The organism is Paraburkholderia xenovorans (assembly GCF_046030735.1).
GTDB classification, from domain to species: Bacteria; Pseudomonadota; Gammaproteobacteria; order Burkholderiales; family Burkholderiaceae; genus Paraburkholderia; species Paraburkholderia xenovorans_A.
In genome coordinates this window covers 1-57,671 of the sequence record NZ_JAQQBV010000035.1, presented here as the reverse complement: position 1 = coordinate 57,671, position 57,671 = coordinate 1, and the positions used below count along the sequence as shown (strand labels likewise).

The 57,671-nt window shown below is 64.0% G+C and carries 47 protein-coding genes and 4 tRNA genes (1 of these 51 running past the window's edge); 20 read left to right on the top strand and 31 right to left on the bottom strand.

Going from position 1 to position 57,671, the window contains the following annotated elements:
- The 8 genes from rseP to rpsB all read right to left on the bottom strand — a co-directional run.
- On the bottom strand, window positions 1–504 hold the 5' portion of the coding sequence (gene rseP / locus PQQ51_RS27515; RefSeq protein ID WP_408500248.1) for an RIP metalloprotease RseP. It extends 909 nt beyond the left edge of the window; 504 of the gene's 1,413 nt are visible here — the first part of the coding sequence; it begins with the start codon at window positions 502–504; the stop codon falls past the left edge of the window.
- A gap of 7 nt (window positions 505–511) precedes the next feature.
- A complete protein-coding gene (locus tag PQQ51_RS27510) occupies window positions 512–1,717 on the bottom strand; it encodes a 1-deoxy-D-xylulose-5-phosphate reductoisomerase (RefSeq protein WP_408500246.1) in 1,206 nt (401 codons plus the stop codon).
- A 10-nt stretch (window positions 1,718–1,727) separates the two neighbouring features.
- Window positions 1,728–2,549: a phosphatidate cytidylyltransferase gene (locus PQQ51_RS27505; protein WP_408500244.1), complete on the bottom strand. Its 822-nt coding sequence runs from the start codon at window positions 2,547–2,549 to the stop codon at window positions 1,728–1,730.
- Window positions 2,543–3,325, bottom strand: a complete 783-nt coding sequence (uppS, locus tag PQQ51_RS27500; RefSeq protein WP_408500242.1) for a polyprenyl diphosphate synthase — start codon at window positions 3,323–3,325, stop codon at window positions 2,543–2,545. The genes PQQ51_RS27505 and uppS overlap by 7 nt, the downstream gene beginning before the upstream one ends.
- Window positions 3,326–3,389: 64 nt before the next feature.
- A complete protein-coding gene (gene frr, locus PQQ51_RS27495) occupies window positions 3,390–3,950 on the bottom strand; it encodes a ribosome recycling factor (protein WP_408500240.1) in 561 nt (186 codons plus the stop codon).
- A gap of 100 nt (window positions 3,951–4,050) precedes the next feature.
- On the bottom strand, window positions 4,051–4,764 hold the full coding sequence (gene pyrH, locus PQQ51_RS27490; protein ID WP_011488865.1) for a UMP kinase: 714 nt from the start codon (window positions 4,762–4,764) through the stop codon (window positions 4,051–4,053).
- Window positions 4,765–4,982: 218 nt separating this feature from the next.
- A complete protein-coding gene (gene tsf / locus PQQ51_RS27485) occupies window positions 4,983–5,864 on the bottom strand; it encodes a translation elongation factor Ts (RefSeq protein ID WP_408500238.1) in 882 nt (293 codons plus the stop codon).
- 207 nt (window positions 5,865–6,071) lie between these two features.
- Window positions 6,072–6,824 (bottom strand): 30S ribosomal protein S2, encoded by a 753-nt coding sequence (gene rpsB, locus PQQ51_RS27480; RefSeq protein ID WP_408500236.1) that lies wholly within the window; start codon window positions 6,822–6,824, stop codon window positions 6,072–6,074.
- 488 nt (window positions 6,825–7,312) lie between these two features.
- Here rpsB and map point away from each other — a divergent pair, with 488 nt between their 5' ends.
- From map to PQQ51_RS27465, 3 genes are read left to right on the top strand one after another with little or no spacing between them, the layout of a single operon-like run.
- Window positions 7,313–8,122, top strand: a complete 810-nt coding sequence (map, locus tag PQQ51_RS27475) for a type I methionyl aminopeptidase (RefSeq protein WP_408500235.1) — start codon at window positions 7,313–7,315, stop codon at window positions 8,120–8,122.
- Window positions 8,123–8,152: 30 nt separating this feature from the next.
- Entirely contained in the window at window positions 8,153–10,732 is a 2,580-nt protein-coding gene (locus PQQ51_RS27470; protein WP_408500234.1) for a [protein-PII] uridylyltransferase, read from the top strand.
- A 6-nt stretch (window positions 10,733–10,738) separates the two neighbouring features.
- Entirely contained in the window at window positions 10,739–12,817 is a 2,079-nt protein-coding gene (locus PQQ51_RS27465) for a pseudouridine synthase (protein ID WP_408500233.1), read from the top strand.
- 138 nt (window positions 12,818–12,955) lie between these two features.
- Here PQQ51_RS27465 and def read toward each other — a convergent pair whose 3' ends face one another.
- The 6 genes from def to PQQ51_RS27435 all read right to left on the bottom strand — a co-directional run bounded on the left by def (window position 12,956) and on the right by PQQ51_RS27435 (window position 21,913).
- Complete coding sequence (gene def / locus PQQ51_RS27460) at window positions 12,956–13,489, bottom strand: peptide deformylase (protein ID WP_408500232.1); 534 nt, start codon at window positions 13,487–13,489, stop codon at window positions 12,956–12,958.
- Complete coding sequence (gene ligA / locus PQQ51_RS27455) at window positions 13,486–15,567, bottom strand: NAD-dependent DNA ligase LigA (RefSeq protein WP_408500230.1); 2,082 nt, start codon at window positions 15,565–15,567, stop codon at window positions 13,486–13,488. The genes def and ligA overlap by 4 nt, the downstream gene beginning before the upstream one ends.
- 164 nt (window positions 15,568–15,731) lie before the next feature.
- Complete coding sequence (locus PQQ51_RS27450; RefSeq protein WP_408500228.1) at window positions 15,732–17,003, bottom strand: cell division protein ZipA C-terminal FtsZ-binding domain-containing protein; 1,272 nt, start codon at window positions 17,001–17,003, stop codon at window positions 15,732–15,734.
- A 106-nt stretch (window positions 17,004–17,109) separates the two neighbouring features.
- Window positions 17,110–20,628, bottom strand: a complete 3,519-nt coding sequence (gene smc, locus PQQ51_RS27445) for a chromosome segregation protein SMC (protein WP_408500226.1) — start codon at window positions 20,626–20,628, stop codon at window positions 17,110–17,112.
- 170 nt (window positions 20,629–20,798) lie between these two features.
- Window positions 20,799–21,785, bottom strand: a complete 987-nt coding sequence (locus PQQ51_RS27440) for a DMT family transporter (protein WP_408500224.1) — start codon at window positions 21,783–21,785, stop codon at window positions 20,799–20,801.
- Window positions 21,782–21,913 carry a hypothetical protein gene (locus PQQ51_RS27435; protein ID WP_408500222.1) on the bottom strand — a complete coding sequence of 44 codons (132 nt, stop codon included), beginning with the start codon at window positions 21,911–21,913 and terminating at the stop codon, window positions 21,782–21,784. Before PQQ51_RS27435 ends, PQQ51_RS27440 begins: the two co-directional genes overlap by 4 nt.
- Window positions 21,914–22,281: 368 nt before the next feature.
- On the opposite strand from PQQ51_RS27435, the gene dapC reads away from it, so the two are divergent.
- From dapC to cls, 6 genes are all read left to right on the top strand, one after another.
- Window positions 22,282–23,499 carry a succinyldiaminopimelate transaminase gene (dapC, locus tag PQQ51_RS27430; protein ID WP_408500220.1) on the top strand — a complete coding sequence of 406 codons (1,218 nt, stop codon included), beginning with the start codon at window positions 22,282–22,284 and terminating at the stop codon, window positions 23,497–23,499.
- A gap of 92 nt (window positions 23,500–23,591) precedes the next feature.
- Window positions 23,592–24,419: a 2,3,4,5-tetrahydropyridine-2,6-dicarboxylate N-succinyltransferase gene (dapD, locus tag PQQ51_RS27425; RefSeq protein WP_408500218.1), complete on the top strand. Its 828-nt coding sequence runs from the start codon at window positions 23,592–23,594 to the stop codon at window positions 24,417–24,419.
- Entirely contained in the window at window positions 24,419–24,784 is a 366-nt protein-coding gene (locus tag PQQ51_RS27420; protein ID WP_408500216.1) for an ArsC family reductase, read from the top strand. The genes dapD and PQQ51_RS27420 overlap by 1 nt, the downstream gene beginning before the upstream one ends.
- A 90-nt stretch (window positions 24,785–24,874) precedes the next feature.
- The gene (gene dapE / locus PQQ51_RS27415) at window positions 24,875–26,014 is read left to right on the top strand and encodes a succinyl-diaminopimelate desuccinylase (protein WP_408500214.1); all 1,140 of its coding nucleotides are present in this window, start codon (window positions 24,875–24,877) and stop codon (window positions 26,012–26,014) included.
- A gap of 16 nt (window positions 26,015–26,030) precedes the next feature.
- The gene (prmB, locus tag PQQ51_RS27410) at window positions 26,031–26,915 is read left to right on the top strand and encodes a 50S ribosomal protein L3 N(5)-glutamine methyltransferase (protein WP_408500212.1); all 885 of its coding nucleotides are present in this window, start codon (window positions 26,031–26,033) and stop codon (window positions 26,913–26,915) included.
- A gap of 37 nt (window positions 26,916–26,952) precedes the next feature.
- Window positions 26,953–28,392: a cardiolipin synthase gene (gene cls / locus PQQ51_RS27405; protein WP_408500210.1), complete on the top strand. Its 1,440-nt coding sequence runs from the start codon at window positions 26,953–26,955 to the stop codon at window positions 28,390–28,392.
- 73 nt (window positions 28,393–28,465) lie between these two features.
- Here cls and PQQ51_RS27400 read toward each other — a convergent pair whose 3' ends face one another.
- Window positions 28,466–28,945 (bottom strand): glutathione peroxidase, encoded by a 480-nt coding sequence (locus PQQ51_RS27400; protein WP_408500208.1) that lies wholly within the window; start codon window positions 28,943–28,945, stop codon window positions 28,466–28,468.
- Between the two features lie 136 nt (window positions 28,946–29,081).
- Here PQQ51_RS27400 and PQQ51_RS27395 point away from each other — a divergent pair, with 136 nt between their 5' ends.
- Together PQQ51_RS27395 and PQQ51_RS27390 are read left to right on the top strand one after the other, a co-directional pair.
- The gene (locus PQQ51_RS27395; RefSeq protein WP_408500207.1) at window positions 29,082–31,028 is read left to right on the top strand and encodes an ATP-binding cassette domain-containing protein; all 1,947 of its coding nucleotides are present in this window, start codon (window positions 29,082–29,084) and stop codon (window positions 31,026–31,028) included.
- A 109-nt stretch (window positions 31,029–31,137) separates the two neighbouring features.
- Window positions 31,138–32,244: a CaiB/BaiF CoA transferase family protein gene (locus tag PQQ51_RS27390; protein WP_408500279.1), complete on the top strand. Its 1,107-nt coding sequence runs from the start codon at window positions 31,138–31,140 to the stop codon at window positions 32,242–32,244.
- A gap of 105 nt (window positions 32,245–32,349) precedes the next feature.
- Here PQQ51_RS27390 and PQQ51_RS27385 read toward each other — a convergent pair whose 3' ends face one another.
- The 3 genes from PQQ51_RS27385 to alr all read right to left on the bottom strand — a co-directional run bounded on the left by PQQ51_RS27385 (window position 32,350) and on the right by alr (window position 35,228).
- Window positions 32,350–32,628: a DUF2866 domain-containing protein gene (locus PQQ51_RS27385; RefSeq protein WP_408500205.1), complete on the bottom strand. Its 279-nt coding sequence runs from the start codon at window positions 32,626–32,628 to the stop codon at window positions 32,350–32,352.
- A 142-nt stretch (window positions 32,629–32,770) separates the two neighbouring features.
- Window positions 32,771–34,147, bottom strand: coding sequence for a DNA repair protein RadA (radA, locus tag PQQ51_RS27380; RefSeq protein ID WP_408500204.1), 1,377 nt, complete (start codon window positions 34,145–34,147; stop codon window positions 32,771–32,773).
- A gap of 10 nt (window positions 34,148–34,157) precedes the next feature.
- Window positions 34,158–35,228: an alanine racemase gene (gene alr, locus PQQ51_RS27375; RefSeq protein WP_408500203.1), complete on the bottom strand. Its 1,071-nt coding sequence runs from the start codon at window positions 35,226–35,228 to the stop codon at window positions 34,158–34,160.
- A gap of 218 nt (window positions 35,229–35,446) precedes the next feature.
- Here alr and lplT point away from each other — a divergent pair, with 218 nt between their 5' ends.
- Both lplT and thiD read left to right on the top strand, forming a co-directional pair.
- Window positions 35,447–36,754, top strand: coding sequence for a lysophospholipid transporter LplT (lplT, locus tag PQQ51_RS27370; protein WP_408500202.1), 1,308 nt, complete (start codon window positions 35,447–35,449; stop codon window positions 36,752–36,754).
- Between the two features lie 49 nt (window positions 36,755–36,803).
- Window positions 36,804–37,613, top strand: coding sequence for a bifunctional hydroxymethylpyrimidine kinase/phosphomethylpyrimidine kinase (gene thiD, locus PQQ51_RS27365; RefSeq protein ID WP_408500201.1), 810 nt, complete (start codon window positions 36,804–36,806; stop codon window positions 37,611–37,613).
- Between the two features lie 51 nt (window positions 37,614–37,664).
- On the opposite strand, the gene PQQ51_RS27360 is transcribed toward thiD, so the two are convergent.
- From PQQ51_RS27360 to tsaB, 4 genes are read right to left on the bottom strand one after another with little or no spacing between them, the layout of a single operon-like run.
- Window positions 37,665–38,738, bottom strand: a complete 1,074-nt coding sequence (locus PQQ51_RS27360; protein WP_408500278.1) for a DUF1853 family protein — start codon at window positions 38,736–38,738, stop codon at window positions 37,665–37,667.
- A gap of 53 nt (window positions 38,739–38,791) precedes the next feature.
- On the bottom strand, window positions 38,792–40,009 hold the full coding sequence (locus PQQ51_RS27355; protein ID WP_408500200.1) for a uracil-DNA glycosylase family protein: 1,218 nt from the start codon (window positions 40,007–40,009) through the stop codon (window positions 38,792–38,794).
- Window positions 39,996–40,490, bottom strand: a complete 495-nt coding sequence (rimI, locus tag PQQ51_RS27350) for a ribosomal protein S18-alanine N-acetyltransferase (protein WP_408500198.1) — start codon at window positions 40,488–40,490, stop codon at window positions 39,996–39,998. The genes PQQ51_RS27355 and rimI overlap by 14 nt, the downstream gene beginning before the upstream one ends.
- Window positions 40,487–41,320 (bottom strand): tRNA (adenosine(37)-N6)-threonylcarbamoyltransferase complex dimerization subunit type 1 TsaB, encoded by an 834-nt coding sequence (gene tsaB / locus PQQ51_RS27345; RefSeq protein WP_408500196.1) that lies wholly within the window; start codon window positions 41,318–41,320, stop codon window positions 40,487–40,489. Before tsaB ends, rimI begins: the two co-directional genes overlap by 4 nt.
- Before the next feature lie 262 nt (window positions 41,321–41,582).
- Here tsaB and PQQ51_RS27340 point away from each other — a divergent pair, with 262 nt between their 5' ends.
- From PQQ51_RS27340 to aceA, 3 genes are all read left to right on the top strand, one after another.
- Window positions 41,583–41,852, top strand: a complete 270-nt coding sequence (locus PQQ51_RS27340) for an acyl-CoA-binding protein (RefSeq protein ID WP_408500277.1) — start codon at window positions 41,583–41,585, stop codon at window positions 41,850–41,852.
- 503 nt (window positions 41,853–42,355) lie between these two features.
- The gene (locus PQQ51_RS27335) at window positions 42,356–44,005 is read left to right on the top strand and encodes a DEAD/DEAH box helicase (protein ID WP_408500195.1); all 1,650 of its coding nucleotides are present in this window, start codon (window positions 42,356–42,358) and stop codon (window positions 44,003–44,005) included.
- Between the two features lie 438 nt (window positions 44,006–44,443).
- Window positions 44,444–45,748, top strand: a complete 1,305-nt coding sequence (gene aceA, locus PQQ51_RS27330; RefSeq protein WP_408500194.1) for an isocitrate lyase — start codon at window positions 44,444–44,446, stop codon at window positions 45,746–45,748.
- Window positions 45,749–45,982: 234 nt separating this feature from the next.
- On the opposite strand, the gene PQQ51_RS27325 is transcribed toward aceA, so the two are convergent.
- Together PQQ51_RS27325 and PQQ51_RS27320 are read right to left on the bottom strand one after the other, a co-directional pair.
- Complete coding sequence (locus PQQ51_RS27325) at window positions 45,983–46,417, bottom strand: universal stress protein (RefSeq protein WP_408500193.1); 435 nt, start codon at window positions 46,415–46,417, stop codon at window positions 45,983–45,985.
- 175 nt (window positions 46,418–46,592) lie between these two features.
- Window positions 46,593–47,495, bottom strand: coding sequence for a LysR family transcriptional regulator (locus PQQ51_RS27320; protein ID WP_408500191.1), 903 nt, complete (start codon window positions 47,493–47,495; stop codon window positions 46,593–46,595).
- A 151-nt stretch (window positions 47,496–47,646) separates the two neighbouring features.
- Here PQQ51_RS27320 and PQQ51_RS27315 point away from each other — a divergent pair, with 151 nt between their 5' ends.
- Complete coding sequence (locus PQQ51_RS27315; RefSeq protein WP_408500190.1) at window positions 47,647–48,462, top strand: (S)-2-haloacid dehalogenase; 816 nt, start codon at window positions 47,647–47,649, stop codon at window positions 48,460–48,462.
- Between the two features lie 99 nt (window positions 48,463–48,561).
- Window positions 48,562–50,163 (top strand): malate synthase A, encoded by a 1,602-nt coding sequence (gene aceB, locus PQQ51_RS27310; RefSeq protein WP_408500189.1) that lies wholly within the window; start codon window positions 48,562–48,564, stop codon window positions 50,161–50,163.
- Between the two features lie 175 nt (window positions 50,164–50,338).
- Here aceB and PQQ51_RS27305 read toward each other — a convergent pair whose 3' ends face one another.
- Window positions 50,339–50,740, bottom strand: a complete 402-nt coding sequence (locus PQQ51_RS27305; protein WP_408500187.1) for a gamma-glutamylcyclotransferase family protein — start codon at window positions 50,738–50,740, stop codon at window positions 50,339–50,341.
- 89 nt (window positions 50,741–50,829) lie between these two features.
- Entirely contained in the window at window positions 50,830–51,324 is a 495-nt protein-coding gene (gene rraA, locus PQQ51_RS27300; RefSeq protein WP_408500186.1) for a ribonuclease E activity regulator RraA, read from the bottom strand.
- A 117-nt stretch (window positions 51,325–51,441) separates the two neighbouring features.
- Between rraA and PQQ51_RS27295 the strand changes: the two genes are divergently transcribed.
- A complete protein-coding gene (locus PQQ51_RS27295) occupies window positions 51,442–52,341 on the top strand; it encodes an AraC family transcriptional regulator (RefSeq protein WP_408500185.1) in 900 nt (299 codons plus the stop codon).
- Window positions 52,342–52,461: 120 nt separating this feature from the next.
- On the opposite strand, the gene PQQ51_RS27290 is transcribed toward PQQ51_RS27295, so the two are convergent.
- The 5 genes from PQQ51_RS27290 to PQQ51_RS27270 form a co-directional block, all read right to left on the bottom strand.
- Entirely contained in the window at window positions 52,462–52,926 is a 465-nt protein-coding gene (locus PQQ51_RS27290) for a GNAT family N-acetyltransferase (protein ID WP_408500184.1), read from the bottom strand.
- Window positions 52,927–53,072: 146 nt separating this feature from the next.
- Window positions 53,073–53,149 (bottom strand) — tRNA-Asp (locus PQQ51_RS27285).
- Window positions 53,150–53,227: 78 nt separating this feature from the next.
- Window positions 53,228–53,303, bottom strand: a tRNA-Glu gene (locus PQQ51_RS27280).
- A gap of 61 nt (window positions 53,304–53,364) precedes the next feature.
- Window positions 53,365–53,441 (bottom strand) — tRNA-Asp (locus tag PQQ51_RS27275).
- A gap of 104 nt (window positions 53,442–53,545) precedes the next feature.
- A tRNA-Glu gene (locus tag PQQ51_RS27270) sits at window positions 53,546–53,621 on the bottom strand.
- 530 nt (window positions 53,622–54,151) lie between these two features.
- Between PQQ51_RS27270 and PQQ51_RS27265 the strand changes: the two genes are divergently transcribed.
- Window positions 54,152–57,671, top strand: a 3,520-nt coding sequence (locus tag PQQ51_RS27265; protein ID WP_408500182.1) for a DEAD/DEAH box helicase, incomplete at its 3' end; no start/stop codon positions are given.

The window sequence follows — 57,671 nt, the reverse complement described above, 5'->3', positions numbered from 1 at the left end:
CACCGGCTCCGACTCGGCCGCATTCTCCGAGCGCACCGCGACGATCGTCTCGCCGCCTTCGAAGCCCGCCGCGGCGGCCAGCGTAGTCGGCGCCGGCGCTGCAACCACGGCCGCGGGTTCGGTCACGCCGGTAGCGAACACGAGCGCGAACAATACGATGGCAAGGAGGAAGTTCGCGACCGGGCCGGCCGCGACGATCGCGAAACGCCGCCATACCGGCTGACGGTTGAACGCGTGCGGCAGCGCTTCAGCGGAAATCGGCGCGCCGCCGGTTTCGCGCTCGTCGAGCATCTTCACGTAGCCGCCGAGGGGCAACGCGGCGATCGTCCACTCGGTGCCGGTTTTCGGACTCACCCACTGGAACAGCGGCTTGCCGAAGCCGATCGAAAAGCGCAGCACCTTGACGCCGCACCAGCGCGCCACGCTGTAATGGCCATACTCATGAACGACCACGAGTACGCCAATAGCGACCGCGAAGGCGAGCAGTTCGATCAGCAGATTCATAAGCGCCTCACTGGACGGCGCGTTCCGTGCGACGGGCGCTATCCGGCAGACGCGCGATGAATTCGGCCGCGGCACGACGCGCGGCGGCATCGGCCTCGATCACGTCTTCCAGTGCGTGCGCGCTCTGGTTCGGCAGCGCGTTGAGCACCGAGTCGACCACCTGCGCGATGGTCATGAAACCGATCTGGCGCGCGAGGAACGCCTCGACGGCGATTTCGTTCGCGGCGTTCAGCGCCGCGCTCGCCATGCCGCCCTCGGCCAGCGCCTTGACCGCCAGCGCCAGACACGGGAAGCGCGTGTAGTCGGGCTTTTCGAACGACAGCGACGCGACCTGCAGCAGATCGAGTTGCTGAACGCCCGAATCGACGCGATCCGGAAACGCCAGCGCATAGGCAATCGGCGTGCGCATGTCGGGATTGCCCAGTTGCGCGAGCACCGAACCGTCTGCGTACGACACCATCGAATGAATCACGCTTTGCGGATGAATCAGCACCTCGATCCGCTCGCCCGGCAGGTTGAACAGCCAGTGCGCCTCGATCACTTCGAGGCCTTTGTTCATCATCGTGGCGGAGTCGACCGAAATCTTGCGGCCCATCACCCAGTTCGGATGCTTGCAGGCTTCGTCCGGCGTGACGTCGACCAGCGTGGCCGGCTCGCGAGTGCGGAACGGTCCGCCCGAAGCCGTCAGGATGATCTTCGACACACCGCCGTGCTGCGCGGCTTCGCGCGGCAGGCACTGGAAAATCGCGTTGTGTTCGCTGTCGACCGGCAGCAGTACCGCGCCGTTGTCGCGCACCGCGTCCATGAAGATCGCGCCGGACATCACCAGCGCTTCCTTGTTGGCGAGCAGAATGCGCTTGCCGGCGCGCGCCGCGGCCAGGCTGGGCGCGAGACCCGCCGCGCCGACGATCGCCGCCACCACCGTATCGCAGCCGGCGCTTTCCGACACGTCGACGAGCGCCTGCGGCCCGTACGTGACTTCAGTCTTGCAGCCGGCGTCGCGCAGTTTTGCCGCGACGTGAAGCGCGGTATCGGCGTCGCCGACCACCGCGACGTCGGGCTTAAAGCGCAGGCACTGTTCGACGAGCTTGTCGCCGTTGCGATGCGCGGTGAGCGCATAAACCGAGAAGCGCTCGGGATGACGCGCGACGACGTCGAGCGTACTGTCTCCAATCGAGCCCGTGGAACCGAGCAATGTCAGACGTTTTTGCATATCTCTTTCTCTAGCCGAGCAGCAGCATGGCAAGCGGCAGCACCGGCAGTAACGCGTCGATGCGATCGAGCACGCCGCCGTGCCCAGGCAACAGGCCGCTTGAATCTTTCACACCGGCCTGGCGTTTCATCATCGATTCGAACAGGTCGCCCACTACGCTGAAGATCACCAGCAAGGTCAGCGCGAGCAGCGTACGCACGGCGCCCAATTGCACCAGCAGCGCAGAATACAGGGTTGGCTCGAACGCATGCAAAAAGACCGCAAGCGCCGCCACGATCATGACCGCGAGCCAGCCGCCGATCGCGCCCTCCCAGGTCTTACCGGGGCTGATGGCAGGCGCCAGCTTGTGTTTTCCGAACGCTTTTCCGGAGAAGTATGCGCCGATATCGGCCAGCCATACCAGGAGCAGCAGCGACAGCACGAACGGCACGCCCTTCATGCGCGCGGCGACGAGAGCATGCCAGCACGCGACGAATACCACAATCCCGGCAAGGAACAGAAAGATGCGCGCGGCGCCTTGGGCCAGCGTGGGCTTGCGCAGCAGCACGTACGGCCCGGCGATCACCCAGAACACCGCGGCCGCCTGAAACAGCGGCCGTGGCTCGTCGACGCCGGTGCCGAGCCGCGTACTCGCGACCAGCGCCATAGCGGCGACGATCGCGTAGATCGCCGGGCCGGCGCCGCCGAGTTTCAGAAGGCGCGCCCATTCCCACGCGGCGAACACGACGACGAAGGCGATCAGCGCGCCGAACGCGCCGACCGGCGCGAACAACGTGACCGGCAGGAACACGGCCAGCATGACGATCGCCGTGATGACACGGGTTTTTAGCATGGAAGCGAATCGACGTTCTGCGATTGCGGCTCGAGTTGAGCACTGGTGCGGCCGAAGCGGCGCTCACGCTCCGCATAGGAAGCGATAGCGTGGCCGAGAGCGTCGGCGTCGAAATCCGGCCAGTAGGTATCGGTGAAATAGAACTCGGTGTACGCGAGTTGCCACAGCAGGAAATTGCTGACACGGCGCTCGCCGCCGGTGCGGATGAACAGGTCCGGCTCCGGCGCATAAGCCATCGACAGGTGCTCGGCGAACGAGTCTTCGTTCACCTCGACCGCCTTGCCTGCCAGCGCCGATTGTTCGGCGAGCTTGCGGGTGGCCTGCATGATGTCCCAGCGGCCGCCGTAATTCGCGGCGATGGTCAGCGTGAGACGGGTATTGCGCGCGGTTTTGGTTTCCGCACGCTTGATCAGATCGCGGATGCGCGCATCGAACTTCGACAGATCGCCGACCACGCGCAGACGGATGCCGTTCGCGTGCAGCTTGCCGATTTCGCGCTCCAGCGCGGTGACGAACAGGCGCATCAGGAACGACACTTCGTCGTTCGGGCGGCGCCAGTTTTCCGAGCTGAACGCAAACAGCGTCAGATATTCGACGCCCTGCCGTGCGCACGCCTCGACGGCCGCACGCACGGCGTCGACGCCGCGCGTATGGCCGGCGACGCGCGGCAGGCGGCGCTGGGTCGCCCAACGGCCGTTGCCGTCCATGATGATCGCGATATGTCGCGGCACCGCGGCGACATCAGGCACGCGCACGGTTGAGCTGGTATAGGTCATGGCCGTCGGGACAGTGACTGCAAATAAAGAAGTGGAAATCGCGAAAGTGCTGAGCCTCGCGGGCTCAGACCGTCATGATCTCGGCTTCTTTCGTCACGACGAGTTTGTCGATTTCAGCGACGAACTTGTCCGTCAGCTTCTGAACGTCGTCGCCGGCGCGGCGCTCGTCGTCTTCCGAAATCTCTTTGTCTTTCACGAGCTTCTTGAGTTGCTCGTTCGCGTCGCGGCGCAGATTGCGCACGGCAACCTTGGCCGTTTCCGCTTCGCTCTTGACCACTTTGGTCAGTTCGCGGCGGCGTTCTTCGGTCAGCGCGGGCATCGGCACGCGGATCACGTCGCCTTGCGTGGCCGGGTTCAGACCGAGGTCCGACTCGCGGATCGCCTTTTCGACGACCTGGACCATCTTCTTTTCCCAAGGCTGCACGCCGATCGTGCGCGCGTCGATCAGCGTCAGGTTCGCGACCTGCGAAATCGGCACCGGCGAGCCGTAGTAGTCGCACTGGATGTGATCCAGCAAGCCCGTGTGCGCACGGCCCGTGCGGATTTTCGACAGGTCGTTCTTGAACGCGTCGATGGAGCGCTGCATTTTTTGTTCAGCGCCCTTCCTGATACCAGCCACAGACATTTTTAAACCTCCGAACCTTCAAAACGGTGCGAACCGGCCAGCGCGCGCGAAAAGCGGCGGCCGAAAATCGCGTCAGAGCCCACGTTATGTGAACGAGAGTTTACACGTGGACGAGGGTGCCCTCGTCCTCGCCTTGAACGATGCGCTTGAGCGCGCCCGGCTTGACGATCGAAAACACGCGGATCGGCAGCTTCTGGTCGCGGCACAGCGCGAACGCGGTGGCGTCCATCACCTGCAGATTGCGGCCGATGGCTTCGTCGAAACTGATCGTGGTGTAGCGCGTCGCGCTCGGGTCTTTCTTCGGGTCGGCCGAATAGACGCCGTCCACCTTGGTCGCCTTCAGCACGACTTCCGCGCCGATTTCCGAACCGCGCAACGCAGCGGCCGTGTCGGTCGTGAAGAACGGGTTGCCGGTGCCGGCCGCGAAAATCACGACCTTGCCTTCTTCGAGCTGGCGAATTGCGCGCGGGCGGATGTACGGCTCGACCACCTGGTCCATGCGCAGCGCGGATTGCACGCGCGCTTCGATACCGGCGTGGCGCATCGCGTCCTGCAACGCCAGCGCGTTCATCATGGTGGCCAGCATGCCCATGTAGTCGGCCGTGGCGCGGTCCATACCCGCCGCGCCGCCCGCGACGCCGCGAAAAATATTGCCGCCGCCGATGACCACCGCCAGTTGCGTGCCGAGCCGAACCACCTCGGCCACGTCCGCCACCATTCGTTCGATGGTTGCGCGATTAATGCCAAAGGCATCGTCGCCCATCAGAGCTTCACCGGAGAGTTTGAGCAGGACGCGTTTATAGGCAGTGGGCATAGGGGTATCCAGATCGCGCAGAACAGGGCAACAACAAGGGACTAATGTAGGGGTGAAATGCTGATTCGGGCAAGCGCCGCCAAATTGGCGAACCCTGGGGTCCGCCAGCGGCATAGGCCACGAGGGTCGACCCACGCGCGGCCTTGCGGCGCTGCCGACCGCGGCGAAGTCTTGCTCCGCCGCGGGTCCAACGGTACTAGATCAAGCTTGAGCGACGCTTATTGTTGCTTCGCAGCAGCGACTTGAGCCGCCACTTCAGCTGCAAAATCGTCCTGCTTTTTCTCGATGCCTTCGCCGACCACGAACAGCGCGAACTTCTGCACGCTCGAGTTGCCAGCCTTCAGCATCTGTTCGATCGTCTGCTTGTCGTTCTTAACGAACGTCTGGTTCAGCAGCGACACTTCCTTCAGGTACTTCTGCACGCTGCCGTCGACCATCTTGGCGACGATTTCAGCCGGCTTGCCCGATTCGGCAGCCTTCTGTTCAGCAATGCTGCGTTCCTTCGCGATCAGGTCTGCCGGCACGTCGTCCGACGACAGCGACACCGGCTTCATTGCGGCGATGTGCATGGCCACGTCCTTGCCGATCTGCTCGTCCGCGCCCGTGTACTCGACCAGCACGCCGATACGCGTGCCGTGCAGGTACGCTGCCAGCTTGTTCGAGGTGTCGAAACGCACGAAACGGCGGATCGACAGGTTCTCACCGATCTTGCCGACCAGCGCGAGACGCACTGCGTCGACCGTCGAGCCTTCCAGCGGCAGTGCCGCCAGCGCCGCGACGTCAGCCGGGTTTTGCGTGGCGACCAGCTCGGCGATCTTCTTCGAGAAAGCGAGGAAGTCGTCGTTCTTCGAAACGAAGTCGGTTTCGCAGTTCAGCTCGACCAGCGAACCCGCATTGCCGCCGATGAACGAAGCGACCACGCCTTCAGCCGTGACGCGCGATGCTGCCTTGCTCGCCTTGTTGCCCAGCTTCACGCGCAGCAACTCTTCAGCGCGCGCCATGTCGCCGTCGGCTTCCGTCAGCGCCTTCTTGCATTCCATCATCGGCGCGTCGGTCTTTGCGCGCAGTTCTGCAACCATGCTTGCGGTAATTGCCGCCATCATTTGCTCCTTGAGTTCCGTCTGTCACACGCCGCCCGGACTTCGATGCCGGCGGCAAGAATTCGTTTCAGCGTTGTGCGCATTTTTTTACGGACAACGCGTTGGGCACCGCATTTTCACACCGCTTGCAGCACCCCACTACAATGTCGCGACTTAAAAAAAGGGGGCCTGTAGAAAGCCCCCTTTTTTGCCGGACACGGGGCAGCTTTACGCTTCCGCGTTGACCTCGACGAACTCGTCGCCGTCACCGCCACGGGCAGCCGTCACCACTTCGTTGACCGCGTTAGCACGGCCTTCCAGGATCGCGTCAGCCACGCCAGCCGTGTACAGAGCGACAGCCTTCGACGCGTCGTCGTTACCCGGGATCACGTAATCGATGCCTTCCGGCGAGTGGTTCGTGTCGACCACGGCGATGACCGGGATGCCGAGCTTGTTGGCTTCGGTCACGGCAATCTTGTGGTAACCGACGTCGACCACGAAGATCGCGTCCGGAATGCCGCCCATGTCTTTCACGCCGCCGATCGACTTTTGCAGCTTGGCCATTTCGCGTTCGAACAGCAGCGCTTCCTTCTTGCTCATGCGTTCGGTTTCGCCTGCTTCCAGCGACGCTTCCATGTCCTTCAGGCGCTTGATCGAAACCTTCAGCGTCTTGAAGTTGGTCAGCATGCCGCCGAGCCAACGCGCGTTGACGAACGGCATACCGGCGCGTTGCGCTTCTTCAGCGATCGTGTCGCGCGATTGACGCTTCGTGCCGACGAACAGGATGGTGCCGCGATTTGCTGCCAGTTGACGCGCGTACTTCAGCGCGTCGTTGTACATCGGCAGCGTCTTTTCGAGGTTGATAATGTGAATCTTGTTGCGATGACCGAAAATGAAGGGAGCCATCTTCGGGTTCCAGAAGCGCGTTTGGTGACCGAAGTGGACACCGGCTTCCAGCATTTGACGCATGGTAACTGCCATGAAAATCTCCGCGAGGGTTGGGTCTTAAGCCGGCTGCCGTATCTGCCGCGCCGCCATAACCGCTGGTTCCTGGCTGACGCGACCGACACCCTGGGTGCGCCGGCTTGCGAGTCTGCTGCCTTGGTGCTGCTTTGCCCGTAGCGCAGGCAGCTATCGCTACGGGTAATCTTGCATCTACTGCTTATCTACCGCTTTTGCCCAGTCGCTTTTGCCCAGTTTTCACCTGGAAACCGGCAATTGAGCAGCAAAAATAAGACAGAGGCCGACTTAGCCAAAGATTATAGCACGCGACTATCGGTCGACTCAACCTGCCTGGTAGCTCCTGTTTGTCGCAGGCGGTTGCACCTCAAGCGTCCGGCGCCTTTATCGACACACCGGCCGTTCGGCCGCAAACATGCCGCCATGGCATCGAGCGGCCGTCGCAAAAGCCTGCGGCAGCCGGAATATGGTGCGATAATCCCGCAATAATCGCATTTCAGACCCGACTCATGGCTATTACCCTCAAAAACGAACACGATATCGCGCAAATGCGAGTTGCCTGCCGACTCGCCAGCGAAGTGCTCGATTACATCACGCCGTTCGTGACAGCCGGCATCACCACCGGCGAACTCGATCGCCTGTGTCACGAATATATGCTGAAGGAACAGGGCACCGTCCCAGCACCGCTCAATTACCAGCCGCCCGGCTATCCGCCCTACCCGAAAGCCACCTGTATTTCCGTCAACGACGTGATCTGCCACGGCATTCCGGGCGACAAGACGCTGAAGAACGGCGACGCGCTGAACATCGACATCACGGTAATCAAGGAAGGCTATTTCGGCGACACGAGCCGGATGTTCATCGTCGGCGAAGGGTCGATCATGGCCAAACGGCTGGTTCAGACCACCTTCGAGTGCATGTGGCTCGGCATCGATCAGGTCCGGCCGGGCGCGCATCTCGGCGACATCGGCCACGCGATCCAGAAACACGCGGAAGGGCAAGGCTACAGCGTGGTGCGCGAATACTGCGGCCACGGCATCAGCACGGTCTTCCACGAAGATCCGCAGATCCTGCACTACGGCCGTCCGGGCACCGGGTTCGAGTTGCAAGCCGGCATGATCTTCACGATCGAGCCGATGATCAACGCCGGCCGCCGCGACATCCGCACCATGCCGGATCAATGGACCGTCAAGACCAAAGATCGCAGCCTGTCGGCGCAGTGGGAGCACACCGTGCTCGTCACCGAAACCGGCTATGACGTGCTGACCGTGTCCGCCGGCACGCCCGCACGCCCGCCGCTCGTGGCCGCCACGGCCTGATCGACCTCCGCCCTCACCGCCCGCCTGCCAATGAGTAGTGTTCCAGCCGTCGCCCAATCGCATGCCACGTCGCTCAAGGCGGACTACAAAGTGGCCAAAGCCCAGTTGCTGGAACGCTTCAAGACCGCGACCAACGTCGATACGCTGATGGCCGCCCTCGCGCGCGCCACAGATGACTCGCTGCGCGCCGCGTGGAACACCTGCGAACTGCCGCCGGAGCTGGCGCTGCTGGCCGTCGGCGGTTATGGGCGCGGCGAACTCGCGCCGCATTCGGACATCGACATTCTCGTCCTGCTGCCGGACGCGCCGTTCGAGCATCTCGAAGCGCGCATCGAGCGCTTTATCAGCCTTGCATGGGATCTGGGGCTCGAACTCGGCAGCAGCGTGCGCAGCGTGTCGCAATGTCTCGAAGAAGCCGCGAACGACGTCACCGTGCGCACCTCCCTGCTGGAAGCGCGCCGCATCACCGGCAGCGCCACGCTGTTCGACGACTTCGCGAAGCGTTACCGCGACGCGCTCGATCCGCGCGCATTTTTCCAGGCCAAGGTGCTGGAAATGCGTCAGCGGCACGCCAAATTCCAGGACACGCCGTATTCGCTCGAACCGAACATCAAGGAAAGCCCGGGCGGTTTGCGCGATCTGCAATTGATCCTGTGGATCACTCAGGCGGCTAGGTTCGGCAGCAGTTGGCGGGAACTCGAAGCACGCGGTCTGATCACCGAGCGCGAAGCACGCGAATTGCGTCGCAACGAGAGTTTCCTGAAGGCGCTGCGCGCGCGGCTGCATGTCACCGCGGGGCGTCGTCAGGACATCCTGGTGTTCGATCTGCAAACGCCGGTGGCCGAGAGTTTCGGCTATAAGCCAACCGCCACCAAACGCGCCAGCGAACAGCTGATGCGCCGCTATTACTGGTCGGCGAAGGCCGTCACGCAACTCGCGACGATCCTGATCCAGAACATCGAAGCGCAGCTCTTCCCGAACACGAGCGGGATCACACGCGTGCTGTCGGACCGCTTCGTCGAGAAACAGGGCATGCTGGAAATCGCCGACGACGACGTGTTCGAACGCGAGCCGAACGCGATTCTCGAAGCCTTCCTGCTGTACGAACAGACGCCGGGCGTAAAGGGTCTGTCGGCGCGCACGCTGCGCGCGATCTACAACGCCCGCGACGTGATGGACCAGCACTGGCGGCGCGATCCGGAAAACGGCCGTCTGTTCATGGAAATCCTGAAGCAGCCGGCCGGCATCACGCACGCGCTGCGGCTGATGAACCAGACGAGCGTGCTTGGGCGTTATCTGCTGAACTTCCGGCGCATCGTCGGGCAGATGCAGCACGACCTGTATCACGTGTACACGGTCGATCAGCACATTCTGATGGTGCTGCGCAATCTGCGCCGTTTCGCGGTCGCCGAGCATGCGCACGAATATCCGTTCTGCAGCCAGTTGATCGTCAACTTCGACCGGCCGTGGGTGTTGTACGTGGCGGCGCTGTTTCACGACATCGCCAAAGGCCGCGGCGGCGACCACTCGCAGCTCGGCATGGCCGACGCACGGCGCTTCTGCCGCAATCACGGAATCGAAGGCGACGACGGCGATCTGGTGGTGTGGCTGGTGCAGCAGCATCTGACGATGAGCCAGGTCGCGCAGAAACAGGACACCAGCGACCCGGAAGTCATCAAGCGTTTCGCGGAGCTGGTCGGCACCGAACGGCGCCTGACCGCGCTGTATCTGCTGACGGTAGCCGACATCCGCGGCACCAGCCCGAAAGTCTGGAATACGTGGAAGGGCAAGCTGCTCGAAGACCTGTACCGCGCCACCCTCGCGGTGCTCGGCGGCGCACGGCCCGACGCGCATTCGGAACTGAAGTCGCGTCAGGAAGAGGCGCTCGCGCTCTTGCGCCTCGAAACCGTGCCGGAAGGCGCGCAAACGGCGCTGTGGGACAAGCTCGACATCGGCTATTTCCTGCGCCACGACGCGGCGGATATCGCATGGCAGACACGCGTGCTGTCGCGCCATGTCGAAACGGCGACGCCGATCGTGCGGGCGCGTCCGTCGCCGATCGGCGAGGCGCTGCAGGTGCTGGTCTACGTGAAGGACCAGCCCGATCTGTTCGCCGGCATTTGTGCGTATTTCGACCGCAACGGCCTGTCGGTGCTCGATGCGCGGGTCAGCACGACTCGTCACGGGTACGCGCTCGATAATTTCCTCGTCGCGCATACCGAAGAAGACGTGCATTATCGCGATATCGCCAATCTTGTCGAACAGGAACTGACCGCCCGCCTCACGGGTGACGGCACCCTGCTTCCGGGACCGTCGAAAGGCCGTTTGTCGCGGCTCTCGCGGACCTTCCCTGTTACGCCGCGCGTCGATCTTCGGGCCGACGAACGCGGCCAATACTACATCCTGTCCGTGTCTGCGAATGACCGGCCAGGCCTTCTTTATTCGATCGCGCGCGTGCTGGCCGAGCACCGGGTCAGCGTCGCGTCGGCGCGGATCAATACGCTCGGCGAACGCGTCGAAGACGTGTTCCTGCTGGACGGACACGGTCTGTCTGACAACCGCCTGCAAATTCAGGTCGAGACGGAACTGCTGCGCGCGATCGCAGTGTGAGATTTCATGCGAGTCAAATTAACAGCCAAGCACCCGCGGCCGGCTTCGTCCGAACGCGCCCCTGTCCGTACCGGAAGCACGTCGGCGCGTAAGCCGACGCGTCCGGCGGGACCGAAGCCGTCCGAGTCTGCATCGAAGGCGGGTTTCAGCGGGGCGCGGGGTGAAGGCGCTGGCGGTACGGGTGGCGGCAAACGGCCTGCTGGCGCGGGTAAGCCGGCAGGCGCCGGTGCGCGCGCGCCGCGGGCCGAGGGATCGTTTTCGCGTGAGCGGGATGCGGGTGCTGGCGCGGGTGGTGCGCGCCGGGCGCCGTCGGATCGGCCGCCGCGGCGTGAAGGCGCTGGCGGTGCAGGCGCCCCGCGGAGGTTTGAAGGCGGCGAGCGTGGGCCGCGTCGGGATGATGGGGAGCGTAGTCAAGGTGCGCCGCGTCGATTTGAAGGTAGTAGCGATCGTGGTCCGCGCCGGGATGATGGTGAGCGCGCGCCGAGAAGGTTTGAAGGTGGCGCTGAGCGTAGCGAACGTGCGCCGCGCCGAGCCGATGGTGAGCGCAGCCAAGGCGCGCCGCGTCGATTCGAAGGCAGCGGCGATCGTGCACCGCGTCGGGATGCACAAGAGCGTGCTCCGCGTCGGTTTGAAGGCAGCGCCGACCGTAGCGAACGCGCGCCCCGCCGCGCCGATGGTGAGCGTAGCCAAGGTGCACCGCGCCGCTTCGAAGGCAGCGCTGATCGCGCACCCCGCAGTTTCGGCGACCGCCCTGCGCGTCGCGACGACGGCGAGCGCCGTCCGTTTAGCGGAGCGCGTCCGGGCACCGGTCGCCCGTCCGAAGGCGGACCGCGCGGCGAACGCGACGCCGCCTCCCGACCGCGCTTCAACAGCGACCGTGGCGGCCCGCAAGATCGCCGCAGCGGTGACCGTGGCCCGCGCAGCGATAGCGCGCCGCGTCGCTTCGAAGGCGAACGCGGTTCGTCCGAGCGCGGCGAGCGCAGCTTCGCAAAGCCGGTCAAAAGCGCTTACGGCGACCGTTCCGAACGCCCGGCGCGCGCACCGCGCGACGACCGGGGCGAGCGCGCTCCCGCCAAACGCGATTTCAGCGACCGACCGGCGCGTGCCGGCGAACGCACAGAACGCACAGAACGTCCGGAGCGTGGCGACCGCACCGAACGCCCGGCCCGCAGCTTCGACAAAACCTTACCGGGCGCGCCGCGCCGCTTCGCCGACAACGACCGCCCCGCTCGCGCGGACAAACCGCGCGGCCCGGCATCCGCCGCACGCGCAGCGCACGACACCGACACGGCCCCGCGCACCCCGCGCCGCGACTACGAAGACGCCCCCGGCACGCTGCGCCTGTCCAAGCTGATGTCGGAACTCGGCCTGTGTTCGCGCCGCGAAGCCGACGAATGGATCGAGAAAGGCTGGGTGCTGGTGGACGGCGAACGCATCGACACGCTCGGCACCAAGGTTCGTCCGGACCAGCGCATCGAAATCGACCCCGCCGCCGAAGCCGCGCAAGCGAGCCAGGTGACGGTGCTGATCCACAAGACGGTCGGCTTCGTGTCGGGCCAGGCGGAAGACGGCTATCAGCCGGCCATCACGCTGGTCACGCCGGAGAACCGCTGGGAAGGCGACCGCTCGGACATCCGTTTCTCGGTCGCGCATCTGCGGCAACTCGCGCCGGCCGGCCGGCTCGACATCGATTCGACCGGCCTGCTGGTGCTCACGCAGGACGGCCGCATCGCCAAGCAACTGATCGGCGGCCACTCGGAGATCGACAAGGAATATCTGGTGCGCGTCGCGTTCGGCGAACACACTACCGACGTCGAAAGCCACTTCCCGCCCGAAAGCCTCGCGCTGCTGCGCCACGGCCTCGAACTCGACGACGTGCCGCTGAAGGCGGCGCAAGTCAGCTGGCAAAACGGCGAGCAACTGCGGTTCGTGCTGCGCGAAGGCAAGAAGCGCCAGATTCGCCGGATGTGCGAGCTGGTCGGGCTGGAAGTGATCGGCCTGAAGCGCGTGCGAATGGGTCGCGTGATGCTCGGCGCGTTGCCGCCGGGGCAATGGCGTTATCTGTCGGCAGACGAGTCGTTTTGATAGCCTGATGCGCCGATGCAATGAGAGCGTGCAGATGCTCTCCTTGCAGAACCGCCGGCCGCAGGCGCAAAAAAACCACGCGTTTTGCGTGGTTTTTTTGCGCCTGAGCAACGCCGAAACCGAAAGCCCGACACCACCTCAATCGTCGCTATTCGGATCCATGTCCGGAAACAGGATTTCCGTAAAACCGAACTTCGCGAAATCGTTGATTCGCATCGGATACAGCTTGCCGATCAGGTGATCGCATTCGTGTTGCACGACGCGCGCATGAAAGCCCTCGGCGACGCGATCGATCGGTTTGCCGTACTGATCGAAGCCGTGATATTTGATCATCGAAAACCGGCTCACCGCGCCGCGCAGTCCCGGCACCGAAAGACAACCCTCCCAGCCCTCTTCCATGTCCTGCGACACCGGCGTGATGGTCGGATTGATCAGCACCGTTTCGGGCACCGGAGGCGCATCCGGATAGCGTTCGTTATGGCCGAAGCCGAAGATCACCACCTGCAGATTCACGCCGATCTGCGGCGCGGCGAGCCCTGCGCCGTTCGCATCGTGCATCGTCTCGAACATGTCTTTGACGAGTTCATGCAATTCGGGCGTGTCGAAGTGATCGACCGGATCGGCAATACGCAACAAACGCGGATCGCCCATCTTGAGAATTTCGCGGATCATAACTGCCCCTCCAGGAGCTTACGCATACCATCTTCGTCGAGTATCGGGATGCCGAGTTCCTCGGCTTTCACCAACTTGCTGCCCGCTTCCGCCCCCGCCACCACATAGTCCGTTTTTTTCGACACCGAACCGGCCACTTTCGCGCCGGCCGCTTCGAGCATTTCCTTCGCTTCTTCACGCGCCAGCGACGGCAACGTGCCCGTCAGCACGACGATCTTGCCGGCCAGAATACCTTGCGGCGCCTTCGGTGCGGGCGGCCCTTCCTGCCACGTGACCTTGCCCGGCGCGCGCAACTGCTCGATCACCGTGCGGTTGTGTTCTTCCGCGAAAAACTGATGGAGCGACTCGGCCACCACCGGCCCGACGTCGTTCACTTCGAGCAACGCTTCGACCGACGCGTCCATGATTGGATCCAGCGAGCCGAAATGCCTGGCCAGATCTTTTGCCGTCGATTCGCCCACATGACGGATGCCGAGCGCGTAAATGAAGCGTGCGAGCGTGGTGTGCTTGGCCTTTTCGAGCGAGTCGAGCAGGTTCTGCGCGGACTTTTCGGCAAAGCGATCGAGTTCGGCCAGCGTCGCGAAACCGACGTTGAACAGATCGGCGGGCGTGCGCACGAGGTTCTGCTCGACCAGTTGGTCGATGATCTTTTCACCGAGCCCGTCGATATCCAGCGCGCGGCGTTGCGCGAAGTGCCACAACGCCTGCTTGCGTTGCGCCGGACAGAACAGGCCACCGGTGCAACGGGCGATCGCCTCGTCCGGCAAACGCTCGATGCTCGAGCCGCAAATCGGGCACTGCGTGGGCATCACGAACTCGCGCGCGTCGTCGGGGCGGCGTTCGAGCAGCGCGCTCACCACCTCCGGGATCACGTCGCCGGCACGCCGCACGATCACCGTGTCGCCGATCCGGATGTCTTTGCGGCGCACTTCGTCTTCGTTATGCAGCGTGGCATTGGTCACCGTCGCGCCGCCGACGAACACCGGCTCAAGCCGCGCGACCGGCGTGATCGCGCCGGTGCGGCCGACCTGCACGTCGATCGCGACGAGTTTGGTGAGCGCTTCCTGCGCGGGAAATTTGTGCGCCAGCGCGAAACGCGGCGCGCGCGACACGAAGCCGAGCGCGTCCTGCTCGTCGCGGCGATTGACCTTGTACACGACGCCGTCGATGTCGTACGGCAGCTTGTCGCGCTTTTCGCCCACCGTGTGGAAGAACCCGAGCAAGCCGTCGGCGCCCTGCACCACCGCCCGCTCACCGTTCACCGGCAAACCGAGTTCCTTGTACCAATCGAGCAATTCGCTATGCGTGGCGGGCATCTCGATGCCGTCGAGCACGCCGATTCCATATGCAAAAAAGGATAGCGGCCGCTGCGCGGTGATCTTCGAATCGAGCTGCCGCAAACTGCCCGCCGCCGCGTTGCGCGGATTGGCGAACTCCTTGTGTTCGGCGGCCCGCTGCCGCTCGTTCAGTTTCTCGAAATCGCGCTTGAACATCAGCACTTCGCCGCGTACGTCGAGAATGTGCGGCACGCGTTTGCCTTTGAGCTTCAGCGGAATCGAGCGGATCGTGCGGACGTTTTCAGTGACGTTCTCGCCGGTCGCGCCGTCGCCGCGCGTGGCGGCCTGAACGAATTGCCCGTCGACGTAGCGCAGCGAAATGGCGAGGCCGTCGAACTTCAACTCGGCCGCGTAATCGACTGGTACAGGCGCGACCGGCACCCCCGGCTCGCTCGCGTTCTTGCCGAGCGCGTCGCCTACGCGCTTGTCGAACGCGACGATGTCTTCGTCGGCGAAACCGTTGTTCAGCGACAGCATCGGCTGATCGTGCACGACCGGCTCGAAACCGCTCGCTGCCTCGCCGCCCACGCGCTGGGTAGGCGAATCCGGCACGATCAGGTCCGGATGTTCGGTTTCGATCCGCTCCAGCTCCTTGAACAGCTTGTCGTACTCCGCGTCCGGCAGGTCCGGCTGGTCGAGCACGTAGTACGCGTAGTTGGCGCGCTCGAGTTCCGCGCGCAGCCACGCGGCCCGCTCGGCCGGCGCGCTAGTTGAAGGATGGGGGACGGAGGTTCGGGCCATGCTGTTGGAAGCGTTTTCAGTGGAATTCGGACATTGGATTATCGCAGGAAAGCGCGCCCCTTTACATTGGCCGAACGGCTAGTTTCGCGCGGTGTTTGCGTGGCCCGCAAACGCCGACGGCCGCACATCGTGCGGCCGTCGCGTGCTACAGAAAACCGTAGGGCTTACTGACTGAACAAACGCCGCGTGGCCGGCGAACCGGCCGGAATACCCGCCTGTTCGAGCTTCGCATACAGCGTCATCAGTTGCTTTTCGATCGCGAGCAACGCGGTTTCAGGCAACGGCCGGCGGCCGTCGTCGACCACCCGTCCACCGATCCGCTCGGCCAGCGACTTCGCGTAATCGCACATCAGCCGGAACGGCAGGATGTCTTCGTCGGCGACCGGCACGTCCAGCACCAGCGTGATCATCTGACCACCCTTGTACGTCAGATCGTCGCGCAGGAAATTGGTGTCGCCGAATTGCAGCATGAACACCGGGCTCTGCCGTGCATCGAGCTTGACGAAGCGCGTGCCGTCGCGCGACAGCAGCAGGCCGTCCTGCGAAGCCACCGCCTGCACGTAATTCGCCGACCACGGCGCGCCGTCCGACAGCACGTTGATCGACAACTGCGCGTCGCACTGCGCGGCGAAACCGTCGAGTTCGCGCGCCATCGCAACCGTTTCGAGCATGTCGGGGAATTCCGGCGACGCATCGAGCGCGTCGGCGAATTGCTGCACACCGGTCACGAACTCGGAAAACTCCAGTTCGTTCAGCGCGCCGCTGCGATTCGCGAGTTGCGCGGCCGCGCGCAGTTCTTCGTAGCGCGCGCCGTTTTGCAACAGCTCCCACGTGCCGTCCTCGAGCTTGCCTTCGATATGCACCGGCTTGCTGCCGGCGCGGCGCAGACGCTGCGCAAGCGGAATCACCTTGTCGCCGGGCACCGGCCCGTTCAGGCGGATCGGCACGATGCAATCGATACGCCGATCGACGATCGCCGGCGGCGCCGACGAAATCGTCGTGGCGGCGGGCAGGATCGGTTCGATCGGTTCGTCGGTTGGTTGCGCGGCGGCGGCAGCCGCCGCGTGCTCACCTTCGGCTTGCGCGACGCCTTCCGCTTCCGGATAACCGTTCGGCGTGGTGGTTTCGGCCTGAATATCGGCCGGCGTATCGAGCGGCGCGGCGCTCGCGCCGAACGTCGGCTCGACCCGCGTCGAAGACGGCTCGCTCGTCACGTCCGCACCCACGACAGGTTCGCGGCGCGTGGTCGGCCTGGCCGGCTCGATGAACGGGCTCTGTTCTTCGTGATCGTCGCGCGTGAAACTTTCGGCGGTGTCGGTGGGCATCGGCCGCGGCATCTTGCGGCGCACCTTGGCGCCCTGCCACGCGTTGTACACCACCACGCCCCCGACCACTACGGCACCCGCGCCGATCAAACCGAGTGTCAACTCGTCCATGCATGCTCCATCAGCAATTCTTCTGTCTGCGCGGCTATACGCCCGCTCACGTGTCGCGCGGCCGATGGCCGCTGCGGTGAACGCGGACGCCCGCGCGGCTTTTTACTTAAACGATATTCTGGGCGAAACCCGCAGCCGTTTCCATGTCGACAGCGACGATCCGCGACACGCCCTGCTCCTGCATCGTCACGCCGATCAACTGTTGCGCCATTTCCATCGCGATCTTGTTGTGCGAGATGAACAGGAACTGGGTTTTGTCCGACATCGCCCGCACGAGGTTCGCGAAACGTTCGGTGTTCGCGTCGTCGAGCGGCGCGTCCACTTCGTCGAGCAGACAGAACGGCGCCGGATTCAGCTGGAACATCGCGAACACCAGCGCGGTGGCGGTGAGCGCCTTTTCGCCGCCCGACAGCAGGTGGATCGTCGAATTCTTCTTGCCCGGCGGCTGCGCCATCACCTGCACGCCGGCGTCGAGAATTTCGTCGCCGGTCATGATCAGCTTCGCCTGACCGCCGCCGAACAGCCGCGGGAACAACTCGCCGAAATGACGGTTCACTTCGTCGAACGTGCCTTGCAGCAGCGTGCGCGTTTCGCCGTCGATCTTGCGGATCGCGTCTTCGAGCGTTTCGATCGCGTTGTTGAGGTCGGCCGATTGCGAATCGAGGAACATCTTGCGTTCGGTCGCGGCCTTCAGTTCGTCGAGCGCGGCCATGTTGACCGGACCGAGCGCGATGATCGCGTTGTTGATGCGCGTGACTTCGCCTTGCAGGTACGACGGCTTCATGTCCGGCGTGAGCTTGGCCTGCAACTCGGCTTCATCCACGCCGGCCGCGGCCAGTTGCTCGATGAACTGCTCGCCGTTCAGGCGCGCGGCCTGTTCCTTCAGCTGCAATTCGTTGATGCGGTCGCGCAGCGGCTGCAACGCGCGCTCGGCGCTCAGGCGGGTTTCGTCGGCGGCGCGCAGTTTGGCGGTCAGGTCGTCGAGTTCGAGACGCGTGGCGTGCAGCGCCTCTTCCTTGACCGCGCGGATGTCGAGCGCGTCCTGCAAGCCGGTGTGCGCGGTTTGCTCGTTGATCGTTTCCAGTTCGGCGCGCGCGTCTTCCAGCGAAGCAGCCACGCGCTCGCTCTGTTCGTGCGCGACCTGGATGCTGCGCTTCAATTCGTCGATGCGGTTCGCCATGTTGCGTGCGGCGAACCGCGCATCGGTCGCGGCGCGGTCGAGATCGCGCGACTGGCCGCGCGCGGCGGTGAGTTGTTCGTCGAGTGCTTCGAAGGCCAACTGGTTGTCTTCGAAACGCGCCTGCAATTCGGCGAGCTCGCCGTCGTGACGCTCGAAATTCGCTTCCGATTCGGTGCGCAGCGCGCGCTGCTCTTCGATCTGCGCGGTGATTTCCTCGAGCTCTTCGCGAATCTGCGTGCTGCGCTGCATGTAGCGCTCATGCGCCTGCGTGAGCTTCAGCACGTCCATCTGCAACGCGTGCACGCGCTGGGTCGCGCGTTCCGACTGCTGACGCACGTCGGTCAGCGCCTGCGCGGCTTGCGTGTGAGCGGCTTCGGCGCGGATCGCGGCGGCTTTGGCTTCATCGGCGAGCAGCGCCTGCGCGCGCACCTGACGACCGAGGTTTTCGATTTCCTGCTGACGGGCCAGCATGCCGGCCTGTTCGGAGTCGGCTGCGTACAGTTGCACGCCGACGCGCGTGACCACGTGACCCGCCTTCACGACGAACGAACCGCCTTCCGGCAACTGCGCGCGCATCGCGAGCGCCTGCTGCAGATCGTCGGCGACGAACGCGAGGCCGAGCCAGTCGTTGAGCACCGCGCGGATGCCGGCGTCGTCGATACGCACCAGCGACAGCAACGGCCGCAGCGACGGCGGCGTGGCCGCCGGCTGACCCGCGACCGGCGGCGCGTAGAACGCGAGCTTCGCGGGCGGCGCGTCGGTAGCGAACGCCTTGACCCAGTCGAGGTTCGACACTTCCAGCGCGGCGAGCCGCTCGCGCAGCACCGCTTCGAGCGCGGCTTCCCAGCCGGCTTCGACATGCAGCTTCTTCCACAGACGCGGCAGCCCATTCAACTCATGCTTTTCGAGCCACGGCTGGATCTTGCCTTCGGTCTGCACGTTTTCCTGCAACTGCTTGAGCGCGGCGAGGCGCGCGTCGAGCTGGTGAATCTGCGCGCTTTCCGACTGCACACGATCTTGCGCGCTGCGCCGTTCGCCGTCCAGACGCGGCAGCGTCTCCTGCGCGTCGGCAAGCCGCGCCTGCGCGTCGTGCAGGATTTCTTCGTGCTCGGCGAGCTGCATGCGCAGGTCTTCGAGCTGCGCTTCGTCAGGCGCGTCCAGCCCGCCTGCTTCCTGCTTCAAACGCTCGTGACGCTGCTGCAATTGCTGCAACTGCTGATCGGCATTGCGTTGATGCGCGGCTTCGAGCTTCAACGCCTGTTCGGTCTGCGCGATCCCGCCGCGTTCGGCGTTCAGTTCGGTTTGCGCGTCGCGCCAGCGGGCTTCGAGTGCGGGCATCGCGTCGTGCTTCGCGGCGGCTTCGTCTTCGGCCAGCGCGGCTTTTTCTTCGGCGACCGCGAGCTGCTCTTCGGCGTCCGCGAGATCGTCTTGCGCCTTGTGCGCCTGCGACTGCCACTGCTCGCGCTGCGCGGTCAGCGCGGCGATCTGCGCCTGCACGCGATTGCGCGATTCGACGATGAACCTGATCTCGGCTTCGAGCCGGCTGACTTCGGCATTCGCCTCGTACAGCGCGCCCTGCGCGCCCTGCATCGCGTCGCTCGCGGAATAATGCGCGACGCGCAGCGTTTCGAGTTGCGCTTCGACTTCGCGCAGTTTCGCGGTTTGCGCTTCGAGGTCGATCTGCGCCTGCTCGATCGCGCGCTTCTGGCGCTCCTGCTCGCCACCGGCTTCGTTCTTGCGCAGCAGCCACAACAGACGCTGCTTCTCTTCACCGTCGGTTTGCAGTTCCTTGTAACGCGTGGCGACCACAGCCTGCCCCTCGAGTTTTTCGAGGTTGGAACTCAACTCACGGACGATGTCCTCGACCCGCGTCAGATTCTCGCGCGTGTCGTGCAGACGGTTCTCGGTCTCGCGGCGGCGCTCCTTGTACTTCGACACGCCCGCGGCCTCTTCGAGGAACACGCGCAGCTCTTCCGGCTTCGCCTCGATCAGGCGCGCGATCATGCCCTGCCCGATGATCGCGTACGCGCGCGGCCCGAGACCGGTGCCGAGGAAGATGTCCTGAATGTCGCGGCGCCGCGCCGGCAGATTGTTGATGTAGTAGCTCGAGGTGCCGTCGCGCGTGAGCACGCGCTTCACGGCGATTTCGGCATACTGGCCCCACTGGCCGGCGGCACGGCCGTCGGCGTTGTCGAACACGAGTTCGACGCTGGCGCGGCTACCCGGCTTGCGCGCGGTCGAGCCGTTGAAGATCACGTCCTGCATCGATTCGCCGCGCAGCTCGGACGCGCGCGATTCGCCGAGCACCCAGCGCACGGCGTCGATGATGTTGGACTTGCCGCACCCGTTCGGTCCGACCACGCCAACCAGTTGGCCCGGAACCTGGAAATGCGTGGGATCGACGAATGACTTGAAGCCAGCGAGTTTGATCGAGGTCAGACGCACGGCGATTTCGCTGTTTGAAAAGGGAAAAAAAGGTGGCTCGTGGAGGCCGCGCCGGCCGTTCGCGACAAAGCAGCGAAACAGCTAAAGACAGCTAAAAACAGCGCGCGACACTCCGCGACTCGGGCGCCGTCCGCATGCCGTCAAGGCGCGCGTCGGCTGATGAGGGGCAATCATACCATCGCGCGTGAGCGGTTCTTACCGTCCTTACAGTCGGGGTTTGCGCCTGGTTCGCCGTCCTCGGCCAGATTGGCTGCGTCGGGCGGAACAGACTTCGTGCGATGCACCCAACTGGACAACGCGGAGGCCAGCACGATGCACACGCCGCCCGCCCATTCGCGTGGACCCGGCGTCTCGCCGGCGAAAATCCACGCGGACAGCGCGGTGACCACGATCTCGAACAGCATGATGATCGACGCACGGTTGGCCGGCACGCGCGCGAGCCCGTATTGCACCAGCATGTTGTTCGATGCGAGCAGGAAACCGAGGCCGAGCACCAGCCAGACTGCCGTGCCGAGATGCGCGCCGGTGGGCGGCGCAGGCATCGCTTCGAAGAAAGACGCGCACGCGCCGAACAGCGCCGCGCCGCCGAACACCGTCGCGGTGCGCATTTCGGGCTTCATGTCCGGCAAGACGCGGCTCGTCTTCAGGATCAGCACATTGCTCATCGCGAAGCCCATCCCGCCGGCCAGCCCCGCCCATTCAGCGAGGTTGCCGGGCACCGGAAGGCCGAGTTGCGGCGACCACAGCATCGTCATCGCGCCGACGAGCGACAGCGCCGCGAGCGCCGCGCCCGACCAGGTCAACCGCTCGTGCAGGATGAAATGCGCGAACAGCGCGGTCCACGCCGGGGTCAGATAGAACAGCAGCAGAACCCGCATCACCTGACCGTGGATCGACCCCCACACGAAGCCGAGATTGGTGATGCCCGCCGCCAGCGCGAGCGCCGGCAGCAGCCAGTGCCAGCGCACCGTTTTGAGCGCGCGGTGGCGCACCGCGAGCACGAACAGGCAACCCGCGGCGCTCGTCAGCGCGCTGGCCGCCGTGCCCGTGATGCCCAGCGCCGCGAGCATGCGCAGCGGATACCAGATCATCCCCCATACCGACGCGCCCAGCATGATCGCGAGCGTCGGCCAGCCGTTGCGAAGCGAGTGGTTCATGGCGCGACGCTCGCGTGGGTGCGCGTGCGCGTGGCCGGTCTATTGGCGTTGTTGCTGCGGCTGGGTTTGCCGGTTGCGGCACCGTTGCGCCCGTTGTGCACGAATGTGTCCGTTGCTGCTACGTACATTGCTGCTCCTGCTTCTTTTTTGCGCGAACCGTCGGCGGTTCGCGTCGTTCCCGCTGCGTCGCATGCCTGCGCGCCTGGCGGGTGGTAGCGATCTCTCAATCGCTTTGCTGCATCATCCAGTCGGCCAACGGCCCGTGACACCACTTGTTGCGGGCCGCGAACGGGCCCGCGCCACGCTATAATCGGCCGCTCGTTGCGCTTGCCGTGTATGCCGTACGATCGGCTCGCGGGCTGCCCTGGCAGCTTCGCGCAGTGTTCGCGAAGCGCCGTGCGTACCCGTTCCGAATCGGTCCACGGCGATCGGCCTACTCGCCCAACCGCTTCCAGCATTCCTCTGCGCTCATCTTCGATCAGGCTCGATCCGCTCCGTGAACCCGCTACTCGACTCCCTTCAGCCCTATCCGTTCGAAAAGCTGCGCGCGCTTTTCAAGGACGTCACGCCGCCCGCCGGCCTCGCGCACATCAGCTTCGGCATCGGCGAACCGAAACATCCGACGCCCGAGCTGATTCGCGAAGCCGTGATCGCGTCGCTCGGCGGCCTCGCCGCCTATCCGGCAACCCTTGGCACGCCGGCGTTGCGCGAGTCGATCGCGAAATGGGTCACGCAGCGCTACAACCTGCCGCCGGTCGATCCGGCCACTCAGGTGCTGCCGGTATCGGGCTCGCGCGAGGCGCTGTTCTCGCTCGCGCAAACCGTGCTCGACCCGAAGAAGAACGCCACGGGCGAGCCTGCGATCGTACTCTGTCCGAACCCGTTCTACCAAATCTACGAAGGCGCGGCGATTCTGGCCGGCACGCAACCGTATTTCGTCAATAGCGACCCGGCGCGCAACTTCGCGTGCGACTACTCGGCAGTGCCTGCCGACATCTGGGCGCGCACCCAGTTGCTGTTCGTCTGCTCGCCGGGCAATCCGACCGGCGCCGTGCTAACGCTCGACGACTGGCGCGAACTGTTCGCGCTGTCGGACCGCTACGGCTTCGTGATCGCGTCGGACGAGTGCTACTCGGAAATATATTTCGACGAGGCGAACCCGCCGCTCGGCGGCCTCGAAGCCGCGCACCAGCTCGGTCGCGGCTTCGACCGCCTCGTGATGCTGTCGAGCCTGTCCAAGCGCTCGAACGTGCCCGGCATGCGCTCGGGCTTCGTGGCCGGCGACGCGGCGATCCTGAAAGATTTCCTGCTGTACCGCACGTACCACGGCGCGGCGTTGTCGACGGTGTTCCAGAACGCCAGCATTGCCGCATGGAACGACGAAACCCACGTGCGCGAGAACCGCGAAAAATACGTGCGGAAGTTTGCCACCGTCACGCCGATGCTCGCCGACGTGCTCGACGTGCGCCTGCCGGACGCCGCGTTCTACCTGTGGGCAGACGTGTCGCGCACGGGCCTCACGGACACCGAGTTCGCCCAGCGTCTCTACGCCGACTATAATGTGACGGTTCTGCCGGGCTCGTTCCTCGCGCGCACCGCGCACGGCGTGAACCCCGGCCGCAATTTCGTGCGCCTCGCGCTCGTCGCCGATGTCGACGAATGCACACAAGGCGCGCAACGCATCGTCGATTTTTGCCGCGCGCTCGCGGGCTGAGTTTTTCGCACGTTTTCGCGCGTTTTCGAATTCAGCAGCTCCGCGCACCGCACTCCCTTCTTCAGACTTCAACTCTTCAGAAAAGCACGCATATGTCGCAACAACTTCAGCAGATCATTGACACCGCCTGGGAAAACCGCGCCGAGCTGTCGCCGAAAGCCGCTCCGGCCGACGTGCGCGAAGCCGTCGCTCACGCGATCGAGCAACTGGACAAAGGCGCGTTGCGCGTCGCCGAAAAGAAGGACGGCGACTGGGTCGTCAATCAATGGCTGAAGAAAGCCGTGCTGCTGTCGTTCCGCCTGGAAGACAACGCGCCGCTGGCTGCTGGCGGCTACACCCAGTTCTACGACAAGGTGCCGTCGAAGTTCGCCAACTACACCGCTGAAGACTTCGCCGCCGGCGGCTTCCGCGTGGTGCCGCCCGCCATCGCGCGCCGCGGTTCGTTCATCGCGAAGAACGTCGTGCTGATGCCGTCGTACACCAACATCGGCGCGTATGTCGACGAAGGCACGATGGTCGACACGTGGGCCACCGTCGGCTCGTGCGCGCAGATCGGCAAGAACGTGCACCTGTCGGGCGGCGTGGGCATCGGCGGCGTGCTGGAGCCGCTGCAGGCGAACCCGGTCATCATCGAAGACAACTGCTTCATCGGCGCGCGCTCGGAAGTCGTGGAAGGCGTGATCGTCGAGGAAAACTCGGTGATCTCGATGGGCGTGTACCTCGGCCAGAGCACCAAAATTTACGACCGCGAAACGGGCGAAGTCACCTACGGCCGCATTCCGGCGGGCTCCGTGGTGGTGGCGGGCAACCTGCCGTCGAAAGACGGTTCGCACAGCCTGTACTGCGCGGTGATCGTGAAGAAGGTCGACGCGAAGACGCGTGCGAAGGTCGGCCTGAACGAGTTGCTGCGAGGCGACTGATGGCGCGCGGCACCAAAACCGTCGTCTACGGCATCCCGAACTGCGACACCGTGAAGAAAGCCCGTGTGTGGCTGGAAGAACACGGCGTCGAGTTCGAGTTCCACGACTTCAAGAAACACGGCGTGACCGAGCCGCTCGTGCAGGACTGGCTCAAAGACGTGAAGCTCGACGCGCTGCTGAACCGCCGCGGCACCACGTGGCGTGGCCTGTCCGACGACATGAAAGCCGCCGCGCAAACGCAGTCCGGCGCGATCGCGTTGATGATCCACAAGCCGTCGGTGATCAAGCGGCCGGTGCTGGTGGTCAACGGCCGGGTCAAGTCGCTCGGTTTCGCGGCAGACGACTACGCGGCGCTGTTCGCCTGAGCGATTGCGTTGCGTCAAAAGCTGTTGCCGGCTGCGGTGTCCCACCGCCAGCCGGCATTTTTTCATTTCAAAGTGGCTTGTACTGAATCCATGTCCGGCACCCTCGCCCTTACCGAACAACTGATCTCGCGCGCGTCCGTCACGCCCGACGACCAGCATTGCCAGCGCCTCCTGATCGAACGTCTGTCCGCGCTCGGCTTCGAGCACGAGACGATCGAATCGAACGGCGTGACCAACCTGTGGGCCGTCAGGCGCGGCACCGACGGCACGCGCGGCAAACTGCTCGCGTTCGCCGGCCACACCGACGTCGTGCCGACCGGCCCGCTCGAACAGTGGCACTCCGCGCCGTTCGAACCCACCCATCGCGACGGCAAGCTCTACGGCCGCGGCGCGGCGGACATGAAAACGTCGATCGCCGGCTTCGTGGTGGCGAGCGAGGAATTCGTCGCGGCGCACCCCGCGCATCGCGGCTCGATCGCGTTCCTGATCACGAGCGACGAAGAAGGCCCCGCGACCGACGGCACCGTCAAGGTGGTCGAAGCGTTGCAGGCGCGCGGCGAACGGATGGACTACTGCATCGTCGGCGAGCCGACGTCGAGCGCGCAATTCGGCGACATGGTGAAGAACGGCCGGCGCGGTTCGATGTCGGGCAAGCTGGTCGTCAAAGGCGTGCAAGGTCATATCGCCTATCCGCATCTGGCGAAGAATCCGGTGCATCTGCTCGCACCGGCGCTCGCCGAACTGGTGGCCGAACGCTGGGACGACGGCAACGAATACTTTCCGCCCACCACGTGGCAGGTGTCGAACATCCATAGCGGCACGGGCGCCAGCAATATCATTCCGGGCCACGCCGACGTGCTGTTCAACTTCCGCTTCTCGACCGCGAGCACGGTGGAAGGACTGCAAGCCCGCGTGCATGCGATCCTCGACAAACACGGTCTCGAATACGATCTGCACTGGACGGTGAGCGGCCTGCCGTTCCTGACGCCGCGCGGCGATCTGTCGAACGCGCTCGCCACGGCCATCAAGGACGAAACCGGCGTGACGACCGAACTCTCCACCACCGGCGGCACGTCGGACGGCCGCTTCATCGCGCGGATCTGCCCGCAGGTGGTCGAGTTCGGCCCACTGAACGCCAGCATCCACAAGATCGACGAACATATCGACGTCGCACACATCGAGCCGTTGAAGAACGTGTATCGCCGCGTGCTCGAACAACTGATCGCCTGACCCAGGACTAATTGCGATGACGCTCCCGTTTTCCACTGTGCGCGACCTGCTGCGTTTCGCGGTATCGCGCTTCAATCAGGCCGAACTGTCGTTCGGCCACGGCTCCGCCAACGCTTACGACGAAGCCGCGTATCTCGTGCTGCACACGCTGCATCTGCCGCTCGACCTGCTCGACCCGTTTCTCGACGCGAAGCTGACCCCGGCCGAAGTCGACGCGGTGCTGAGCGTGATCGAACGCCGCGCGACCGAACGCGTGCCGGCCGCCTACATCACGCAGGAAGCGTGGATGCACGGCTTTCGCTTCTACGTGGACGAACGCGTGATCGTGCCGCGCTCGTTCATCGGCGAGTTGTTGCAGGACGGTTTGCAACCGTACGTCGAAGATCCCGAGCAGGTGAGCGCCGTGCTCGAACTGTGCACCGGCTCCGGCTGCCTCGCGATCCTCGCCGCGCACGCGTTCCCGAACGCGGATATCGACGCGGTCGATCTGTCGGCGCCCGCGCTCGAAGTCGCGACGCGCAACGTGATGGACTACAAGCTCGACGACCGTATCGCGCTGTTCGACGGCGATCTGTACGCACCGCTCGCCGAGCGCCGCTACGACGTGATCATCACCAATCCGCCGTATGTAAACGCGGGCTCGATGCAGGAGTTGCCGGCTGAATACAAGCACGAGCCGGACATGGCGCTGGCGGGTGGCGCGGACGGCATGGACATCGTGCGGCGGATCATCGCCGACGCGCGCAACTGGCTCACCGACGACGGCGTGCTGGTGGTCGAAATCGGCAACGAGCGCGCGAACGTCGAAGCGGCGTTCGGCGGCCTCGATCTGGTCTGGCTGTCGACCAGCGCCGGCGACGACAACGTGTTCCTGATCCAGGCAAGGGATCTGCCGCACTGAGGATCCGGCACGCTCTCGCGCCCTCCACCGCCCGCCTATGCAATTCGACCTGCTTCACATCGGCACGCTGGTTGCCCTCGCCCACATCCTCGGCGTGGTCGCCGCGTGCCACGCGATCCTCAACACGCGGACCTCACAAGGCGCGGTGGCGTGGGCCGTGTCGCTGGTCGCGATGCCGTATCTGACGCTGGTGCCGTACCTGTTTCTCGGCCGCAGCAAGTTCGCCGGCTACGCGGATGCACGCCGCGTCGAAAACGAATTGCTGCGCACGCGCGCTCATCCGCCGGAATGGGACTCGCGGGCTTCGTCGGCGGGCGTGCCGACGCAGCAACTCGGCTCGCGGCTCGTGCATTCGCTTACGCGGCTCGGCGGCATGCCGTTCCTGCCGGGCAATTCGGTGCGCACGTTGGTGAACGGCGCGGCGACCTTCGAGGCGATCTTCGAAGCGATCGAAGGCGCGCGCCGCTACGTGATCGTGCAGTTCTTCATCGTGCGCGACGACGCACTCGGCGAAATGCTCAAAGACGCGCTGATCGCGAAAGCCCGGCAAGGCGTGCGCGTGTACTTCCTGTACGACAGCATCGGCAGCTTCGATCTGCCGCACCGCTACGTGGCGGCGCTGCGCGCAGCGGGCGTGGAAACGCATCCGTTCGCGACCAATCGCCGCTTCGTGAACCGCTTGCAACTGAACTTCCGCAACCACCGCAAGATCGTTTCCGTCGACGGCGAACGCGCGTTCGTGGGCGGCCATAACGTCGGCGTCGAATATCTCGGCGGCAAGCCGCCGCTCTCGCCGTGGCGCGACACGCATATCGAAGTGCGCGGGCCCGCGGTGGCCAGCATCCAGTTTGTATTCACCGAAGACTGGCACTGGGCGACCCAGCAATTGCCCGAGTTCGACATGCCGGCGTTCGAGCCGACCGACGACGGCATGCATTGCCTCGTGGTGCCGAGCGGCCCCGCGGACAAGCAGGAGACCTGCTCGCTGTTCTTCGTCGAAGCGATCAATGCGGCGCGCGAGCGGATCTGGATCACCTCGCCTTATCTCGTCCCCGACGAGGCGGTGTTCGCCGCGCTACGGCTCGCCGTGCTGCGCGGCGTGGACGTGCGCATTCTGATTCCGAGCCGGCGCGATCACGTGGTGGTGTTCCAGGCGTCGAAACTTTATGCGTACGACTCGCTGCGCGCGAACATCAGGATTTTCCGCTATCAACCGGGTTTCCTGCATCAGAAAGTCGTGCTGATCGACAGCGCGGCGGCGGCAATCGGCAGCGCGAATCTCGACAACCGCTCGTTCCGGCTCAACTTCGAAATCATGGTGCTCACGGTGGACCGCGGCTTTGCAAAGGAAGTCGAAGCAATGCTGCTGGAGGACTTCGCGCAATCCGTCGAGATCGACCGCAACGAGTACCGGCAATCGAGCGCGCTGCGGCGTGTGCTGATGCACGTCGCGCGGCTGTTCGCGCCGATCCTTTGACGGCGCGAACAAGCGTGCGGGTCGACCGCCTACATCAAAGCCACGCTTCACGGCCACGCTTCACAACCGAGCATCACAACAACTTTTCGATGTCCGCGGTAATCGCCTCAGGCTTCGTGAGCGGCGCATAGCGTTTCACCACTTCACCTGTACGGTCGACCAGAAACTTCGTGAAGTTCCACTTGATCGCTTCGAGCCCGAGCAGGCCCGGCGCTTCGCCCGTCAGATAGCGGAACAGCGGGTGCGCATTCGCGCCGTTCACATCGACCTTATCGAACATCGGGAAGGTCACGCCATAATTTTTCTCGCAGAAACTGCCGATCTGCGCGGCGTCGCCCGGCTCCTGCTTGCCGAACTGGTTGCATGGAAAACCCAGCACCGCGAGACCGCGCGCCGCATACGCGTCGTACACCTTCTGCAGACCCGCGTACTGCGGCGTGAACCCGCATTCGCTCGCCGTGTTGACGATCAGCAGCACCTTGCCCTGATATTGCTCGAGGCTCACTTCCTCGCCGCCGAGCGTGCGTGCCGCAAACGAATAGATCGATGTCATGTGTGCTCCCCCGTGAAAGCCGTCAGTCTATGCCAAAAGCCGCGCCGGTACAGTCGGCCGAATGGCCGATGGCGCCTGAGCGCCCGGTGTCACGCCCGGCAGTCTAAAATAGCGTTTTTCTTCAGCCGGCCTCTTCGTGATCCGCTTTAACCAGTTCAGTCTCGCGCGCGGCACCAAGCCGCTCTTCGACAACACCACGTTCACCCTCAACCCTGGCGAAAAGGCGGGGCTCGTGGGGGCGAACGGCGCGGGCAAGTCCACGCTGTTTGCCGTGCTGCTCGGCGAACTGCATGCGGACGGCGGCGATTTCTCGATCCCGCCGACGTGGCAGATCGCGCACGTCGCGCAGGAAACGCCGGCCGCGGACAAAACCGCCCTCGCCTACACGCTCGACGGCGACGCCGCGTTGCGCGCGATCGAAGCGCGCATCGCCGCGGCCTCCGCCGCGCACGACGGCGCCGCCGAAGGCGAAGCGCACGCGGCATTCGCCGACGCCGACGGCTACACCGCGCCGGCCCGCGCCGAAGCGTTGCTGCTCGGCCTCGGCTTCACGCTGGATCAGACACGCGAGCCGGTCAGCAGCTTCTCGGGCGGCTGGCGCATGCGGCTGAATCTCGCACAGGCGCTGATGTGCCGCTCGGACCTGCTGCTGCTCGACGAACCCACCAACCACCTGGACCTCGACGCGATCGTCTGGCTCGAAGACTGGCTGCACCGTTATCCGGGCACGCTGGTCGTGATCTCGCACGATCGCGAATTTCTCGATTCGGTCTGCAACGTCACGCTGCATCTCGAGCATCAGCAGATCAAGCGGTACGGCGGCAATTACTCGCAATTCGAAGTGCTGCGCGCACAGCAGCTCGCGTTGCAACAGAGCGCGTATGAGAAGCAGCAGCGCACGGTCGAGCATTTGCAGAGTTACATCAACCGCTTCAAGGCGCAGGCCACCAAGGCGCGGCAGGCGCAAAGCCGCGTGAAGGCGCTGGAGAAGATGGAGCTGATCGCGCCGGCGCATGCGGCGTCGCCGTTCACGTTCGAATTCCGCACGCCCGAATCCGCGCCCAATCCGATGATGGTGATGGAAGACGTGCGCTGCGGTTATCGCAACGAAAACGACGGCGTCGAGATACCGATCGTCCAGCACGTGATGCTGTCGATCCAGAACGGCCAGCGCATCGGCCTGCTCGGCGCGAACGGCCAGGGCAAGTCCACGCTGATCAAGACGCTTGCCGGCACGCTCGACGCACTCGGCGGCCACGTGCGCGAAGGCAAGGGTCTGCGCATCGGCTATTTCGCGCAGCATCAGCTCGAAACGCTGCGCGCCGACGACACACCGCTTCAGCATCTCGCGCGGCTCGCGCCGGACACGCGCGAGCAGGAGCTGCGCGACTTCCTCGGCAGCTTCAATTTCTCCGGCGAAATGGCGACCGCGAAAATCGCGCCGTTCTCCGGCGGCGAAAAGGCACGTCTCGCGCTCGCGCTGATCATCTGGCAAAAGCCGAATCTGCTGCTGCTCGACGAACCGACCAACCACCTGGATCTCGAAACCCGTCATGCGCTGACCATGGCGCTCGCGCAGTTCGAGGGCACGCTGATTCTGGTCTCGCACGATCGTCACCTGTTGCGCGCCACCACCGATCAATTCATGCTGGTCGCGAAGCACCGTCTGCAGGAATTCGACGGCGATCTCGACGACTACCGCGACTGGCTGCTGCAACACGCGGCCGAACAACGCGCGGCGCTGAAGGCCGGTGCGGCGAACGGCAAAGACAGCGGCCTCGACGCGGATAACGGCGTCAATCGCAAGGAACAGCGGCGTCAGGAAGCCGAAACGCGTCAGAAGCTCGCGCACCTGAAAAAGCCGCTGCAAAGCCGCATCACGAAGATCGAAAAGGAAATGGACGCGCTCAACGCGGAGAAGACAACGCTCGACGCGTTCGTCGTCGATCCGGCGAGTTACGAGCCCGAGCAGAAGAACAAACTGACGGAGGCGATCCGCCGTCAGGCAGACGTGAACGCGCGCCTCGAAACGCTCGAAGCCGAATGGCTCGAGACTCATGAGGAACTCGAACAAATCGGCTGACGGCACCTGGTTTCAGCGTCCGCGCCGGATCGATGAGGGCTTGGCCTTGGCACCTACGACATCATCCGCGTCATCCTCCGCGTCGTTATCCTCTGCGGCGCCGCCCGCGCTGCAAGGCTTGCGCGTGCTGGATCTGACCCGTCTGCTGCCCGGTCCGGTCGCCGCGCTGCGGCTTGCCGAACTCGGCGCCGAAGTGCTGAAGATCGAAGCGCCCGGCGCCGGCGACCCTACCCGCGTGATGATGCAGTCGTCGAGCGATCGCGTGGCCGGCCGGCCCGGCGCGTTTTACCGGCTGGTCAACCGCGGCAAGCGCGAGACGCGTCTCGATCTGAAATCGGCCGCGGGGTGCAACGTATTGCGTGCGTTGGCAGCCGAAGCGGACGTGCTGATCGAAAGTTTCCGGCCCGGCGTGATGGAGCGGCTCGGCATCGGCTACGACACACTGCGTGCGCTCAATCCGCGGCTCGTCTATTGCGCGATCACGGGCTACGGCGCGAGCGGCCCGTTCGTCGACCACGCCGGCCACGACCTGAACTACATCGGCTACGCGGGCGTGCTCGATCAACTGGCCGATCGTGACGGCGCGCCGATCCTGCCGAATTTCCAGATCGCCGACCTGCTCGGCGGCGCATTGAGCGCGGTCACGCAGATTCTCGCCGCGTTGTGGCACGTGGCGCGCGGCGGCGAAGGCCGTTTCGTCGACGTGTCGATGACCCACGTCACGCATGCGCACAACGTCGTCGCGCAAGTCGCGCTCGCCAACGACGGCGTGGCGCCGGCCGCGGGCGAAGGCCTGCTGAACGGCGGCGTGCCCTGCTACAACCTGTACCGCACGCTCGACGAGCGCTGGCTGGCGGTAGGTGCGTTGGAACTGAAGTTCTGGGAAACGCTCTGCATGGCGCTGGACCGGCCCGAGTGGGCGACGCGCCACTGGAGCCTGGGTCAGGCGATCGGCGGCCCGGACGCGGCCGCGTTGACGCGCGAATTCGCCGAGTTGATCGGCAAGCGTCCGCTGGTGGAGTGGGCACAATTGCTCGAGCCGCTCGACTGCTGCGTCTCGCCGGTGCTCACGGCCGCCGAAGCGGCGCGGCATCCGTTGTTCAATCCACAAGTCTGGGGCGGACTAGACGCAGAAGCAGCGGAACCGGAAAGCGATGACGGCAAAGGCAAAATCCGCACGACTGGCCGACCGCCGGCTGCGAACACGTCGTCATAAAAGTAACCGCGCTCGCGTTGAACTCAACGCGAGCGCGGTTACGTCATCCTTTTTGTCGGCGCCCGGCGAAGCAACGACGCAGTGCGCCCCGCTCGCCGCCAGAGCTCAGCGCCGCACCACGGTCTGCCGCGGCAACACCTGGCGCGGCGTTTTTTCGTCGTCGTAGAGCACATGCTTGCGGCCTTCCACGTGACGGTTGATCGTCGCGCGCACTTCGGCGGCAGTGGCATGCTCGGCGACCACCCGGCGCGAAATCTGGCCGGTCGTGTCGATCCACTCGACGATCCGGCAAGCGCCGCCCCAAGGCTGGCGAATCGGCGCGGAGACGCGGCAGCCGCGCACCTGGATCGGTCGCTCGGCGGCGGTTTCGTATGACTGTTTCAAGGCGCGATCCTTTTTCGGCATCAGAAGGGATGCAATACCCTTGCAGCTTAGAAAAAAGGCATGTCTGCCAGGTTACAGACAATATGGGGATATTTACGGCGCATTACCGGGAAAACCCCCGCCGCCGACGCCGAAGCCCCGTCTATTCGAGCGTGCGCACCCGGTCGATGGCCTGTTCGATCCGTTCCACCGCAACGACCTGTAAGCCTTCGATCGGCTGTTTCGGCGCATTGGCTTTAGGAATCACGGCGACCGAGAAGCCCAGCTTGGCGGCTTCCTTCAGCCGGTCCTGCCCACGCGGCGACGGCCGGATCTCGCCGGCGAGGCCCACTTCGCCGAACACCACCAGTCCCTTCGGCAGCGGCTTGTTGCGCATCGACGAATGGATCGCGAGCAGCACCGCGAGGTCGGCGGCCGGCTCGGTAATCTTCACGCCGCCCACCGCGTTCAGAAACACGTCCTGATCGAAACAGGCTATGCCGGCATGCCGGTGCAGCACTGCGAGCAACATGGCGAGCCGGTTCTGTTCGAGGCCCACCGCGAGCCGCCGCGGATTGGGCGCGTTCGCCGCGTCCACCAGCGCCTGCACTTCGACGAGCAACGGCCGCGTGCCTTCCTGCGTGACCAGCACACACGAGCCCGGCACCGACTGTTCGTGTTGCGACAGAAATAACGCCGACGGATTGGCGACGCCGCGCAAGCCGCGCTCGGTCATCGCGAACACGCCGAGTTCGTTCACCGCGCCGAAGCGGTTCTTGATCGCGCGCACCAGCCGATACGACGAATGGGTGTCGCCCTCGAAATACAGCACCGTATCGACGATGTGCTCGAGCACGCGCGGGCCGGCCAGCGCACCTTCCTTCGTCACGTGGCCGACCATGATGATCGTGGTGCCGGACTGCTTGGCGATCCGCGTGAGCTGCGCCGCGCACTCGCGCACCTGCGCGACCGAACCGGGCGCCGAAGTCAGCGCGTCGGAATAGACGGTCTGGATCGAGTCGATCACGGCGACGTCGGGACGCTGCTCGGCGATCGTGGCCTGGATTTTTTCGAGCTGAATTTCCGCGAGCAGTTGCAGCTCGCTCGCCTTCGACCCCGGTTCCAGCAGCGACAACCGTTGCGCGCGCAACGCGATCTGCGCAGCCGATTCTTCGCCGCTGATATAGAGCGCCTTTTTGTCCGCGGCGATTTCCGCGAGCGACTGCAACAGCAGCGTCGACTTGCCGATCCCCGGATCGCCGCCGATCAGCACCACGCCGCCCGGCACCAGACCGCCGCCCAGCACGCGATCGAATTCGCTCACGCCGGTGGAGAAGCGCGGCACGTCCGACGCTTCGATGTCGGCGAGACGGCGCACCGGCGCGCTCTTCGCCAGCGACTGGAAGCGGTGCGTGGACGGCGCTTCCGCGACCGACTCCACCAGCGTGTTCCACGCCTGGCATGACGGGCACTGCCCGGCCCATTTCGGCGATTGCCCGCCGCATTCACTGCAGATGTACAACGTTTTCTGTTTAGCCACGCAGGGATCCTTATTCGCCGCGCACCGGCACGCGTGGCGCCACCGCGCACATCAGCTCGTAGCCGATCGTGCCGCAGGCCTGCGCGACGTCGTCGATCGGCAGCGAGGTGCCCCACAACTCGACGCGCGAGCCGACGTTGGCGGTCGGAACCGGCGTGAGGTCGACCGTGAGCATGTCCATCGACACCCGCCCGACGATCCGCGTGCGCACCCCGTCGACGATCACCGGCGTGCCTTCCGGCGCGACGCGCGGATAACCGTCCGCGTAGCCGCAGGCCACCACGCCGATGCGCATCGGACCGCGCGCCTTGAACGACGAGCCGTAACCGACCGTATGGCCTTCGGCGAGCGTCTGCACGGCGATCAGTTCGGACGCGAGCGTCATGGCCGGCTGCAGGCCGGTGCCTTCGATCGCGGCATGCACGCCGGACGGCGACGCGCCGTACAGGATGATGCCGGGGCGCACCCAGTCGAAGTGCGCGGCCGGATGCCACAGCGTGGCCGCCGAATTCGACAGGCTGCGCGCGCCGGCAATGCCCTGCGCGCCGCGCTCGAACGCTTCCATCTGATGAGCGACGCCGCGTTCGCCGTCGGCGTCGGAGAAATGGGTCATCAACGTGATCTGGCCGACGCCCTGGCAGGCGCGCGCGCGCTCCCACGCGGCGCGGAATTTTTCCGGCGTGTAGCCGAGGCGGTTCATGCCGGTGTTCATCTTCAACTGGATATTGACCGGCTTGGACAGGCGCGCCATTTCCAGCATGCGCAACTGTTCGTCGGAATGGAGCGCGGTGGTCAGGCTATAGCGGTCGATGACGTCGATATCGGTCGGACGAAAAAAGCCTTCCAGCAGAAGAATCGGGCCGGCCCAGCCCAATTCACGCAACTTCACGGCTTCTTCGAGGTCCAGCAATCCGAAGCCGTCGGTTGCGCGCAGGCCCGGAAAGGCGCGCGCCAGGCCGTGGCCGTATGCGTTGGCCTTGACGACGGCCCAGATTTTGGATTTTGGCGCGTAGCGTCGTGCGACGGCAAGATTATTGGCGAGAGCGGAGGTATGGATCGTGGCTGAGAGCGGGCGCGGCATGGGATATTTTCGTAAAGACACTTGCGAATCAGCGGCTTACAGGGCGTTTTCAGCCTTAAGGAGCCCGCTGGACGGTGCGATCAAGGATTCTGCTAGTCCGAATCCAGCTATTTTCGTGATATAAAGCCGTGCGCACAACCCATTTCGAACGGCATAAACCCGCACGTTTTGCACACGGTCGGGGCGGATAGACCGCAGCGAGGACAGCATCGCATCAGATGAAAAAAGGTTTTTACACCATCATGGCCGCGCAGTTCTTTTCGTCGCTGGCCGACAATGCGCTTCTGATCGCCGCTATTGCACTGCTGAAAGATCTTCACGCCCCGAACTGGATGACGCCGCTGCTCAAGCTGTTCTTCGTGCTGTCATACGTGGTTCTGGCTGCTTTCGTCGGCGCGTTCGCCGACTCGCGTCCGAAGGGGCACGTGATGTTCGTGACCAACACCATCAAGGTGGTGGGCTGCATCACGATGCTGGTCGGCGCGCACCCGTTGATCGCCTACGGCATCGTGGGGTTCGGCGCGGCGGCCTACTCGCCCGCCAAATACGGAATTCTCACCGAACTGTTGCCGCCTGACCGGCTGGTCGCCGCGAACGGCTGGATCGAAGGCACTACGGTCGGCTCGATCATTCTCGGCACCGTGCTCGGCGGCGCGCTGATCAGCCCGCACATCGCCGCGCCGATCCTGCGGCAGCACATTCCCACCGTCAACACGCCCGCCGAAGCGGCGATGCTGGTGATCATGGCGATCTACGTGATCGCGGCGCTCTTCAATCTGCGCATTCCCGACACCGGCGCGCGCTATCCGAAACAGGAACGCGGCCCGATCAAGCTCGTCACCGATTTCGCCGACTGCTTCCTCGTACTGTGGCGCGACAAGCTCGGCCAGATCTCGCTCGCCGTGACCACGCTGTTCTGGGGCGCGGGCGCGACGCTGCAATTCATTGTGCTGAAGTGGGCGGAAGTGTCGCTCAACATGTCGCTGTCGGAAGCGGCAATCCTGCAGGCGGTGGTGGCCGTGGGCGTCGCGGCAGGCGCGATCTTCGCGGCCTCGCGCGTGCCGCTGAAAAAATCGCTGTCGGTGCTGCCGGTCGGCATCATGATGGGCGTCGCGGTGATGCTGATGGCGTTCTATACCCGCGATCTGTTCCCGTCGCATTGGGGCCTCTATTTCGGCCGCATGCACGTGCCGGGCTATCTGATCGTCGCGTATATCTTCCTGATGATCGTCGGCGGCCTGTCGGGCTTCTTCGTCGTACCGATGAATGCGCTGCTCCAGCATCGCGGCCACGTGCTGTTGTCGGCGGGACACTCGATCGCGGTGCAGAACTTCAACGAGAACCTCTCCGTGCTCGTGATGCTGTGCCTTTACGCGGTGCTGGTGTGGCTCGACGTACCGGTCACCGCGGTGATCGTGCTGTTCGGCACGTTCGTGTGCGTGATGATGTGGTTCGTGATGCGGCGCCACCAGGCGAACCAGCGCGCGTTCGACTCGGTCGCGCTGATCGGCGAAGTCAAGCACTGACCCGCGGCGGGCCCATCGCGCCCGCGCCCTTTCTCCTTCCCGCCTGACCATGACTCAACCGATTCCCAATGTGCTGACGATCGCCGGTTCCGATTCCGGCGGCGGCGCCGGCATTCAGGCCGACCTGAAGGCGTTCTCGGCGCTCGGCGCGTACGGCGCGAGCGTGATCACCGCGTTGACCGCGCAGAACACGCGCGGCGTCACCGCGATCCACGCGCCGGACCCGGGCTTCGTGACCGCGCAACTCGACGCGGTGTTCGACGACATCCGGATCGACGCGGTGAAGATCGGCATGCTCGCGAATGCGCCGATTGCGCGCGCGGTGGCCGATGCGCTGCGCCGTTACAAACCGAAGCACGTCGTGCTCGACACGGTGATGATCTCGAAGAGCAACCATGCGCTGCTGTTGCCGGATGCGGTGGCGGCGGTGCGCGACGAATTGCTGCCGCTTGCCGATCTGCTGACGCCGAATCTGCCGGAGGCTGCCGCGTTGCTGGGCGTCACGGCCGCCCACGACGAAGCCGGCATGATCGCGCAAGGCGAAGCGCTGCGTGCGCTGGGCGCGAAGGCGGTGCTGATGAAAGGCGGGCATCTTCTGGGCGCTGCGGATAGTCCCGATTGGCTCGTGCAGGACAGCGGCACGTTGCGCCTGGGCGGCCCGCGTGTGCCGGTGACGAACACGCATGGGACGGGGTGTACGTTGTCGTCGGCGATTGCGGCGTTGATTCCGCAGCGCGGCGACCTGGCGAGCGCGGTCGCGGATGCGAAGCTATATCTGACCGGCGCGCTGCAGGCGAGCGATCTGCTCGACGTGGGCAGCGGCGTGGGGCCGGTGCATCATTTTTATCGGTGGTGGTGACGGTGGTTTTAGCGGCGTGGCGTGACGCCGCTGGCGTCCTGCTGCTGCGAGTTATCTTTCCCGAGTCGACACCTGGCGGCGCGCATACGCTTGCGCGTGCTCCGGCCAGTCGTCCGGTACGATGAAACCGCGCGAGTGTTCCCGCCAGACGCCCGTTTCGTCGTGAGTAAATGCTGCGACCATCGTCGGTCCATGCTCGGGCGAGATTTGCGCGGCGAGCGTTTGCGCATCCACGAATGCGATTCCTGCTGCTTCGGCCTCGGCCGGCTCATAACGCCGCGGCGCGAGCCATTCGAGTCTCGGCAGCACACGCCAGAACTGCGGCCGCGAGGCTGCCCATGCGGGCCAATCGCGGCGAGTCACCCACCAGCCACGACCGTGCGACGGATCGAGCTCGACAGGATACGTCGGCGTCTCGCCCTGCCGGTAGAACAGCCAGCCTTTGATGAACATCTGCGGCGTCCACGGCCCCGCGTAGCCCACCGATGCAAATTCCTCGCGAGCACTCAACGGCAGTTGATGGTTCAGCACGTGAGCGAGCTTCAGGTCGAAGCGGTCCTTCAGGTTCGGGCCGACGTAATCGGATAAACGCGCGGATAACGGTGTGCCCAACCCCGCAGGCCCGTCGCCGGCATGCAGGTAACACTTCACCGCCAGTTCCCAATGCAACTGCTCGCCCTGCTGCGTGCGCACCAGAAAATCGCATTCGCCGAGCGTGACACCCGCGCGCCGCAGCGGCACGCCGGCGGCAACCAGTCGCGCGGCCGGACCGCGTTGCAGGAAGTAGCCGAGCAAACGCTCCGCGTAACGGCCCACACGCGTGATGCGGGTCGCCTTCAGGTCTTCGTGCAGATCGGCCGGAGCCGCATCGAGCGCGCGCAGCCAGTCGACGGTGAGGTCCGCTTCGAGCGGCGTGTGAAACGGTCGGGCAAGTACACCGACCGGTGGTTGTGCGTGCAACAGATCGGCGCTGAACAGCAACCACGCGAGATCGCGCACGGCAGGCTCGTGCATGCTGTCGAGCAGCGCTTCGATCGACGTTGCGGATCGGACGGGTGCTGCGCTGGGATTCGCCGACGACGAGTCGGACTGGGCAAGCGCCTCGCCAGAATCCACCGACGACATGCTGGACCGGACGAGCGCCTTACCAGGACCCACCGACGACGCCGGCTCTTTCGTCACTTCTTCGCCGCGTCGATCTGCACGCCGCCCGCCTTCAACCAGGTGTCGCGCGCGAGGCACAGATCGGCCCAGGCCTTCGCCTTGTCGGGCAGGCTGCGCAGCAGATAGGCCGGGTGATAGGTGACGATGACCGGCACGCCTTCATATTCATGCACGCGGCCGCGCAGCGACGAAATACTCGACTCGGTTTTCAACAGGCTTTGTGCGGCGAAACGGCCCAGCGCGACGATCAGCTTCGGCTTGACCAGCGAGACCTGGCGTTGCAGATAGGGCTCGCAGCGCGCGACTTCGTCCGGCTCGGGATTGCGGTTGCCGGGGGGCCGGCACTTGATCACGTTCGCGATGTAGACGTTGGCGTCGCGCGCAAGCGTCAGCGAGCGCAGCATGTTGTCGAGCAGCTTGCCGGCCTGGCCGACGAACGGCTCGCCCAGACGGTCTTCGTTCTCACCCGGCGCTTCGCCGATCAGCATCCAGTCGGCCTCGCGATCGCCGACACCGAAGACCGTGTTCGTGCGCTTCTCGCACAGACGGCAAAGCCGGCAATTGGCGACGCGCTCGCCAAGCGCATCCCAGCCGAGCGTCTGGAGCGATGGCAGTTGCGGCGTCTCGGCGCGGGATTCGGCGGGCGCCTTCGTGGGCGGATGAGACGGCAGATCGTCGAACCACGCGAAATCGTCGTCGTGCGAGGCGGGCTGTGCAGGCTGTGCGTCGGACAGCGGCGGTTCCGCGACGCGTGGCTGGCGCGACGTCGGCTGTTCCGCTCGCGACGGCTCCGCAATCGGCGCCTGGGTAGAAGGCCGTGTACGAACCTGCTCCGACGGCGCGCGAGCGTCGCTCTGCCCGCTCGCGGGCATCGGCCGCGACATCTCGCCAGCACGGCCCGGCGCGTCCCGATCGAAGCGCTCGCGTGCCTGCGCCGGAGTTTGTTCCACTCGACGCGGTGCGCCCCGCTCGTCCGGCACTTGCGCGGAGTCGGCTTGCGACGCCGCTCGCGGATCGTCTTGCGCTGGAATCGCCGATGCCGCCGCAAGCGCCGACCGCGCGCCACCAGGCGCCGCAGCCCCCGACTCGCCGTGCCGCGCCGCCCCCGGCCCCGCCGACGCCTGCGTCACCTCACCCGCGACCTCGCCCGCACGCTGCTGCACCGCCATCCCGCGACGCACCCATAAAGGCGAGAGTCCAAATTCTTCCAGAACCGATTCATGCAGCGCCATCTGCGCCCTCCGAAGCGAACGAGAAACGCATCACGATGGCGTCCTCCCGGCTGCGATGCCGCGCCGGATAATAATTTTTGCGCCGGCCGATCGACGCGAAACCGAAGCGCTCATAAAGCCGGATCGCCCGATGATTCGACGGCCGCACTTCGAGCAGCAGCCCATCGAGTTTTTCGGCACGGGTGATGCGCACCGCTTCGCGCAGCAGCGTAAGTCCGGCGCCCGCACCTTGCGCGGCGGGCGTCACACATAGATTGAGCAGATGCATTTCGTCGACCACGGGCATCAGCACGCAATAGCCGATCAGCGAACCGGTCACATGACGCAGGCAGATGCCGAAGTAGCCGTTGCGCAGCGAGTCGCCGAAATTGCCGCGACTCCAGGGGAATTCGTAAGCGATTTTCTCGACCGCGGCGACTTCGTCCAGATCGCCTTCGGTCATGGGCGACATGTAGCGGTCCGCTAGCAACACGCCGCTCATTGCCGGCCCTCTCCGTGACGCGCGCTATTCGCCGCGTCCGCGTGATGCCCGGCCTCGGCGGCTTGAGCGACCTGAGCGACCTGAGCGGCCTTGGCCGCCTTTTCGGCGACGCGCTCGGCCGTGGTCTGAGCGACCTTGTCGCGGATGTATTCCGGCGCGGCCTGATCGGCCGGCACCGTGCGGCCCGCGCGAAACGCGCGCAGCGCCGCATGCGCGAGCGGCACCGCATGCGGCAGCGCTTCACCATCGACGCGGCGCGCGACGGCAACCGCCGGCAAGCGCGCGCCGAAGGCTGCGGCGGCGTTGCCCGCGAGCGTGAACGGCACATCGGGTAACACGAGGCGTTCAGGCGCATCGAGCGAAGCCGGCTGAAGCGTGCGCCATTCGCACAGGGCGTCGTCCCACGCGTAGTCGGCCCAGTAGATTTCGTCCATGCGGGCGTCGAGCGCGGCGAGCACGCGCGTCGCCGACGGATCCCGCAAACGGGCGCTTTCCGCGCAGGTCAGCAAGGTACTGACGGGCACTACCGGCAGGTTCAGCCCGAACGCGAGGCCCTGCGCGACGCCGGTTGCGGTGCGCAAGCCCGTGAACGAACCGGGACCGGAGCCGAATGCGACCGCGTGGCACGCGGACATCGGCAGCGCGGCTTCGACGAACAGTTCGCGAATGGCGGGCAGCAGGCGCGTGCTGGAAACCGCGCCGGTTTGTTCGTGGCGCACCCAGATGCGCGGCGCAACGGCATGCGTTGACGGTTCGTCGGCGGCAGACAGCAGCGCCACCGAGCAGAATTCGGTCGAGGTATCGAGGGCAAGAAGCACAGTTTGAGTCATGGACCGTATTGTAATCGGCACGGCTCGCGCGGATAGCGTTTTGGAACGGGCCGTGGCGGCAGCGCATGAAGCGCGCAGGATGAACGCAATGACCGCGAGGAGGACAGTTCGCTCGCACAAAAACGTGATCTGCGGCCAGCAGGCGTCGTCACGGGAAGCCGGCCATGTTTGGAATAACCCCTCGGCCCCGCGCGTGCGAGCAGTTGTTATGATCGTCGCCCGAGACGAACTGAAACCCCGATCTGCCCGGAGCACAAACGACATGACCGATATCAACGCACAATTCACCCAGGCCCAGGAAGACGTGAAACAACTGCCCGAGCGCCCGGGCAACCTGACCCTGCTGCGCCTCTACGCGCTCTTCAAGCAGGCCAGCGAAGGCGACGTCAACGGCGACAAGCCGGGTTTCACCGACATCGTCGGCAAATACAAGTACGACGCGTGGGCCGCGCTCAAGGGCACCGCTCAGGACGCGGCAAAGCAACAATATGTCGAGCTGGTCGAATCGCTGAAAAGCGGCGCGTCGGCGTAAGGTCCGCCCGCAGCAGCGGCTGGCCACCAACCACCAACCAGCCGCCAATAGTTCAATCGTTCACCCACCAGCTTCCACCAGCTGAACAAAACCGGGCGGCGGTCCCGATCCGAACCGCCGCCCGGCCGAAGTATTTTTCCAGAATTCGCCCTAATGGTGGCGCAGTGCAACAAAAGTCTATACAATCCTGCCTGCGCTTCACTGCTTTGCCCGGCTTTTCTCTAGCGGCCTTTGCGGCGCAGCGCCTCGTAGCGTTTAGCTCCAATCCAGTTTAGAACCTGTCCCCTCCTGCCTAGCCCCCTACGGGCGATCATGTACCAGGCTGGCGGCACGCCGTGTTGGCATGTCGCATCCGATACAGCTTCTAACGAAAAGCTCGCCTTCATTGCCGCGAGCTGCCCCCGTTTTTCGATTTGCTCGCTGCTTCTTTGCTCGCTGAATCCGACGACTTGGGTATGCCGATTGGCGCCGACGTTTTAATTCCCTGTGTTTCAAGGATTCTCATGACTTCGAGCAATACCTCCAGCCCGCTGAACGCCATCGCCGAACAAGCCCTCGGTCTCGCAGACGGTAACGTAGCCCCCGCGCAAGCCGCAGCACCCGCTGCCGTCGCGCCGGAAGCCGTTGCCGCTGCTGCCGCAGCGCCCGCCGGTCCGTCGTTCGCGTCGCTCGGCCTGTCCGCGGATGTCGTCTCCGCGTTGACGGCCGCCGGCTACCAGAACCCCACGCCGGTTCAGCAACGCGCGATCCCCGCCGGCATCGCCGGTCGCGATCTGCTGGTCTCGAGCCCGACCGGTTCGGGCAAGACCGCCGCGTTCATGCTGCCCGCCATCGAGCGTTTCTCGCAATTGCAAAAGGCGCAAGCCAGCCAGCCGCGCGAGCCGCGTCCGGCTGACGGCGCCCGCACCACGCGCCGCCCGCAACCGGTTGCCCGTCCCACCATGCTGGTGCTGACGCCGACCCGCGAACTCGCGATGCAAGTCACCACCGCTGCCGCTACGTACGGCAAGCACCTCAAACGTCTGCGCACCGTCAGCATTCTGGGCGGCGTCGCATACGGCCAGCAATTGATGCTGCTCGCGAAGAACCCGGAAATCCTGGTTGCCACGCCGGGCCGTCTGATCGACCACCTGGAACGCGGCCGTATCGATCTGTCGCAACTGCAGATCCTCGTGCTCGACGAAGCTGACCGCATGCTGGACATGGGCTTCATCGAAGACATCGAAACGATCGTTGCCGCTACGCCGGCTACGCGCCAAACCATGCTGTTCTCGGCCACGCTCGACGGCAAGATCGGTTCGCTGACCGGCCGCCTGCTGAAGGATCCGGAGCGCATCGAGATCGTTCAACGCCTCGAACAGCGCACCAACATCGCGCAAACCGTCCATTACGTCGACGACCGCGATCACAAGGACCGTCTGCTCGACCATCTGCTGCGCGACGAAGGCCTCGATCAGGCTATCGTCTTCACGGCAACCAAGATGGACGCGGACCAACTGGCCGGCCGTCTGGCCGACGCCGGTTTCGAATCGGCTGCTCTGCACGGCGATCTGCCGCAAGGCGCCCGCAACCGCACGATCAAGGCCCTGCGCGAGCGTCGTGTGCGTGTGCTGGTCGCAACGGACGTCGCCGCTCGCGGTATCGACATCCCGGGCATCACGCACGTGTTCAACTACGATCTGCCGAAGTTCGCTGAAGACTACGTGCACCGTATCGGCCGTACCGGCCGTGCCGGCCGCTCGGGTATCGCGGTGAGCCTCGTGCATCACGCGGAACAGGGCGCGCTGAAGCGCATCGAGCGCTTCGTGCGCACGCCGCTGCCGGTCAACGTCGTCGCCGGCTTCGAGCCGCGCAAGTCGGCTCCGTCGGGCAACGGCCGTCCTGGCTTTGGCGGCCGCGGCCGTCCGGGCGGCGGCAACGGCGGTGGCCGTCGCTTCGGTAGCGGTAGCGGCGCAGGCAAGCCGGCTGGCAACGGCGGCGGTGCGCGCAGCGGTAGCGGCAATGGCGGCGGCTGGGCCGGCAAGTCGGCCGGCGGCGGCTCGCGTGAAGGCGGCTTCGGTGGCGGTTCGCGCGAAGGCTACGGCGGTTCGCGTGACGGCGGCTACGGCGCACGCCGCAGCGACGGCCCGCGTACGGCTCGCCGCGGCAGCTAGGCAGTGAAATGAAGCGCAGGCTGGCGGCCGGTCGGATCGGTCGGAAGTCTGCGTGAAACGACCCGGATGGCCTCACGCCGTCCGTCAGTCGAAAGAAACCGGCGCTCCCGCACCGGTTTTTTTTCGTCCGGATTGTGGTCACGACCGATATTTCACGATGTGGAAAATTTTTTTGCGTCGTAAAAAATCGTGTTGCACGGCACAAGACACGCTATTGCAACATGGGAAAAGTCGTTTCTCAATGCGGAACGAACCCAACAAGCCATTGATTTAAAATAAAAATAAATATTATAAAAACCCAGACGCATGTCTATTGCGGTGCCGGTGATTTGCCTAGACTCTTATATAAGACTTCGCGAAACGGAACGCCTCCCGAGGCCAACCGCTTCGACGAATACATCAATCACCTATCCATAACAGGCAGCCAAGGAGCACACCATGTCCCGCGAACAACAAGCCAAACAACTTCAACAGCAATGGGAAACCGATCCGCGCTGGAAAGGCGTGAAGCGCACCTACACGGCTGAAGACGTGATCCGTCTGCGCGGTTCCGTGCAAGTGGAGCACACGCTCGCAAAGCGCGGCGCGGAAAAGCTGTGGGAGAGCGTCAACAACGAGCCGTTCGTGAACTCGCTCGGCGCACTGACCGGCAACCAGGCGATGCAGCAGGTCAAGGCCGGCCTCAAGGCCATCTATCTGTCGGGCTGGCAAGTGGCGGGCGACGCGAACGTGGCCGGCGAAATGTACCCGGATCAGTCGCTGTATCCGGCCAACTCGGTGCCGCTCGTCGTGAAGCGCATCAACAACACGCTGACGCGCGCCGATCAGATCCAGTGGTCGGAAGGCAAGAATCCGGGCGACGAAGGCTACATCGACTATTTCGCACCGATCGTCGCCGATGCTGAAGCCGGGTTCGGCGGCGTGCTGAACGCGTTCGAACTGATGAAGGCGATGATCGAAGCCGGCGCCGCGGGCGTCCACTTCGAGGATCAACTGGCTTCGGTGAAGAAGTGCGGCCACATGGGCGGCAAGGTGCTCGTGCCGACCCGTGAAAACATCGCCAAGCTGACGGCCGCGCGTCTCGCCGCCGACGTCTCCGGCACGCCGACCGTGCTGCTGGCCCGCACCGACGCGGAAGCCGCGGACCTGATCACGTCGGACGTCGACGACAACGACAAGCCGTTCCTGACCGGCGAGCGCACGGTGGAAGGTTTCTACCGCACGAAGCCGGGTCTGGACCAGGCGATTTCGCGCGGCCTCGCCTACGCGCCGTACGCCGACATGATCTGGTGCGAAACCGGCAAGCCGGACCTCGAGTTCGCCAAGAAATTCGCGGACGCGATCCACAAGGAATACCCGGATCAACTGCTGTCGTACAACTGCTCGCCGTCGTTCAACTGGAAGAAGAACCTCGACGACGCGACGATCGCGAAGTTCCAGCGCGAACTCGGTGCGATGGGCTACAAGTTCCAGTTCATCACGCTGGCCGGTTTCCATGCGCTGAACTATTCGATGTTCAACCTGGCGCACGGCTACGCCCGCAACCAGATGACCGCGTTCGTCGAAATGCAGCAGGCCGAATTTGCTGCGGCAGAAAAGGGCTTCACCGCGGTCAAGCACCAGCGCGAAGTCGGCACCGGCTACTTCGACGCGGTGACGCAAACGGTCGAGCGCGACGCGTCGACGACCGCGCTGCATGGTTCGACCGAAGACGAACAGTTCTTCGACAAGAAAGTCGCCTGATTTGCGCGCTCCCGCAGCCTGATCGCGGGAGCCGCAATACGGACGGTGGGCACGACGACGAACAAGCGGCCCCGTTAGAGGGCTGCCGTCACAGGGAGGAGAAACCGTCGCGGCGGCAGTTGCGCTTCGAGGGGCTGGAATCTGGGAGAGAGAGAGAGTGCAAGACAGTGGTGGTCGGAAGTGTATGGAACGCGCCGGCTTCATCCCCAGCGCGTTTTTTACAGCACAACCGTCCTAGCGATACACGATCACCGGAATTTTCGTATGCGTCAGCACGCGCTGTGTTTCGCTGCCGATCAACAGACTGCCGAGACCGCGGCGTCCATGCGAAGCCATGAAGATCACATCGCACCCGCCCTTCTCCGCCGCTTCGATGATGCCGAGATACGGCGCCGGATGCACGCTCGTGTGGCAATCGAACACAACGCCCACTCTGCGCGCCGCCAGTTCCACCTCGCGCAGATGCACGCGCGCCTCACGTTCGCTACGCTGCAGGAATTCGGAGGGCGGCTCGACCGCCACGTCGGAAAACGGCGAGTACGGATATTGCGGCAAACACGCGTAAGCCGTCACGCGCGCGTCGACGGCCTGCGCGAGATCGATCGCGCCGTCGATCGCTTTGCGCGACAGGTCTGAACCATCGGTCGGAACCAGAATGTGCCTGAACATGATGTCCTCCGTCGCCGGCTGTGCGCAGCGCGGCGTCAGCGTCCAGCGGGGCCCGGCAGAAGCCGCTCCAATGGATTGTAGGTCGGGGAAACGCATGCACGCGTCGATTGAAGGGTCTGTCCGATTATCGGAAACCCGTGACGGATCGCTCGGCCATGTCCGGCGCGGCGCGCCGTCAGCCCCAATAGTCCGGCTGGCCGTACGTATGCTTGAGAAAATCCAGGAACAACCGCACGCGCAGCGGCAAATGGCGGCGCTGCGGAAATACCGCATGGATGCCAATCGGCGGCGCCGCGAATTCGTCGAGCACGCTGACAAGGCGCCCGGCGGCCATATCGCTGCCGACTTCCCACCACGAACGCCACGCGAGACCGTGGCCGTCGAGGCACCACTCGTGCAGCACCGCGCCGTCCGAACATTCCATCGTGCCGGACACCTTGATCGACACCACTTTATCGCCCTGCTGGAACATCCAGCCGCGCTGCTGATTGGCGCTCGCGCCGAACGCGAGGCAGTTGTGCTGCGCGAGGTCGGCGAGCGTGTGCGGCGCGCCGCGCCGGCTCAGATACGCGGGCGACGCCACGCACACGCGGCGGTTTTCGCCGAGTTTGAGCGACACCAGCGACGAGTCCGGCAATTCGCCAAGCCGCACCGCGCAATCGAAACCCTCGTTGACCAGATCGACCAGCCGGTCGGACAGATCGAGCGTGATCGACACGTCCGGATGCGCGACGGTAAAGGCCGGCACCAGCGGCGCGACGTGCCGCCGCCCGAAGCCGGCCGGTGCGGACAGCCGCAGATGGCCGCTCGCCTTCACGCCGCCCGCCGACACGCTGGCTTCGGCGTTCTGCATGTCGTGAATCACGCGCTGGCAGTCTTCGAGAAACGCCGAGCCTTCGAACGTCAGTGTGATCTTGCGCGTGGTGCGCACCAGCAGTTTGACGCCGAGGCGCTCTTCGAGCGCGTCGATCCGGCGGCCGATGATCGCGGGCGCGACGCCCTCTGCCAGCGCCGCAGCGGACAGGCTGCCCTTGGCCGCGACGGTCACGAAAGTCTCGATCTGCTTGAAACGGTCCATGGGATGGCAGCGCCGCAAGGGCGCGGCAAAGTGGTCGGTGCGCGCCAGATTAGGTGGATGAAAGTAAAAGATCAAGTGATCTTTCGGCTCTTTTTTAGCGTAGACCATCACTAATACAATCGGTCCTGACCTCTGACAGGAGTGCACGGCAATGTCGGCCACAACGACACTCTCCCCTCAAGCAGTGATTTTCGACGCGTACGGCACGCTTTTCGATGTGCATTCGGTGATCGCTGCCGCGGAGCAGATGTTCCCGGGCCACGGCGACGCGCTTTCGCAGTTGTGGCGTCTGAAGCAGATCGAATACACGCAGTTGCGCACGCTCGCCGCGCCGGCGGATGCGCCCGGCGCGCACTACCGGCCGTTCTGGGACATCACGCTCGACGCGCTGCGCTTCGCCGCAAAAAAACTCCAGCTCACACTGAATCGCACCGCCGAGAAGCGGCTGATGGACGAGTACGCGTGCCTGTCCGCGTTTCCCGATGCGGTGCCCGCGCTGCGCGAGTTGCGTGGAACACGTGAATCGCGTGAATCGCGTGAATCGCACGGGCCACGCGGCTCGCAAGCCGCGCCCGGCGTCGCGATTCTGTCGAACGGCAATCCGCAAATGCTCGACATCGCCGTGAAGAGTGCCGGCATGACGGGTCTGTTCGACCACGTCCTTTCCGTCGACACAGTACGCGCCTATAAACCCTCGCCCGCCGCTTACGCACTCGGCACGCACGCGTTCGGCGTCGAGCCGCGCGAGATCGTGTTCGTGTCGTCGAATGGTTGGGACGTGGCGGGCGCAGGCTGGTTCGGCTTCACCACTTTCTGGCTCAACCGGCACAACGCGCCCGTCGAAGAACTGGGCGTGAGCCCGCATGGCACGGGCAGAGGCATGAACGATCTGCTCGTTTTTCTGAAGACCCTCGCGTCGTCCGACCGCTCCAGCGGCAGCCGCGCGCGCCACAGCCCTGGCGCATGACGGCTGCTACGCCCCGGAAACCACACGACGGACTTCAACCTCATTTCAACCGCATCTCAACCTCTGCATCTTTGCAATCTGACCGACCAAGGAGAAAACATGGCGAATTCGCTGTCATCGTTGCCGCTGCCGCAGGGCATGGAAATCACCGCTGAACTCAAGCCGGGTTATGAAGCGATTCTCACGCGTGAAGCGCTCGAACTCGTCGCCGCGCTGCATCGCACATTCGAACCGCGCCGCCAGCAGTTGTTGCAGGCACGCGCGGAACGCACGAAGCGTCTCGACGCCGGTGAGCGTCCTGACTTCCTCGCCGGGACGAAAGCAATCCGCGAAGGCAACTGGACCATCGCGCCGCTGCCGCAGGACCTGCAATGCCGGCGCGTCGAAATCACCGGACCGGTCGAGCGCAAGATGATCATCAACGCGCTGAATTCAGGCGCGGATTCGTACATGACCGACTTCGAAGATTCGAATGCGCCGAGCTGGGACAACCAGATCACCGGCCACATCAATCTGAAGGACGCGGTGCGCCGCACGATTTCGCTCGAACAGAACGGCAAGTCGTACAGGCTGAACGACACGGTCGCGACGCTGATCGTGCGCCCGCGCGGCTGGCATCTGGACGAGAAGCACGTGACGGTGGACGGCAAGCGCGTGTCCGGCGGCATCTTCGATTTCGCGCTCTTCATGGTTCACAACGCGAAGGAACTGGTCGCGCGCGGCTCGGGCCCGTACTTCTATCTGCCGAAGATGGAGAGCCATCTGGAAGCACGTCTGTGGAACGATATCTTCGTCGCTGCCCAGGAGGCGGTCGGTGTGCCGCGCGGCACGATTCGCGCGACGGTGCTGATCGAAACGATCCTCGCCGCGTTCGAAATGGACGAGATTCTGTACGAGTTGCGCGAGCATAGCTCCGGTCTGAATGCGGGCCGCTGGGACTACATCTTTTCGGCAATCAAGAAGTTCAAGGCCGACCGCGATTTCTGTCTCGCCGATCGCTCGCAGATCACGATGACGTCGCCGTTCATGCGCGCGTACGCGCTGCTGCTGCTGAAAACCTGCCATCGTCGTAATGCGCCGGCAATCGGCGGAATGAGCGCGCTGATCCCGATCAAGAACGATCCGGCCGCGAACGACAAGGCGATGGGCGGCGTGCGCTCGGACAAGGCACGCGACGCCGGCGACGGTTACGACGGCGGCTGGGTCGCGCACCCGGGGCTCGTGCCGATCGCGATGGAGGAGTTCGTCAAGGTGCTCGGCGACAAGCCGAACCAGATCGGCAAGCAGCGCGACGACGTGCTCGTCACCGCGACCGACCTGCTGGATTTCCGTCCCGAGACGCCGATCACCGAAGCCGGTTTGCGCAACAACATCAACGTCGGCATTCACTACCTGGGTTCGTGGCTCGCGGGCAATGGCTGCGTGCCGATTCACAACCTGATGGAAGACGCGGCGACCGCGGAAATTTCGCGCTCGCAAGTGTGGCAGTGGATCCGCTCACCGAAGGGCAAGCTCGACGACAGCCGCAAGGTCACGGCCGAACTGGTGCGGGAATTGTCCGCGCAGGAACTCGGCAAGGTGAAGCTGGCCGTGGGCGGCGATACGAAGCCTTACGAGCGCGCCGCGCAGATCTTCGAACAGATGTCGACGTCGGAGCAGTTCACCGACTTCTTGACGCTGCCGCTGTACGAGGAAATCTGATACGGGCGATTCGTCTCGCGTAGCAGCGAAATCTTTTGCATCAGCAGCGAACGACGCAGTAGCAAGACCGCTTGCGCCAGCCCGGCGAGATACGCAAGCGGCTTGCATGTCGCAAGGCTGACCGACCGACGGCCCGACAGGCTCATGCTTGTCGGGCTGTTTTTTTCCGGTACGGCTAGCGCGTGCTGCGGTGCGCGACCCAATCGCCCGATTTGATTTCCGGCAGGCCTTTCGCCGCAGTCGGCGTGATCGGATAGAACCGGCAATTGACGACATTGCCGTCCACTTTCAGCATCACGTCGCGTGCGAGAAACCGATCCTCGACGCCTGGGTAGACGGCTTCGATCTCGTCGAGCACGGCGACCAGCCGGTCGTCGATTTCGTAGACATCGCCGATCACGTCGACGCCCGCTTCATCGACGACGAGGCCCGGATACGCGCCGAAGTCGAACAGATGGCCGCGCACGGTAGCCGAGCCGAGCAGATTCGGCGCGTCGATTTCATTGCGGGCCGCAGCCTCGCTGATGTCGTTCACTTCGCCGGCGCGCAATGTGCCGTATACAAAAACGGTTTGCATCGTCGTGGGTTCTCCTTGAGGTTTGAGTTGAGTCCGGCATGAATCCGGTTTGAATCCGGTTTGAATCCGGCAACCAGGGTTGAGTCGCGTCATTCGAGCGGCGCGCTCGCGACGAGCACGCCGTCGATATCCGCATAGATCCACTCGCCGGGGCGCACCAGCGCGCCCGGCAATTGCACCGGCACGTCGCGCGCGCCCGCGCCGAGTTGCTGGCAGCGCCGCGGGCACGTGGTCAATGCCGCAACGCCGATGTTGATTTCATTGAGCTCGAGCGCATCGCGCACACAGCCATTGATCACGATCCCGGCCCAACCGCTCTGCTCCGCGAGCTGCGCGAGGTTGCCGCCCACCAGCGCGCTACGCAGGCTACCGCCGCCGTCGACCACCAGCACGCGGCCCGCGCCCTTCTCTTGGAGCACCGCGCGCACGAGGCCATTGTCTTCGAATACTTTCAGCGTGAGCGCTTCGCCGCTGAAACTCTCGGTGCGGCTAAACAGATGAAAGACCGGCTCGAGCACGCGCAACGTGCCGAGCGCCAGTTGATCCTCGTGTGCGTCGCACAGGTCCGCGGTGGCAAAGCTCATGAGGGTCTCCGGTGGATGAGGGCGATCGGGTCATTATGCAACGGCGATGCAGGTGCAGCACCTACAATGAGAAGCCCATTGGGCTTTCGGGTTCCATCCAGATAACCGGTCATCGCCATGAATTCGTCCGCCGACGCCAATCTGGCGAGCTTCGTTCATTTTGCCGACATCCCGCCGGAGTTCGAGCCGACGCCCACGCATCCGATCCGCGTGCGCTCGCGGTTGATGCCGGCCGGCTGGCATATCGCGCGTCATACGCATGCGTGGGCGCAGGTGGCTTACGCGTCGCGCGGCGTGCTGCGGGTCGCGACCACCGGCACGACGTGGATGGTGCCGCCGTCGCGAGCCATCTGGGTGCCGCCGCATGTGACGCACGAAGTCGTGTCCGTCGAAGATGCGTTCCTGCGCACCCTTTACATCACTGAAAGCGCGGCGCCGCCCGGACTCGATACGCCGCGCGTGGTCGAGGTATCGGATCTGCTGCGCGAAGTGATCGCCGCGCTCGACACGTCTGGCATTTCGGCGACGCGCGAGCGTCTGCTCGGCGAGCTCGCGCTCGATGAACTGACGCGTTCGGAGCCGCTGCCGCTGTCCGTGCCGATGCCCAATGAAAAGCGCCTGCGCGCGCTATGCGAAGCGGTGATCGCCGATCCGACCAATAGCGACTCGCTCGAGCAATGGGCGTCGAGCGTGGGCGCGAGCACGCGCACGATCGCGCGGCTGTTTCGTCAGGAGTTGGGCGTGAGTTTTTCGCAGTGGCGTCAGCAGGCGATACTCGCGCGCGCGATTCCGCTGCTGAGTCAGGGACGGCCGCTGTCGCATGTCGCACAGGAACTGGGCTATCAGAGCCAGAGCGCGTTTTCGGCGATGTTCCGACGCGCGTTCGGCGAAAGCCCGCGAGCGTTTATCGAGCGTGGCGCCGAGCATCGCACGGTGCACGGCGAACATAGCGACGCCGACGCGGATGACGAAGCCGCCCGCAATAGCTCAGGTACAGCGAACGATGCCGAACGATGACGGTATTGGCTCGACGCGCGGGGAGAGAGACCTGCTTGCATGGGCGAGCCGCGAGATCCGGATGACAACAGAGTAAGCGGCGTAGCCAGAGGCGCGATTGACAACGCCACTAGCGACACGTCACACGCGCCGCGCCAGATGACGGATCGCGCCGAGTTGCGCAAGCCGCGGCCCGGCGAGCTTATAGCCCTTGCGCTGGTAAAGACGCGCTGCGGGATTGTCGACGAACACACGCAACTGCAACTCGCGTAACCCGCGCTCACGCGCCCACTGATGAGACATATCGAGCAGATAAGTGCCGGCGCCGAGCCGCCGATGTCCTTCGGCGATCTGTACGTCGCGGATATGCAGCGAATCGCCTTCCTGCGTGATGCGCAACACGCCGATCGGCATACCGTCCACTTCGAGAATGAAGTTCTCCGACTCGCGCCAGCTCCCGAGAAACAGATCGCCTCGCCAGACCAGATGATGCCGGCGATAGTAGCCGCCCATGTTGTTGCGAGTCAGCGCTTCGGCAAACTCGAAATCGTCCATGCTGGCTTTGCGCAGATGAAACGGCGACGGAGCTTCGGTTGGATCGAACATGGTGGAACGACGAAGATGAGTCGGGTCAACGGTAAAACAGCCCACGCCCGCTGGCAATGGCTGTTTGTCCCGACGAGCATACCCAGGCGACGCGGACTTCGGAAATAAAAAAAGCCCACTTCTTTCGAAGTGGGCTTCTCTCAATCTGGCGGAGCGGACGGGACTCGAACCCGCGACCCCCGGCGTGACAGGCCGGTATTCTAACCAACTGAACTACCGCTCCAGATCTTTGCATCCTGGCCGGCGAGCTTTGCTCGCTAGCCGCATCATTCAACCATCTAACCGAATGACGCCGATGACTTGGCGTCCCCTAGGGGATTCGAACCCCTGTACTCACCGTGAAAGGGTGATGTCCTAGGCCTCTAGACGAAGGGGACAACGTACTGCTTACACCTTTAATGAAAAAGCCCGTTCAAGTTCCGATGAACGGGCTTTGTCTGGCGGAGTGGACGGGACTCGAACCCGCGACCCCCGGCGTGACAGGCCGGTATTCTAACCAACTGAACTACCACTCCAGTCTTTACATCCTGGCTTGCGAGCGTTGGTTTTTTCTCTGCAAACTGCGCTTCTCTACTGCTAACCGGGACTTAACCCGAAACACTAAAGCGACGCTGATGTTTGGCGTCCCCTAGGGGATTCGAACCCCTGTACTCACCGTGAAAGGGTGATGTCCTAGGCCTCTAGACGAAGGGGACATAATCTTTTCAGATCTGTCTTTATCTTGCTGCTAACTCACGCTAACTTCTGTTACGTCAGCAGCAAAGACCGATATTCTAACTACCTTACCGCTGTTTGTGAAGTCTTTTTTACTACAAGTCCCACACTTCGGAACCACTTCACTCTGCTCTGATGGTGGGGTAAGCGGGATCGAAAAACTCCCTGCAGACCTTTGCCACCAAAGGGTCTCGTCAATCTCAAACCCCATCGGGTACGACTTGGGGTACATGATCTACGATTTGACGCTTTCCAGCAACATCTCGCTCTGAAACACCCTCGTGCAACCTGTCTCGGGAGTCACAGCAGCGAAAAACGCAATTATACGCAGCTACCTTTTCACCACGCAAGAATTTTCTGTCGTTGCCGTGCCCGACCGGCCAACGGCCTCGGATGCATATCAACCTAGACACCTGACCCATACCCGGGACGACACAAACCCCTCAAAGCTCCCGCGATCGGATAAAGTCAGACAAACCATCGCCCTGTACAGGGGTTATCGGGGATAAGAATGCCAAGTGCAAAAACTGCTAGACGCAAAAAAGCCTCCCTTGATGATCGATTTGACTTTGTCGGTGACGCCGTGGCGCCAGGCAGTCGAGCCGCACTTCGACCGGCGATCTTCGAGGTCGAGGAGAAGGACTCAGGCGCAGAGCGCAGTCTTAAGCTCTGGCGCAAAACCGGCACGCAGCTCGATGACGATCTTCGTCAGCTCTGGCTGCACGAGATGCGCCAAGTCCAGCGGGTTATGTCCTATGCAGGGGCTCGTGACGTAATTGTCGATATCCTGGAATTCGTCGAGGACGAGCAGGATTTCGGCGTGCTATTGGAGCGGGTCGGGCATCCGCTGACGGAAAAACTCAAGAGGGTTTCGCGCCAGCACTGGCTGCGCAATCTGGGCGCCTCCCGGCCTCGAATCCTATTCTGGAAGAACATCAAACGAGTTGTCACCGCACTCGGCATCGTTCACGCCCAAGGTCTGGTACATGGACACGTCGGGACAGACGTGGTCATGACTGAGGGCGCCGACGAACCGGACTTCCAGCTCGGAGGCTTCGAATGGAGTTTGTGGCTCAGCACCGATCTCCCTGACCGGTCGCATGCAAAACTTGGAATGACTGCCGCTGCCCATAGGAACGAAAGCTACTCCTTCGCGCAAGATTGGCATGCAATCGGCCTAATGATCGCGGACTGCCTCGATTCCATAGTAAAAGCGTCAGGCGATGTCTATCCCGCAGGCCGCAACGATCCGGCCATTGTCCTGAATGTCTCCGAACGCATCTTGTTAAAGCGGCTGGTTACGCCAGCAAGAATGGATCAGATCGACGCAGACTCGATTGGGAGCGCGATTGACGATCTGATCGCAAGCGTTGCTCATTCCGCGTCCGCACGCGCTGGCACATTCATCCTGAATTTTGCCCGGCATTCAAAGCTCGGCGAGGTAGTCTATGAAGCAACTGACGGCGAAATTCCGATTGATGAATATCGTCGCCAGCTAGATTGGGTTCGAGCCGACCTGGATGGCGGAGCAACTCTTCTGGTCCCTCGATCCTTTGATCCCGCGACGAGCTCACTCAAACTTGTAACCGCCACGATGGTCTACAGGCTCTCTGCCTTTCGGGACGAAGGGTCGGCCGTGTGGGACATCGCTATCTGCCAGAAGGTCGAACTCAAGAAAGAGACTTTCGGCCTGGGCGACAACGAAGAACATAGCTTGCTTCAGCCCTTGATGATCGCGGGAAATGTCCGCGAGGCGCGCGAAGCACGAGGTCGTCTTGGGGCAGACGCACTCGATTGGAGCACATTCGCAAATCCCGTCCGGGATACAGCGGAACCGAGCGAGGGCGACACGATCCGCGATGCGCTCCTGCTCGTGCAAACGGTCGAAGCGGTGGTCAAGGCCCTAGAGGTCTACCCGGTCGAAATCTTGGATACCGACCTACATAATGGTCGCCGATCGGTGACCATTCGAGCCGAACCCGACAACGAACGGGACCGTGTTGCCAAAAAAGTCGGATTATCAGAAAGCGCAGCTGCTCTTAAGCGCCTCTTCGAAGAAGAGCATCGCGATGCCGAAGCGAAGTGGCAACTTTGCCGGGCGGCCGGACTGGGATCCACACGAACCAGCGACGTCGTGGCGAGCTTTGTCGATGTCGTTGATCATCGCGGCCGACGTGCTTACCGGTTCGAAATCGACGAGGACCTTCGCGATGAAGGACCATTTTTTCTGCGTACCGAGCGTGACACCGGCACAGAGCAAGTGATCGCCCGGCGCTTGCGCAATATCAAAGCGTTGAATACGCGCGTCGACCTAGTTGAAATGCTGGCTGACCCATGGCGAGTTCGACGCTCAAGCCGAGAAGACTTCAGCGAAGATGCGCGCATGGATGAAGCGTTCCTTGATCTGGATCCACCAAAGCAGGACGCCCTTGTGGGCCTTTGGTCTACTCTACCGTCGTTTTTCGTGGTGGGACCACCCGGGGTCGGAAAGACTAAACTTGCGACCGAGGTGGTTAGACGTCGTTTTGCCGCAGATCGCTCGACCCGGATGCTGATTAGCGCCCAAGGCCACGACGCCCTCGACAACCTGCAGGACAAGATCAGGGAGACCCTTAAGAAAGCAGGACTAGATGACGTTCTCGTTGTCCGGTCGACAACGTCCGAGCGGAGAGCCACCAGCAACGAAGAAGTTCATCGAGCTGGACTCGACTATCTGGAGCGTCTGTCTGAAAGCGCTCTCGCTCGCACAGCGCCAGAACCGATACGCGCCCGCATTGCAGAGTTAAAGGCTGCTGCAAGCCGCCTCGAACAAGCGAAAGACTCCGTGAACAAAGAGCAACGATCCGGCTTGGGCGCGGTGTCGCATCTTGTGCTGGACGCAGCGAACATTGTGATCTCAACGGCCAACTCTTCCGATATTGAAAGCCTTGTCGAGGCGCGAGAGCAATTCGATTGGGTCATCGTCGAGGAGGCTGCCAAGGCGACGGGGCCCGAATTGATCGGCCCACTTATGCTATCGGGCCGCCGGCTCCTGATCGGGGATCACCATCAGTTGCCGCCATTCGAGGCTGACCGGCTTGTGCAAATTCTCAGTGACCAGAGCCTAGTGAGCGAAGCGTTGGCGATTGCCGACCAATATGTGGGCGCACTACTGCGTGATGGTGAACTCGATGGACTGGAACTGATCGCCTCCGATCCAGCCGGACTGAAGGCCTCGACAGATATGGCATTGCGTCTACTTGAACCGTTCCGCACCTTCGTTGAGGACGACGAGCGGCGCAGGCACGCCAATCCCACGCATCGTCCGATCGCGGCGACGCTTACCGAGCAGCGACGAATGGATCCGGCCATAGCGGAGATCGTCTCGAAAGCTTTCTACGGCGGTCGGCTGAGCACAGAAGTCAATCGCGCACGTGCCGCCGAAACAGAGGCCTCACCGGTCATACAGCTCGGGGCCCTGCCACAATCGCCTGTGGTCGTAGTCAATTTCCCGCATGTAAGCGCTACCGGCCATGCTGCCGAAATGGAACGCGGTCGGCCACGTTGGCATAATCCCGCCGAAGTAGCGTCGGTCATTCACGTTCTGCGACATTTGCGCGCGCGCGACACCAGCAAACCGCCAACTCTTGCGATCCTCTCCCCATATAAGGCGCAAGTCGACAAGATTCACGAGCGAATTGTATCCGCGAAGGCGCACCACCTGAGCCACCTGAGCGACTTTGTACCCGTTCGCAGCGACGGCGCTTTTGTTGGCACGGTTGACTCTTTTCAGGGTAGCGAAGCCGACGTCGTCATCCTGTCGCTGGTGCGAAATAATCCCCGCAACGCGCTGGGCTTTCTGCGCGATCGACGGCGCATGAATGTCGCACTGAGCCGCGCCAAGGCACAGTTAATCATTGTCGGCAGCCTCGACTTCCTCTCCGAAGCCGTCCGGGCCGTCAATCCCGATGCGGAGGATCACGACCTCTCCTTTCTTGCCGAGATAGCCGACGCTATAAGGAACCTCGCTTCGAGGAAAAGAAATGGTGTAC

Bases quoted from the DNA above. Each gene is read 5' to 3' on its own strand.
- PQQ51_RS27510 (WP_408500246.1), bottom strand. From the start codon at position 1,717: ATGCAAAAACGTCTGACATTGCTCGGTTCCACGGGCTCGATTGGAGAC.
- PQQ51_RS27505 (WP_408500244.1), bottom strand. From the start codon at position 2,549: ATGCTAAAAACCCGTGTCATCACGGCGATCGTCATGCTGGCCGTGTTC.
- uppS (WP_408500242.1), bottom strand. From the start codon at position 3,325: ATGACCTATACCAGCTCAACCGTGCGCGTGCCTGATGTCGCCGCGGTG.
- frr (WP_408500240.1), bottom strand. From the start codon at position 3,950: ATGTCTGTGGCTGGTATCAGGAAGGGCGCTGAACAAAAAATGCAGCGC.
- pyrH (WP_011488865.1), bottom strand. From the start codon at position 4,764: ATGCCCACTGCCTATAAACGCGTCCTGCTCAAACTCTCCGGTGAAGCT.
- tsf (WP_408500238.1), bottom strand. From the start codon at position 5,864: ATGGCGGCAATTACCGCAAGCATGGTTGCAGAACTGCGCGCAAAGACC.
- rpsB (WP_408500236.1), bottom strand. From the start codon at position 6,824: ATGGCAGTTACCATGCGTCAAATGCTGGAAGCCGGTGTCCACTTCGGT.
- map (WP_408500235.1), top strand. From the start codon at position 7,313: ATGGCTATTACCCTCAAAAACGAACACGATATCGCGCAAATGCGAGTT.
- PQQ51_RS27470 (WP_408500234.1), top strand. From the start codon at position 8,153: ATGAGTAGTGTTCCAGCCGTCGCCCAATCGCATGCCACGTCGCTCAAG.
- PQQ51_RS27465 (WP_408500233.1), top strand. From the start codon at position 10,739: ATGCGAGTCAAATTAACAGCCAAGCACCCGCGGCCGGCTTCGTCCGAA.
- def (WP_408500232.1), bottom strand. From the start codon at position 13,489: ATGATCCGCGAAATTCTCAAGATGGGCGATCCGCGTTTGTTGCGTATT.
- ligA (WP_408500230.1), bottom strand. From the start codon at position 15,567: ATGGCCCGAACCTCCGTCCCCCATCCTTCAACTAGCGCGCCGGCCGAG.
- PQQ51_RS27450 (WP_408500228.1), bottom strand. From the start codon at position 17,003: ATGGACGAGTTGACACTCGGTTTGATCGGCGCGGGTGCCGTAGTGGTC.
- PQQ51_RS27440 (WP_408500224.1), bottom strand. From the start codon at position 21,785: ATGAACCACTCGCTTCGCAACGGCTGGCCGACGCTCGCGATCATGCTG.
- PQQ51_RS27435 (WP_408500222.1), bottom strand. From the start codon at position 21,913: ATGTACGTAGCAGCAACGGACACATTCGTGCACAACGGGCGCAACGGT.
- dapD (WP_408500218.1), top strand. From the start codon at position 23,592: ATGTCGCAACAACTTCAGCAGATCATTGACACCGCCTGGGAAAACCGC.
- PQQ51_RS27420 (WP_408500216.1), top strand. From the start codon at position 24,419: ATGGCGCGCGGCACCAAAACCGTCGTCTACGGCATCCCGAACTGCGAC.
- dapE (WP_408500214.1), top strand. From the start codon at position 24,875: ATGTCCGGCACCCTCGCCCTTACCGAACAACTGATCTCGCGCGCGTCC.
- prmB (WP_408500212.1), top strand. From the start codon at position 26,031: ATGACGCTCCCGTTTTCCACTGTGCGCGACCTGCTGCGTTTCGCGGTA.
- cls (WP_408500210.1), top strand. From the start codon at position 26,953: ATGCAATTCGACCTGCTTCACATCGGCACGCTGGTTGCCCTCGCCCAC.
- PQQ51_RS27400 (WP_408500208.1), bottom strand. From the start codon at position 28,945: ATGACATCGATCTATTCGTTTGCGGCACGCACGCTCGGCGGCGAGGAA.
- alr (WP_408500203.1), bottom strand. From the start codon at position 35,228: ATGCCGCGCCCGCTCTCAGCCACGATCCATACCTCCGCTCTCGCCAAT.
- lplT (WP_408500202.1), top strand. From the start codon at position 35,447: ATGAAAAAAGGTTTTTACACCATCATGGCCGCGCAGTTCTTTTCGTCG.
- thiD (WP_408500201.1), top strand. From the start codon at position 36,804: ATGACTCAACCGATTCCCAATGTGCTGACGATCGCCGGTTCCGATTCC.
- PQQ51_RS27360 (WP_408500278.1), bottom strand. From the start codon at position 38,738: ATGTCGTCGGTGGATTCTGGCGAGGCGCTTGCCCAGTCCGACTCGTCG.
- PQQ51_RS27355 (WP_408500200.1), bottom strand. From the start codon at position 40,009: ATGGCGCTGCATGAATCGGTTCTGGAAGAATTTGGACTCTCGCCTTTA.
- rimI (WP_408500198.1), bottom strand. From the start codon at position 40,490: ATGAGCGGCGTGTTGCTAGCGGACCGCTACATGTCGCCCATGACCGAA.
- tsaB (WP_408500196.1), bottom strand. From the start codon at position 41,320: ATGACTCAAACTGTGCTTCTTGCCCTCGATACCTCGACCGAATTCTGC.
- PQQ51_RS27340 (WP_408500277.1), top strand. From the start codon at position 41,583: ATGACCGATATCAACGCACAATTCACCCAGGCCCAGGAAGACGTGAAA.
- PQQ51_RS27335 (WP_408500195.1), top strand. From the start codon at position 42,356: ATGACTTCGAGCAATACCTCCAGCCCGCTGAACGCCATCGCCGAACAA.
- aceA (WP_408500194.1), top strand. From the start codon at position 44,444: ATGTCCCGCGAACAACAAGCCAAACAACTTCAACAGCAATGGGAAACC.
- PQQ51_RS27325 (WP_408500193.1), bottom strand. From the start codon at position 46,417: ATGTTCAGGCACATTCTGGTTCCGACCGATGGTTCAGACCTGTCGCGC.
- PQQ51_RS27320 (WP_408500191.1), bottom strand. From the start codon at position 47,495: ATGGACCGTTTCAAGCAGATCGAGACTTTCGTGACCGTCGCGGCCAAG.
- PQQ51_RS27315 (WP_408500190.1), top strand. From the start codon at position 47,647: ATGTCGGCCACAACGACACTCTCCCCTCAAGCAGTGATTTTCGACGCG.
- aceB (WP_408500189.1), top strand. From the start codon at position 48,562: ATGGCGAATTCGCTGTCATCGTTGCCGCTGCCGCAGGGCATGGAAATC.
- PQQ51_RS27305 (WP_408500187.1), bottom strand. From the start codon at position 50,740: ATGCAAACCGTTTTTGTATACGGCACATTGCGCGCCGGCGAAGTGAAC.
- rraA (WP_408500186.1), bottom strand. From the start codon at position 51,324: ATGAGCTTTGCCACCGCGGACCTGTGCGACGCACACGAGGATCAACTG.
- PQQ51_RS27295 (WP_408500185.1), top strand. From the start codon at position 51,442: ATGAATTCGTCCGCCGACGCCAATCTGGCGAGCTTCGTTCATTTTGCC.
- PQQ51_RS27290 (WP_408500184.1), bottom strand. From the start codon at position 52,926: ATGTTCGATCCAACCGAAGCTCCGTCGCCGTTTCATCTGCGCAAAGCC.